General features: G+C 67.8%; 51 protein-coding genes (1 of these 51 running past the window's edge). 13 read left to right on the top strand and 38 right to left on the bottom strand.

The window, feature by feature from the left end; genetic code table 11:
* The 3 genes in view from ACYVDK_RS11775 to ACYVDK_RS11765 are tightly spaced (at most 45 nt apart) and all read right to left on the bottom strand, a layout consistent with a single transcriptional unit that may run on beyond the window.
* Positions 1-630, bottom strand: the start of a protein-coding gene (locus tag ACYVDK_RS11775; protein WP_460521906.1) for an ABC transporter substrate-binding protein. Its footprint begins 663 nt before the window's first position; the window shows 630 of its 1,293 coding nt (coding positions 1-630); the start codon lies at positions 628-630; the stop codon falls past the left edge of the window.
* A gap of 45 nt (positions 631-675) precedes the next feature.
* The gene (locus tag ACYVDK_RS11770; protein ID WP_460521904.1) at positions 676-1,596 is read right to left on the bottom strand and encodes a carbohydrate ABC transporter permease; all 921 of its coding nucleotides are present in this window, start codon (positions 1,594-1,596) and stop codon (positions 676-678) included.
* Positions 1,580-2,566 (bottom strand): carbohydrate ABC transporter permease, encoded by a 987-nt coding sequence (locus ACYVDK_RS11765; protein WP_460521902.1) that lies wholly within the window; start codon positions 2,564-2,566, stop codon positions 1,580-1,582. The genes ACYVDK_RS11770 and ACYVDK_RS11765 overlap by 17 nt, the downstream gene beginning before the upstream one ends.
* Before the next feature lie 123 nt (positions 2,567-2,689).
* Here ACYVDK_RS11765 and ACYVDK_RS11760 point away from each other — a divergent pair, with 123 nt between their 5' ends.
* A complete protein-coding gene (locus ACYVDK_RS11760) occupies positions 2,690-4,051 on the top strand; it encodes a glycoside hydrolase family 125 protein (protein ID WP_460521900.1) in 1,362 nt (453 codons plus the stop codon).
* 3 nt (positions 4,052-4,054) lie between these two features.
* Here ACYVDK_RS11760 and ACYVDK_RS11755 read toward each other — a convergent pair whose 3' ends face one another.
* A complete protein-coding gene (locus ACYVDK_RS11755; protein ID WP_460521898.1) occupies positions 4,055-5,095 on the bottom strand; it encodes a LacI family DNA-binding transcriptional regulator in 1,041 nt (346 codons plus the stop codon).
* A 171-nt stretch (positions 5,096-5,266) separates the two neighbouring features.
* On the opposite strand from ACYVDK_RS11755, the gene ACYVDK_RS11750 reads away from it, so the two are divergent.
* Positions 5,267-6,466, top strand: coding sequence for a glycoside hydrolase family 76 protein (locus ACYVDK_RS11750; protein ID WP_460521896.1), 1,200 nt, complete (start codon positions 5,267-5,269; stop codon positions 6,464-6,466).
* A 96-nt stretch (positions 6,467-6,562) separates the two neighbouring features.
* On the opposite strand, the gene ACYVDK_RS11745 is transcribed toward ACYVDK_RS11750, so the two are convergent.
* The 5 genes from ACYVDK_RS11745 to galU form a co-directional block, all read right to left on the bottom strand.
* Positions 6,563-8,761 (bottom strand): hypothetical protein, encoded by a 2,199-nt coding sequence (locus tag ACYVDK_RS11745; RefSeq protein WP_460521894.1) that lies wholly within the window; start codon positions 8,759-8,761, stop codon positions 6,563-6,565.
* Positions 8,762-8,820: 59 nt separating this feature from the next.
* Positions 8,821-8,991 carry a hypothetical protein gene (locus tag ACYVDK_RS11740; protein ID WP_460521892.1) on the bottom strand — a complete coding sequence of 57 codons (171 nt, stop codon included), beginning with the start codon at positions 8,989-8,991 and terminating at the stop codon, positions 8,821-8,823.
* A gap of 47 nt (positions 8,992-9,038) precedes the next feature.
* Complete coding sequence (locus ACYVDK_RS11735) at positions 9,039-10,166, bottom strand: hypothetical protein (protein WP_460521890.1); 1,128 nt, start codon at positions 10,164-10,166, stop codon at positions 9,039-9,041.
* Between the two features lie 235 nt (positions 10,167-10,401).
* The gene (locus tag ACYVDK_RS11730) at positions 10,402-11,055 is read right to left on the bottom strand and encodes a GNAT family N-acetyltransferase (RefSeq protein ID WP_460521888.1); all 654 of its coding nucleotides are present in this window, start codon (positions 11,053-11,055) and stop codon (positions 10,402-10,404) included.
* Between the two features lie 100 nt (positions 11,056-11,155).
* Positions 11,156-12,103, bottom strand: a complete 948-nt coding sequence (galU, locus tag ACYVDK_RS11725; RefSeq protein ID WP_460521886.1) for a UTP--glucose-1-phosphate uridylyltransferase — start codon at positions 12,101-12,103, stop codon at positions 11,156-11,158.
* 79 nt (positions 12,104-12,182) lie between these two features.
* Here galU and ACYVDK_RS11720 point away from each other — a divergent pair, with 79 nt between their 5' ends.
* From ACYVDK_RS11720 to mscL, 3 genes are all read left to right on the top strand, one after another.
* Positions 12,183-12,764, top strand: coding sequence for a 5-formyltetrahydrofolate cyclo-ligase (locus ACYVDK_RS11720; RefSeq protein WP_460521884.1), 582 nt, complete (start codon positions 12,183-12,185; stop codon positions 12,762-12,764).
* A 10-nt stretch (positions 12,765-12,774) separates the two neighbouring features.
* Positions 12,775-13,095: an FmdB family zinc ribbon protein gene (locus ACYVDK_RS11715; RefSeq protein ID WP_460521882.1), complete on the top strand. Its 321-nt coding sequence runs from the start codon at positions 12,775-12,777 to the stop codon at positions 13,093-13,095.
* A 91-nt stretch (positions 13,096-13,186) separates the two neighbouring features.
* Complete coding sequence (gene mscL / locus ACYVDK_RS11710; protein WP_460521915.1) at positions 13,187-13,666, top strand: large conductance mechanosensitive channel protein MscL; 480 nt, start codon at positions 13,187-13,189, stop codon at positions 13,664-13,666.
* Between the two features lie 514 nt (positions 13,667-14,180).
* Here the strand turns inward: mscL and ACYVDK_RS11705 are convergent.
* Positions 14,181-17,918: an AAA family ATPase gene (locus tag ACYVDK_RS11705; protein WP_460521880.1), complete on the bottom strand. Its 3,738-nt coding sequence runs from the start codon at positions 17,916-17,918 to the stop codon at positions 14,181-14,183.
* Positions 17,919-18,431: 513 nt separating this feature from the next.
* Here ACYVDK_RS11705 and ACYVDK_RS11700 point away from each other — a divergent pair.
* Both ACYVDK_RS11700 and ACYVDK_RS11695 read left to right on the top strand, forming a co-directional pair.
* On the top strand, positions 18,432-18,683 hold the full coding sequence (locus ACYVDK_RS11700) for a hypothetical protein (RefSeq protein WP_460521878.1): 252 nt from the start codon (positions 18,432-18,434) through the stop codon (positions 18,681-18,683).
* Between the two features lie 290 nt (positions 18,684-18,973).
* Positions 18,974-21,016 carry an InlB B-repeat-containing protein gene (locus ACYVDK_RS11695; protein WP_460521876.1) on the top strand — a complete coding sequence of 681 codons (2,043 nt, stop codon included), beginning with the start codon at positions 18,974-18,976 and terminating at the stop codon, positions 21,014-21,016.
* A gap of 28 nt (positions 21,017-21,044) precedes the next feature.
* Here the strand turns inward: ACYVDK_RS11695 and hutI are convergent, their stop codons facing one another.
* From hutI to hutH, 3 genes are all read right to left on the bottom strand, one after another.
* A complete protein-coding gene (gene hutI / locus ACYVDK_RS11690; RefSeq protein ID WP_460521874.1) occupies positions 21,045-22,256 on the bottom strand; it encodes an amidohydrolase family protein in 1,212 nt (403 codons plus the stop codon).
* 229 nt (positions 22,257-22,485) lie between these two features.
* A complete protein-coding gene (locus ACYVDK_RS11685) occupies positions 22,486-24,180 on the bottom strand; it encodes a urocanate hydratase (RefSeq protein ID WP_460521873.1) in 1,695 nt (564 codons plus the stop codon).
* Between the two features lie 198 nt (positions 24,181-24,378).
* Positions 24,379-25,941 (bottom strand): histidine ammonia-lyase, encoded by a 1,563-nt coding sequence (hutH, locus tag ACYVDK_RS11680; RefSeq protein ID WP_460521871.1) that lies wholly within the window; start codon positions 25,939-25,941, stop codon positions 24,379-24,381.
* Between the two features lie 101 nt (positions 25,942-26,042).
* Between hutH and ACYVDK_RS11675 the strand changes: the two genes are divergently transcribed.
* Positions 26,043-26,813 carry an IclR family transcriptional regulator gene (locus tag ACYVDK_RS11675; protein WP_460521869.1) on the top strand — a complete coding sequence of 257 codons (771 nt, stop codon included), beginning with the start codon at positions 26,043-26,045 and terminating at the stop codon, positions 26,811-26,813.
* A gap of 129 nt (positions 26,814-26,942) precedes the next feature.
* Here the strand turns inward: ACYVDK_RS11675 and ACYVDK_RS11670 are convergent, their stop codons facing one another.
* Entirely contained in the window at positions 26,943-27,929 is a 987-nt protein-coding gene (locus ACYVDK_RS11670) for an arginase family protein (RefSeq protein WP_460521867.1), read from the bottom strand.
* A gap of 472 nt (positions 27,930-28,401) precedes the next feature.
* Positions 28,402-29,523, bottom strand: coding sequence for a M24 family metallopeptidase (locus tag ACYVDK_RS11665; RefSeq protein WP_460521865.1), 1,122 nt, complete (start codon positions 29,521-29,523; stop codon positions 28,402-28,404).
* A 431-nt stretch (positions 29,524-29,954) separates the two neighbouring features.
* On the opposite strand from ACYVDK_RS11665, the gene ACYVDK_RS11660 reads away from it, so the two are divergent.
* A complete protein-coding gene (locus tag ACYVDK_RS11660) occupies positions 29,955-31,268 on the top strand; it encodes a glycosyltransferase 87 family protein (protein ID WP_460521863.1) in 1,314 nt (437 codons plus the stop codon).
* 94 nt (positions 31,269-31,362) lie between these two features.
* On the opposite strand, the gene ACYVDK_RS11655 is transcribed toward ACYVDK_RS11660, so the two are convergent.
* Positions 31,363-32,481, bottom strand: coding sequence for an NAD(P)H-dependent flavin oxidoreductase (locus tag ACYVDK_RS11655; RefSeq protein WP_460521861.1), 1,119 nt, complete (start codon positions 32,479-32,481; stop codon positions 31,363-31,365).
* A gap of 166 nt (positions 32,482-32,647) precedes the next feature.
* On the opposite strand from ACYVDK_RS11655, the gene ACYVDK_RS11650 reads away from it, so the two are divergent.
* Positions 32,648-33,163 (top strand): hypothetical protein, encoded by a 516-nt coding sequence (locus tag ACYVDK_RS11650; RefSeq protein WP_460521859.1) that lies wholly within the window; start codon positions 32,648-32,650, stop codon positions 33,161-33,163.
* Positions 33,164-33,239: 76 nt separating this feature from the next.
* Here ACYVDK_RS11650 and ACYVDK_RS11645 read toward each other — a convergent pair whose 3' ends face one another.
* The 6 genes from ACYVDK_RS11645 to ACYVDK_RS11620 form a co-directional block, all read right to left on the bottom strand.
* Complete coding sequence (locus ACYVDK_RS11645) at positions 33,240-34,034, bottom strand: helix-turn-helix transcriptional regulator (RefSeq protein WP_460521857.1); 795 nt, start codon at positions 34,032-34,034, stop codon at positions 33,240-33,242.
* A complete protein-coding gene (locus ACYVDK_RS11640; RefSeq protein ID WP_460521855.1) occupies positions 34,031-34,621 on the bottom strand; it encodes a group III truncated hemoglobin in 591 nt (196 codons plus the stop codon). Before ACYVDK_RS11640 ends, ACYVDK_RS11645 begins: the two co-directional genes overlap by 4 nt.
* Before the next feature lie 39 nt (positions 34,622-34,660).
* A complete protein-coding gene (locus tag ACYVDK_RS11635) occupies positions 34,661-35,422 on the bottom strand; it encodes an RraA family protein (RefSeq protein WP_460521853.1) in 762 nt (253 codons plus the stop codon).
* 108 nt (positions 35,423-35,530) lie between these two features.
* Positions 35,531-36,355, bottom strand: coding sequence for an HpcH/HpaI aldolase family protein (locus ACYVDK_RS11630; RefSeq protein ID WP_460521852.1), 825 nt, complete (start codon positions 36,353-36,355; stop codon positions 35,531-35,533).
* Positions 36,340-37,134 (bottom strand): 2-keto-4-pentenoate hydratase, encoded by a 795-nt coding sequence (locus ACYVDK_RS11625; protein ID WP_460521850.1) that lies wholly within the window; start codon positions 37,132-37,134, stop codon positions 36,340-36,342. The genes ACYVDK_RS11630 and ACYVDK_RS11625 overlap by 16 nt, the downstream gene beginning before the upstream one ends.
* A 209-nt stretch (positions 37,135-37,343) precedes the next feature.
* The gene (locus tag ACYVDK_RS11620; protein WP_460521848.1) at positions 37,344-37,859 is read right to left on the bottom strand and encodes a VOC family protein; all 516 of its coding nucleotides are present in this window, start codon (positions 37,857-37,859) and stop codon (positions 37,344-37,346) included.
* A gap of 85 nt (positions 37,860-37,944) precedes the next feature.
* Here ACYVDK_RS11620 and ACYVDK_RS11615 point away from each other — a divergent pair, with 85 nt between their 5' ends.
* On the top strand, positions 37,945-39,156 hold the full coding sequence (locus tag ACYVDK_RS11615; protein WP_460521846.1) for an MFS transporter: 1,212 nt from the start codon (positions 37,945-37,947) through the stop codon (positions 39,154-39,156).
* A 181-nt stretch (positions 39,157-39,337) separates the two neighbouring features.
* Complete coding sequence (locus ACYVDK_RS11610) at positions 39,338-40,108, top strand: GntR family transcriptional regulator (RefSeq protein ID WP_460521844.1); 771 nt, start codon at positions 39,338-39,340, stop codon at positions 40,106-40,108.
* A 114-nt stretch (positions 40,109-40,222) separates the two neighbouring features.
* Here ACYVDK_RS11610 and ACYVDK_RS11605 read toward each other — a convergent pair whose 3' ends face one another.
* The 14 genes from ACYVDK_RS11605 to ACYVDK_RS11540 all read right to left on the bottom strand — a co-directional run bounded on the left by ACYVDK_RS11605 (position 40,223) and on the right by ACYVDK_RS11540 (position 54,313).
* Complete coding sequence (locus ACYVDK_RS11605; RefSeq protein WP_460521842.1) at positions 40,223-40,723, bottom strand: zeta toxin family protein; 501 nt, start codon at positions 40,721-40,723, stop codon at positions 40,223-40,225.
* A 3-nt stretch (positions 40,724-40,726) separates the two neighbouring features.
* Positions 40,727-40,987, bottom strand: coding sequence for a hypothetical protein (locus ACYVDK_RS11600; RefSeq protein WP_460521917.1), 261 nt, complete (start codon positions 40,985-40,987; stop codon positions 40,727-40,729).
* The gene (locus ACYVDK_RS11595; RefSeq protein ID WP_460521840.1) at positions 40,887-41,153 is read right to left on the bottom strand and encodes a TA system antitoxin ParD family protein; all 267 of its coding nucleotides are present in this window, start codon (positions 41,151-41,153) and stop codon (positions 40,887-40,889) included. Before ACYVDK_RS11595 ends, ACYVDK_RS11600 begins: the two co-directional genes overlap by 101 nt.
* Positions 41,128-42,018, bottom strand: coding sequence for a sugar phosphate isomerase/epimerase family protein (locus ACYVDK_RS11590; protein WP_460521838.1), 891 nt, complete (start codon positions 42,016-42,018; stop codon positions 41,128-41,130). The genes ACYVDK_RS11595 and ACYVDK_RS11590 overlap by 26 nt, the downstream gene beginning before the upstream one ends.
* A 2-nt stretch (positions 42,019-42,020) precedes the next feature.
* Entirely contained in the window at positions 42,021-43,157 is a 1,137-nt protein-coding gene (locus ACYVDK_RS11585) for a Gfo/Idh/MocA family protein (protein ID WP_460521836.1), read from the bottom strand.
* Complete coding sequence (gene iolD, locus ACYVDK_RS11580) at positions 43,154-45,118, bottom strand: 3D-(3,5/4)-trihydroxycyclohexane-1,2-dione acylhydrolase (decyclizing) (protein ID WP_460521834.1); 1,965 nt, start codon at positions 45,116-45,118, stop codon at positions 43,154-43,156. The genes ACYVDK_RS11585 and iolD overlap by 4 nt, the downstream gene beginning before the upstream one ends.
* Positions 45,115-46,026, bottom strand: coding sequence for a 5-deoxy-glucuronate isomerase (iolB, locus tag ACYVDK_RS11575; RefSeq protein ID WP_460521832.1), 912 nt, complete (start codon positions 46,024-46,026; stop codon positions 45,115-45,117). Before iolB ends, iolD begins: the two co-directional genes overlap by 4 nt.
* Before the next feature lie 57 nt (positions 46,027-46,083).
* Complete coding sequence (locus ACYVDK_RS11570; RefSeq protein ID WP_460521830.1) at positions 46,084-47,760, bottom strand: CoA-acylating methylmalonate-semialdehyde dehydrogenase; 1,677 nt, start codon at positions 47,758-47,760, stop codon at positions 46,084-46,086.
* 49 nt (positions 47,761-47,809) lie between these two features.
* The gene (locus ACYVDK_RS11565; protein ID WP_460521913.1) at positions 47,810-48,697 is read right to left on the bottom strand and encodes a class I fructose-bisphosphate aldolase; all 888 of its coding nucleotides are present in this window, start codon (positions 48,695-48,697) and stop codon (positions 47,810-47,812) included.
* A 133-nt stretch (positions 48,698-48,830) separates the two neighbouring features.
* Complete coding sequence (iolC, locus tag ACYVDK_RS11560) at positions 48,831-49,820, bottom strand: 5-dehydro-2-deoxygluconokinase (protein WP_460521828.1); 990 nt, start codon at positions 49,818-49,820, stop codon at positions 48,831-48,833.
* Positions 49,821-49,927: 107 nt separating this feature from the next.
* Positions 49,928-50,866 (bottom strand): sugar ABC transporter ATP-binding protein, encoded by a 939-nt coding sequence (locus ACYVDK_RS11555; RefSeq protein WP_460521826.1) that lies wholly within the window; start codon positions 50,864-50,866, stop codon positions 49,928-49,930.
* Positions 50,863-51,924 carry an ABC transporter permease gene (locus ACYVDK_RS11550; protein ID WP_460521824.1) on the bottom strand — a complete coding sequence of 354 codons (1,062 nt, stop codon included), beginning with the start codon at positions 51,922-51,924 and terminating at the stop codon, positions 50,863-50,865. Before ACYVDK_RS11550 ends, ACYVDK_RS11555 begins: the two co-directional genes overlap by 4 nt.
* A gap of 79 nt (positions 51,925-52,003) precedes the next feature.
* Positions 52,004-53,005, bottom strand: a complete 1,002-nt coding sequence (locus ACYVDK_RS11545) for a sugar ABC transporter substrate-binding protein (protein ID WP_460521822.1) — start codon at positions 53,003-53,005, stop codon at positions 52,004-52,006.
* Positions 53,006-53,095: 90 nt separating this feature from the next.
* The gene (locus ACYVDK_RS11540) at positions 53,096-54,313 is read right to left on the bottom strand and encodes a Gfo/Idh/MocA family protein (RefSeq protein ID WP_460521820.1); all 1,218 of its coding nucleotides are present in this window, start codon (positions 54,311-54,313) and stop codon (positions 53,096-53,098) included.
* Between the two features lie 297 nt (positions 54,314-54,610).
* On the opposite strand from ACYVDK_RS11540, the gene ACYVDK_RS11535 reads away from it, so the two are divergent.
* Positions 54,611-54,973 carry an META domain-containing protein gene (locus tag ACYVDK_RS11535; RefSeq protein ID WP_460521818.1) on the top strand — a complete coding sequence of 121 codons (363 nt, stop codon included), beginning with the start codon at positions 54,611-54,613 and terminating at the stop codon, positions 54,971-54,973.
* 7 nt (positions 54,974-54,980) lie between these two features.
* On the opposite strand, the gene ACYVDK_RS11530 is transcribed toward ACYVDK_RS11535, so the two are convergent.
* Both ACYVDK_RS11530 and ACYVDK_RS11525 read right to left on the bottom strand, forming a co-directional pair.
* Positions 54,981-55,814 (bottom strand): hypothetical protein, encoded by an 834-nt coding sequence (locus tag ACYVDK_RS11530; protein ID WP_460521816.1) that lies wholly within the window; start codon positions 55,812-55,814, stop codon positions 54,981-54,983.
* Positions 55,815-55,900: 86 nt separating this feature from the next.
* Positions 55,901-57,363, bottom strand: a protein-coding gene (locus ACYVDK_RS11525) for an IS3 family transposase (RefSeq protein WP_460521814.1) whose coding sequence is annotated in 2 segments (ribosomal slippage) — positions 55,901-56,985 and positions 56,985-57,363 — 1,464 coding nt in all. Because the reading frame shifts where the segments join, the coding sequence is not laid out codon by codon here.
* Between the last annotated feature and the right edge of the window lie 308 nt (positions 57,364-57,671).

Here is a 57,671-nt window from a genome sequence, read left to right as displayed (position 1 = left end):
CGACACCGAGTAGTTGCCCAGCGCGAAGGGAGTGTCCGTCCCCGGAGCCCAGTGAAGTCCGAACGTCGCACCGTTCTTGTTCGACAGCGCCGCCGCATCCGCGTACATCTCGTCCCACGTCCAGCCTGCAGCCGGAATCGCGAGCCCCGCAGCCTTGAACGCGTCGGCGTTGTACCAGATGCCGTACGTGTTCAGAAGGGACGGCAGGCCGCCGATCTGACCCGATTTGGTCTTCCAGTTCGCCAGGGACGTACCGAAACTCTTGTCGTCAAGACTCGAGCCGCTCTTCAGCTTGCCGCTCCAGTCGGTCAGCAGCCCGATCGCCGAGTACTGCTGCTCGGTGTCGTTGCCGCACCAGAAGAGGTCGGGAAGCTTCTGCGCCTGAGTCAGCGAGGAGAGCTTGGCGGAGTAGTCGCCGCTTGGCGTATCCAGGCGCTTCACCGTGATGCCGGGGTCGTGGAAGTCCGCCAGCGCCTTGTCGATGAGTGCGTTCGTCTGCGCCGTCTCCCACGTCATGATCGTGACCGTGGTGTGCTTGGCGCCGGAGCTGCCACCCGACGAGCATCCGGTGATCATCAGGGCGGATGCCGCGAGCACTGCGAGTGCGCCCGCGATACTGCTTCTCTTCATTTCACTCCTTGATGTAGGTGCCGTGCTGGATATCCCGGAACGGGGTCATTTCTGGGTCGTGGTGCCGAGGGCGCTGAGCCCCCGTACGAAGTAGCGCTGCGCGACGAAGAACACGAGCAAAGGCGGCAGCATGTAGAGGATGTTCGTGGCCATGTAGGCGGACCAGTTGGGCGTCTGTCCGGCGAAAGCGGAGACGAATGAGGCCATGCCGACACTCAGCGGCCACTTGCCCGAGGTGTAGAGATAGATCAGCGGATTCAAGTAGTCGTTCCACGAGTACTGGAAGGCGAGGATGGCCATCGTGATCCAGACCGGCTTCGTCATCGGGAGCATGATTCGGACGAAGATCGTGAAGTAGCCCGCGCCGTCCACCTTCGCCGCCTCGTCGATCGAGTACGGGATGGCAAGGAAGTACTGCCTGGCGAGGAAGATGAACAAGGCGTTGCCGCCGAGGAACGAAGGCACGATGAGCGGCAGCCAGGTGTCGTACCAGCCGATCGCGCGGAACATCGTGAACAGCGGGATGATCCCGATCACCGGCGGCAGCAGCATGCTGCCGACGAATAGGTAGAACCAGGTCTTGCGACCGGGGAACCGCAACCTCGCCAGGGCGTATCCGGCCATCATCGACGTGGCGACACTGCCGATAACGGACAGTGCCGTGATGATCACCGAGTTGAGCAGCAGCGTCGGAAAGTTGATCTCCGCCGGGCCATTGATGAAGTTCTCCCAATGGAACTGGGTCGGGACGAGCGTCGGGGGGACGTCGAAGACCGCCGACTTCCCCTTGAGCGCGATGCTGAGCATCCAGAGCAGCGGAAGAATCATCACGACGCAGATCAGGAGTGCGAAGAAGTACCACGTCGCCTTTCGGGTGACGAGCCGCTGTGCTTTGCGCCTGGGCGATCCTTCGGCTGCAGCGGGCACCCCGCTGCCGGAGGCGGCGATCTCAGTCGTTGTCGTCACTGCTGTAGCTCCAGATGCTTGAGAATCGAGCGGTCAAGGCGACGACCACGACGATGATGATGAAGAGAACCCAGACCTGTGCCGACGCATAGCCCAACTGGGGAACGTTGCCGAGCTTCGGGAAGGCGTTGTTGTAGAGCGACAGCATGAGGGTGTCCGAGCTGAACCCGGGTCCGCCCTGCCCGTCGGGAGACAGGATCTGCGGCTGGGCGAACGCCTGCAGCGCCGTCGTCAGTTGCAGCACGATCTGCAGAAGCAGGATCGGGCTGATCAGAGGAAGGGTCACCCGGAAGAAGATGCGCCAAGGCCCCGCCCCGTCGAGGCGGGCGGCCTCGTAGAGTTCCTCCGGCACGGCCTGCAGCGCCGCGATGAAGATGATCATCGTCGAGCCGACTCCCCAGAGCATCACCAGCACGATCGAGGGCATGATCGTGGTCGGTGAAGAGAGCCAGAGCAAGGGTTTGATGCCGAACAGGCCGAGCACCTGGTTGGCCAGACCCACCTGCGGGTCGAAGACGAACTTCCACAACGTCACCGTCGCCACCACGGGCAGCACGACGGGCAGGTACAGCAAGGTCCGTACCAGCCCGACGCCCTTCAGTCGCGCGTTGGCGAAGACTGCGAGCGCCAGGCCGATCAGCAGTGAGAGCGGTACGTAGAGGATCACCATGTATGCCGTCGCCTGCAGCGACGGCCAGAACGACGGATCCCTGGTGAACATGTCGACGAAGTTCTTCAGGCCGACGAACTCGGGTTGGGACAATCCGTTGTACGACGTCAAAGCGAAGTACGCGGATGCGCAGAGCGGGAACACGACGAACGTGGTGAACCCTATGATCGCGGGCGCCAGGAAGATGTACGCCGGTCGTGTTTCGGAGGAGAACCGACGTTTGGAGCGCGGCACCGGCCTGGGCGGCCGCGGTTTCCCGGGCGCGGGCGAGGCTGCAGATCGCTGCACTGCTTGGGACACTCGCATCTCCTCCATTGGAGTGGTCTTGCCGTCAAGATGAGCGTGGAAACGTTTCTACGGTAACGTTTCCATTCGCCGACCGAAGTCATGGTCGCGCAATTCCCAAGAGGAGTCAAGGGATTTATGGAAACGTTTCCGCGATCGGGATGGAAAGTCCCCGACGCTATGGCGGCGCTCGCAGAGGATCTTTCCCGTGCATTGGCGGGAACGGCGGCGGCTGCGATCGTGCGCGCGTGTTTCACCAACACCTGGACTTCTGCGATGCGATGGTCGACGGCATTCGGCCAGGAGGAGGTCTTCGTCGCTACGGGCGACATTCCCGCGATGTGGCTGCGGGACAGCGCCGCGCAGGTGCGACCGTACCTCGCGCTTGCGCACGACGACACAGTCGGTCGCATGCTTGTCGGAGTGCTCCGCCGCCAACTCAGTTCGGTCGAGATCGACCCGTACGCGAACGCGTTCAACGACGGGCCGACGGATGCACATCCGGAGCAGAGCGACGTTCCGCGTCCCGCTCCCGCCGTTTGGGAACGCAAGTACGAAGTCGATTCTCTGTGCGCACCGTTGCAACTGGGCTATGCCATCTGGCGGGCGACCGGCCGAGTCCACCACCTCGACGAGCAATTCGTCCGCGTCTCCAAGGCGGTCATCGCGCTCTGGCGCACCGAGCAGGATCACGCGGGCTCTGGTTACCGATTCAGGAGAACGGAGGGTGAATTCGCCACCGATTCGCTCCCCCGCCACGGCAGGGGCGCACCGGTCGGGCCGACCGGGATGACCTGGTCAGGTTTTCGGCCGAGCGACGACCGGTGCACTCACAGATACCTCGTGCCGGCCAACGCGTTGGCATCGTCGAGCCTGCATGGACTCGCGGAGTTGGCACACGATGTGCTACTGGACGACGAGCTCGAACGCGACAGTGTCGCGCTCGCGACGGAGATCGATGCAGGAATCGAGCGCTTCGGAGTGCACGAGCGCGATGGCGAACGCATCTTCGCGTACGAGCTCGACGGCCTCGGCTCCGTGCTACTCGGGGATGACGCCAACCTGCCGAATCTGCTGGGTCTTCCACTGAGCGGTTGGCTGAATGCGGATGACCCGGTCTATCAGGCCACCCGACGCTTCGTGCTCTCGCAGGACAATCCGCACCACTACGCGGGCGAGTTCGCCTCGGGTCTCGGCAGTTCTCACACGCCGCGCGATCACGTCTGGCCTCTCGCGATCGCGACCGTCGGGTTGACCGGCGATGAGAACGATGCGACTCGTGCACTGCACCTGCTCGGCTCCACGACGGGAGGCACCGGCCTGATGCACGAGAGCTTCCACGTGGACGATCCGACCCGGTTCACTCGATCCTGGTTCGGCTGGGCGAACGCGATGTTCTCCGAGCTCGCCCTCGATCTGGCGGGGAGGAGTGTGAAGGACTATTTCCCGCGCCGGAGCGCCGCCGTCACGACTGCAAGCCCTGCCTCGACGCGCCCGTAGCCATCAGCCCACGACGCCCGCGGGGGAGGCCTCCCCGCTTCCCCTCTCGCACAGGCTGACTCCGAGGACGATCCGTTCCGGTGGGAGGTCGTCGCCGCTCATCCTCGCGAAGAGACGGTCGGTCGCCACCCGCCCCAGTGCTTCGGCATCTGCGGCCACGACCGTGATCGGGGTGGGCAGCAGGTCGGCGTACGGAAAGTCGTCGAAGCCGACGATCGCGGGTCGCTGGGGAACGGTTCGCATGGCTCTCAGCGCACCAAGGGTGGCGAAGCTCGTGGTGGAGAAGATGGCGGTGGGGGCGTCCGCGAGAGCCAGTAGGCGCCTGCACCCTTCTTCGGCCATTCCCGGAGAGCCTTGGCGAAGGCGGACCACGAGTGATTCGTCGACGACGACTCCCGCGTCGCGCATGGCGTTGCGGAAGCCACGAAGCCGCCGCCCCGTCGTGTAATGCGATGGCGCGACGAGAACCCCTATCCGGGTATGGCCGTGGCCGAGCAGATGCTCGGTCACCATTCTTCCTGCCGCCTCGTTGTCGAAGAGCACGGCGTCGCGCTGCACCCCCGATGCCGGCCGGTCCAGCATGACCGTCGGCACTCCCAAGCCCTCGCCGCGCTCATCCAGATATCCGTGGTCGCCCCGGTCGGGAACCAGAAGCAAGCCCGCGACCCCGCGAGCGAGCAATCCACGAACGGCCATGCGCTCGGCATCGGGATCCTCATCGACCATCGCGATCAGCACTGCGTAGCCGCGGCCGGCCGCCACCGCCATGGCACCCTTGGCGAGGGTCGCATAGAACGGGTTCGTGAGGTCGCCGGCGACGAGCCCGATCGTTTTCGGGCCCTGTCCTGGGCGCAGTGAACGGGCGATCTCGTTCGGCCGGAAACCGAGTTCGCGGATGGCCAGCTCCACGCGCTCCTTCGTCGCCAGGCTGACGGGCGCCGATCCGTTCACGACTCTCGACACGGTTCCGACGCCGACCCGGGCGCGCGAGGCCACGTCCTTCATGGTCGGCGGCCTCACAAGCGCACCCTGCAGTTCCGACACGAACCCTCCAACGGGCCATTGTCTCAGCTAGGGACGAATGGGCCTTGACCCCTCACCGGGTGACGGCGCTACTATCGTCGCTGGAAACGTTTCCGAGTGTGCCGGCGAAACGCCAGGCTCGCTCCATCACGATGCATGTTCGCTCCATCACGATTCAAAGGAGAAGTATCGATGTTGAGTAGAAGGATCCTGTTGAAGGCAGGGCTCGGCGCTGTCGGCGGTGCAGCGCTGTGGGCTGCCGGCACGACCTCGGCGACGGCGGCGCCTTCCGAGCCGGCCTGGCCATCCGTGCCCAGCGGGTCTCGTTCAGCCGCACGTGCTCTGCAGTCGTGGTCCGCTCTCCAGCAGTATCTGCTGGCGAACGACGGGTCGAACCTCGTTCATGAGACGTACCCTGCGCAGCAGGGCGACCCCAGGTACGGCTATGAGTGGTCCCACTCCCAAGTTCATGTCGCCGCGCTCGACCTCGTCGCGATGCGGCCCGACCACATGGCCCGTGCGGCACTCGATTCGCTGGCGCAAGGTCAGGAGCACTACTGGGAGCCCACGAGCACCACGGGAATGCCGGGTTACGCCTCCGGCGCGCAGGCGCCGTACGGCAACAGCGGCGATCTCTTCTACGACGACAACGCCTGGGTCGGCCTGGAGAAGGTGCAGCTGTTCCTCATGAACGGCGATCAGGATGCGCTGCAGCGCGCCGAACAGATATACGCCCTGCTGCAGTCCGGCTGGGACGACGACCCTGCCCATGCGGATCCCGGAGGAGTGTTCTGGACGCAGGCGTCATGGAGCCACGACCGCAACACCGTCTCCAACATGCCGACGGCGCTTCTCGGCGCCCGGCTGTACTCGATCACGGGGAACCGGGACTACCTGTCGTCGGCTCTGCGCTCATACGACTGGACCAACCGGTACCTTCTCGATACCGACGGGCTGTACTTCGACCATGTGAGCCTCGACGGAACCGTCGAAAAGACGAAATGGTCGTACAACCAGGGGATTCCCCTCGCTGCGGCGTACGCACTGTTCCTTGCCACGCACGATCGCTCGTACCTGAATCACGCAGTAGAGGTCGCAGAGGCGAGCTACGGGCACTACATCGAGACCGGCACCATCGGCGGGCAGCCGATCTACTTCAACTCGATCTACTTCAAGTCGCTGCTGCTCCTCGCCTCATCCACTCACACGCGCAAGTACTACGACGCGATGAGTGACTACGGCGACCTTCTGTGGACCGACCGCAGGGACGCGGCCACCGGCCTGTTCTCGCAAGACATCAGCGGCGCGACGAAGGCGCTGGAGCAAGGTGCAGCGGTGCAGGTGTATGCGACGCTGGCGTCCCATCCGTCGAAATGGGCTTTGCTCTACTGACCGGCCCCGCCCTCGCGGGCCCAGGGGCCTGTCGGCCGCCTTCGTCACGCGTCAACCTCGGCGTCGCGCGTGACGAGGCGGCACGCATCCGCCGCCTCAAGCCAGCAACTGCCAGGCCGCCAGGTGCACCGCTTGCGGGTCGTTCTCCTTGCTCTCACTCCCCGGCGCGGTCGAACCGAGTTCGTCGGGCTGACCACCGTAGCTCGCCTTGGTGACCGTCAACTCGACCGTGCCGGCCGGGATGTCGACCTGCTCCAGCCAGGCGAAGGGCCCGGTCCAGTACGTCGTGTAGAGACAGGCATCCGAACTGTTCCCGGACGACGGCGATGGTATGGGCAGCGTGACCGCCGAGGCGCACTCATAGGAGTAGACCTTTCTGCCATCGACGGAGATGGTGAACGCGACGAGCGAGCCGCCCGCGGTCTGCCAGGCAGGGCCACCGGTGAACAGCGCGAACCCCTTGGCCGGCTTGCTCGTCTTCACACTGAACCTCGCGGGCAGGGTGGTGGTGACGTACGGCCGGGCGGGAACCGGCACCGAGCCGTCCTGCAAGTTGGCGCCGAACGTTCCGCGAGTCAGGACCGATGCGTCACCGGAGGGCGCGCGCACCTTCTTGCCACGCGCGATGTCGGTGAGCTGGGCCCACCATCCGGGCGCGACCTCGACGGTGCTGCCGGACGGCAGGAAGACGTAGGTGAGCAGGTCGTCCAGCTGCACCCGTGCGATGCCGCCGTTCACCTGCACGCTCGAGGGAACGCCCATGCCGTCCCAGACCTGAAGACTTCCGGATGCCGACACCCGCAGGTCCACTGCCGCCTTCTCCATGCCGTTGGCAGCCAGCACCACGACGTCGTGATCGCGCCCGCGGTAGTGCAGTCCCGCGAAGAGACTGTCGCCCACTCCCCCCGTCGGCCCGAACCCGAGCTTGGCGGGCGGATGCTCACGTGTGCAGGTCGTTCCGTGCAGCGCCTCCGACATGACGTGGAGCGCGTACGCTCCGGCGCGCATGTTCCCCGTCGAATCGCCGTTCTGCCCGTCCACCATGAAGGTCGTCAGGCCGGAGCCGTGCACATCGAAGACCCGGAAGTCGTAGCTGTGCTCTTTCGGCCAGCCGAACGACTCGAACACCAACCGGAGCACCGTGCGCTGGCGGGCATCCCGCCGCGGCTGGAGCACGCCGTACCCACCGCCGTTGATGCCGGTCTCGGTGAGCCACAGGTCGAGCTTCGGACTGCCCGAGGCCGCGAACCTTCGGTTCAACGCCCCGAAGAGCTGACGCAGCGCCACGATGTTCGAAAGGTTCTGATGCGAGTCCTCCATGTGGTCGGTCACCGCATCGACCGGGCAGGCCGCGAGGAACACGCCGAGGTCGTCGAGCGAGCTCGCCGCCATGATTCCCGCGGAGTCGAAGCCCATGACGTGGGCGGACGGGTCGACGGCCAGGATGGCCTTGCGGCACTGAGTCCAGTACGAGATCACGTCGGGCATCTTCCAGCCGCCGTTCTCCGGCTCGTTCGTCGGGCACTCGTAGTAGGCCCCGACGTGCCCGGCCCCCTTCAAAGCCGCTGCGAGTTCCGCCCATTCGTGCGCCGTCGGGCTAGCGGTCGGAGCCTGCGCCTGAGGAGCGGGTGCCACCCACACCGAGCGAGGGCGCGCCGGATCCTGCGGCGCCGCAAAGTACGGATCTCCAGCGAGCGCGGCGACGGTGTCTGCTGCCTTGCCCGGTTGATAGGAGTAGAGGTCGCGGTCGGGCGCCACGGCCAGCCAGGCGCCGATGCCCGGCTGTTCGGTCGGCGCGTACAGCTTCGTGGGCGGGCAGAGCACGACGTTGCCGGTGGCGACCCCGTGCCGGCCGTCTCCCGTGAGGACGGTGTAATGGCCTGGCCGCGCTGCCGAGCCCCCCTCCCATACGCCGTCGCGGCAGACCGTGATCGACTTGTCGGTGGCCGACATCGATCCGCGACCGACGCGCGTGCCCCGGGCATCCAGCACCTGCCAGCTCGTCGCCCCGATCGGCAGGCCGAGCTGAAATCGGTTGGACTCAGTGGTCGATCCTGACAGCTTGATCGTTGGCTTTTCGTAGTAGATGCCGCAGAAGGCGGTCGCCTGAAGCATCACGCCCGGATGCGACGACTCGCCCTGCCGCACCGGTTGCTGGTCTGCAGCGGGCGCGGCTCCGTCGCCACGCGTCAGTTGCGTCACCGTGAACGCGGCCGCACCGACGACGATCACTCCGCCCGCACCGATGAGTGCCTGCCTGCGTGTGATCCGTCCGCGATCGCCGTCGCCCGCCACGGTGGCATCCTCCCCTCAGAAGCTCCGCACGACCCGAACGCACGCCTCGAACATGAGAATCATTCGAGCATACGCTGCACCAGCAGGTGCTTCTGAGGCTTTCCCGTGGTGGTCATCGGCAGGTCCGCAGCGGCCAGCATGGTGAATCCACGCGGCACCTTGAACGGTGCAAGGGGCTCCCGGCAAAAGCGAACCAGATCCTCGCCCACGTTGAACAGCTCATTGCTCAAGCCGCTCCCGTCAATGCTCGCGGCGCGATGACGGGCAGCGTGGCGGCTCAGCCGGCCGCGCGACGGCGCCGTAGCGCCTCGTCCAGGTCGATGTGCTCGCTCTGCACATCGTCGAGAACTCCCATGCGTGCGTACCTGCTCGACACCACCGGTGCCAGGGATGCCTGTGCCTGATCGGCTCGCTCCCCCGCGGATGCCGGCAGCCCGCCGGTCCGAGGGTCCCGCACCGGTTCGACGGCGGGAAGCGTCGGAACGCTCGCCGCAGCGATTCGCGCCGCGCGCTTCTCGAGCTCGGCGCAGGCCGCGGCCCTGCGAAGTGCGACGGCAGCATCCAGCGACGCCATCGCGGTCGCCGCACGCGATCCGGGCGACTGGTACATCGGCTTGGGCAGCGGCTGCGGCGCCCAGCTCCCATCGCGCTCCTCGACCTGCTCGGGCGCGGCAGCGGCTCGCGCGAAAAGCGCGTGGTCGTACAGCTCGGGATTCCGCCGCACGACGGGCAGGTGCGAGCGTCGGGCGGCCTGGTGGGCGGCGACCTGCTGAGCAAGCCGTCGCAGTACGGCGATGGCGCAGACCAACAGCGCGGCGGACGCCGCCAGGAGCCCCCACGACTGCGCCACCACCATCGAGTACGCGCCGAATCCGATGCCGACCAGCGAGGCGATCACCACGCCGGTGGTGGCCAGCCGGGTGCGGCGAACGGCATGTGCGAACGCCCTTTCGCGTTCGTCGCGCGTCTGCGGCGCGGTGCGAGTCCGCGCTGCGGTGTGCGCCGTCCCTTTTCCTCGCGATCCGGCCGCATCGACATGCGAATCTGCCGAGTCGTTCACAGCGGAGGCAGCACGCGACGGGTTCTCAGGAGCGATCGCGGCGGCCGACGCGGCCGCACGCGCCTCGGATGTCGCGTGGGCGCGGGCCGCGGCATCCGCCTTTGCGCGCACCTTCTTCAAAAGCCTCTGCTGGCGGGCTACGTCACGGGCCGTGGCCTCGACCCGCACCTCCTCCGGCGCCTCGGCCGTCTCGGCGAGGATGCGCAGGGTCTGCTGCAGGCGCACGGCGTTGCGTTCGGCGTTGAGGTAGTCACGCCGGCGCAACCAGGTCGGCAGAAGATAGGCGAGCCAGAGCGTTGCTGCAAGAGCGATCACCACGCCGCCGCTGAGCGTTCCGCCGTTCACGAGCTCGCTCCGCATGCCAGTGCCGGCCCGCGCATAGGGCGGCACTGTCCACGTTCCCCCGGGTGCATGTGACTACGGTAGGCGGGTCGGAGTCCCGCGGCCCGCCGCGGCCGCCGTGTGTCTGCGAACTTGCTCGCTGCCGGTTGTCGATTCCGTCGAGATCCGGGCCGGCAGATACGGCCGGACGCCGGCTTCGACAGGCTCGGCCGGTGCACTCCGACGAACCGCACTGCTATCAGCCGCCCCGGCCGACGAGCGGATGCGCCGCCGCCTCGAGATCTGCCTGCGGGATCGTGGCGGCATCCTGTGGCGCCTCCCCCGACTTCCAGCGCCGCAGCACGCCCTGCGGGATCTCCTCGACGACCAGCGCGAAGCAGAAGTGGTCACGCCAGTCGCCGTTGATGTGGATGTACCTGCGGCGCAGCCCCTCGTACCTGAAGCCGAGCTTCTGCACGACGCGCATCGACGGCACGTTCTCCGGTCTGATGCAGATCTCCATGCGGTGCAGCCCGAGCTGGAAGAAGCAGTAGTCGGTCGCAAGCGCCACGCTCGTGGGCGTCACGCTCTTGCCTGCGAACCGTTGCGCCACCCAGTAGCCGATCGTGGCAGAGGCCAGCGACCCATACGTGATCGACGACACGTTCAGCTGACCAGCCAGTTCACCGTCGTGCTCCATGACGAACGGCAGCCCATGACCGGCACGTGACGACGCCTGCAAGGATCGGATGCTCGCCCGCGTGTCGAACACCGCAGGGCCGTGCGGGCTGGTCGCCTCCCACTGCCGCAACCAGCCGCGGTTCTCGAGCAGTTCTTTCTCCAGCACGCGCGAATCGCGCAGGCGGATCGGGCGGATGCCCACAGCACCGTCGCTGAGGCTGGGCACGTACACGGTTGGTCGCCTTCGGTTCTCTCGCAGCAGAGTTCCTCCTACGGCAGAGGCTCTCGGCGGCTGGGCTTCGTCAGCTGAGCTTATTCGCTTGCCAGGCTGATCAGACGCCGGCGGCGCCGTTGCCCACGCCGGGCTCCTCGAGCGTCTCGCCGTCCGCCGGCTCGTCGGCGAGTCCGGAGGCGAACTCGCGCAGCCACGGGCGCAGCTGAGGCCCGAGGTCTTCCCGGTCCACGGCGAGCTGCACGATGGACTTCAAATAGTCGAGGCGGTCACCCGTGTCATAGCGGCGGCCACGGAAGACGACGCCGAACACTCCGGGACCTTCGGGATCCGCGGCCAGCTCCTGCAAGGCATCCGTCAGCTGGATCTCGCCGCCCTTGCCTGGCGCGGTGTGCTCCAGCACGTCGAACACCTCGGGCTGCAGCACATATCGGCCGATGATGGCGAGGTTCGACGGGGCATCCTCCGCCGAGGGCTTCTCCACCAGACCACGCACACGCACGACGTCGCCTTCGTCGGTGGCATCGACGGCTGCCGCACCGTAGAGGTGAATCTGCGACGGCTCGACTTCGAGAAGCGCGACCACGGTCGCTCCGCGCTGCTCGGCCACCTCGATCATTCGAGTGAGCAGTACATCGCGGCTGTCGATGATGTCATCGCCCAGCAGCACGGCGAACGCCTGGCGACCGACGTGCTTCTGCGCACGCAGCACCGCGTGTCCCAGGCCTTTAGGGTCACCCTGCCGCACGTAGTGCATGTCGGCGAGGTCAGTGGAGTACATCACCCGGCGCAGCTTCTCCATGTCGCCCTTGGCCTGGAGCGTCGACTCGATCTCGGTCGCACGGTCGAAATGGTTCTCCAGCGGCGACTTGTTGCGACCGGTGATGAGGAGAACGTCGTTCAGCCCGGCCTCGACGGCCTCTTCCACCACGTACTGGATGGCGGGTTTGTCGACGACCGGCAGCATCTCCTTCGGCATCGCCTTGGTGGCCGGCAGGAACCGGGTGCCGAGACCGGCAGCAGGGATGACAGCTTTGGTGATCGCCATCTGCTCAGGCTATCTGCTGACTTCTGAGGGGAAAGAATCGCGGCCGGTGCTCAACGGCGCGCCCATTAGGATGCCCGGTATGGCCTCCGACCCGAGCAGCGCCAAGCGCGCGCTCCGCGCCGATCTCCGCGAACGCCGGCAGAACCTCACCGCCACCGAGCGCGAGAAGGCGGATGCCGGCATCACGGCGAATCTCCAGCAGCTCGTCACGGAGTACGACGCCGGCTCGCTCTCCTGCTATCTGTCGGGACCGAACGAGCCGAACACGCGGCCGTTCCTGAACTGGGCGTTCGCGGAGCACCTGCGTGTGCTGCTCCCGATCAGCCGCGAAGACGGCCTGCTGGACTGGACCGTCGACGACGGTGAATCGGAGACGCTCGGCATCCACGGCTGGCCCGAGGCCGTCGGCGAATTGCTCGGGCCGATCGCGATCAACGACGTCGACCTCATCATCGTGCCCGCCGCCGCCGTGGATCCCAGCGGCATGCGCATGGGCTGGGGCAAGGGCTACTTCGACAAAACCCTGGGCAGCATGGAAAAATGTCCTCCGGTGTATGCCGTCGTATTCGACGGCGAGGTGCTCGACGAGGTGCCTCGGGAACGGCACGATGAACCGGTGACGGGCGCAGTGACCCCCTCCCGCATCATCCGTTTTCGCTGAAAAGAGATCCATGCCCACCTATTCGTACAAGTGCTCCGAATGCGGACACGCCTTCGACATCCACCAGTCCTTCAGCGACTCGGCGCTGAAGACCTGCCCGGAGTGCGGCGGCGAGTTGCGCAAGGTCTTCGGATCTGTCGGCGTCACCTTCAAGGGCTCGGGCTTCTACCGCACCGATTCGCGATCCGGCGCATCCCAGTCCTCGCCTGCGAAGAAGGATGCCTCGGGCTCGGAGTCGAAGCCGGCGTCGTCGGACAAGAAGAGCGAGACCAAGAGCTCCGAGAAGAAGGTCACGACGAGTCCGGCCGGCGCCGCCGGGTCTGCGGCCTGATCGGCCTGTTCTCTCTTACCATGTAACGTCGGTACACCGCGGCCGCCCCAGGTGGCGGGCCGCAAGCCACTACACATGCAGGGGGATGCGCGTGCTCAAGGGCTTCAGAGAGTTCATCATGCGCGGCAACGTGATCGATCTCGCCGTCGCTGTCGTGATCGGCGCGGCATTCACCGCGGTCGTGAACTCGATCGTCGCGGGGCTGATCAACCCGCTGATCAGTGCCGTCTTCAACTCCAAGTCGCTCGACACAGCACTCAAGGTCGGCATTCCGACGATGTCGGGCGGCACGTCGTATCTGACCTTCGGCGCGATCATCGGTGCGCTCATCCAATTCCTCGCCGTCGCCGTGGTCGTCTACTTCGCGTTCGTCATGCCGATGAACCACTTCCGCAAACTCGCTGAGGCCCGCCGCGCGGTGAGCCCCGACGCCGAGGCGGAGCAGCTTCCCGCCGACGTCGAGCTGCTCACGCAGATCCGCGACCTGCTCGCGGCACAGGCGGATGCCGGCCTCACCACCCCGAAGACCGACGGCACAGGCGGTCGGCACGCCGACGGCGCCACCGAGTAGCTTCCCGCCCGCCAGACCCGCCGCGACTTGATGGTCTCATCCCTCGTTTGCATCGAGCGGAGATGATGGGACGGGACGGCCCTTCTGTGTGATCGCAAGCACTGCGGTGACGGCGCCTAGCCTCTGGACCCTCCTGCGCCCCAATGGGGCGGCAGGTCGCGCTTCAGCCGGTCGTCGTTGGAGTCCGATCGATCGCCCCAGGCACGGTCTGTGTCTTCGGCCGCCCGCACCGGCACATCGGTTGCCCCGCCGGAACGCTCCCCGGATTGCGGCGCCGGATCGGCCCCGGGCGCGCCGGGACGCTGCACCCGTCTTCCCGTCCTTCGCCCAGCCACCCCTCAAGAGTACGGGCGCGGTCCGGCCGGCCCCGGCACCCGTTCATTTCTCAGGAGCACAGCCTCCGGCAGAGCGGAGGCCTCCGCGAAGGTGCCGGCATTCGTCGCGCGCCGGGCGCAACCCTCCTGAGAAGCGAACGGGGTCGTGCTGCCTTTCGCGACGGCCCGTTGGACGCGGTTCAGGCCTTCTCGTCGGACTCGATCGTGCCCAGCAGGCGACCGATGCGCTCCGCAACGGCTTCCGGGTCGGCGAAGAGCTCGAAGCTGTGGACGCGCACGTAGTGCCAGCCGAGCCGCCGCAACACCTCGGGACGAAGTCGAAGCGATTCGCGCAGGCTGGCGGTGCCGAGCCCGCGGTCCGTCTCCACCACCACGGCCTTGCCGGCGTACGACGCGGCAAGCGGCAGCGCGCCACGGTGGCCGAGCTGCACGTTCATGCCGAGCTTCTCGAGCCGGTACGCGAGATCGATCAGCAGCGGCTCCGAGTCATCCGGAACGTCGTCGGCCGACGCCTCGATCTCCGCCGCCTCCTCCAGCACCTGCGCGAGCGCCACGATGCCGTGGCGCATGCGCGACGGGTCGATGTCTTCGGGGCGGAAGCACGACACGATGTCCATCGCGCGCCGTGCACGGGTCAGGCCGACGGCGAGCATCCGTTCGCCCCCCGGCTCGCCGAGCGCGCCGAACGACGACAGCAGCCGGCCGTGCGGTGTGCGGCCGTAGCCGATCGAGAAGATCACGCGGTCGCGACTCTGCGCCACCGCCTCCTCCAGTGTGACGACGGTGAACGGCTCCGGGCGGTCGCCGAGCACGAAGTCGGCCAGTTCCTGGCGCTTGGCGGATGCCGCCAGCACAGCATGCTGCACCCGCACCGCATGCTTCGGGCTGGCCGTGACGACCATGAGCGACTCGCGCGATCGGTTCAGCGCGTGGTCGAGCACGAGTTCGGCCACGCGGGCCACTTCGGCGTCGACGCTCTCCACGGTTCCGGTGTCGCCGTCCGGCATGCCGTGGCCGCCGCGCACGTAGCTGAGGGTGAGGCTGGCGTGTCCTAGATAACTGCCCGCCCACGGCAACGACTCGATCTGCCCGCCGTAGAAGCGCCGGTTCACGAGCTCGGCCAGGTCATCGCCCACGGACCGGTAGCTGCGCGTCAGCGTGTACACGGGCAGCAGGTCGGCGAGCCGGGCGAGCGCTGAGTTCTCGTGCCAGACATCCACATCGCGGTGTTCGGGTTCGACGACGGGTTGACCGGCATCCGTCACCGCGATGCGGAACGGTGACGGCGTCTGCGTCACGGGGTCGCCGAACGCCACGACCTGACGAGCTCGGCGCAGAGCGCCGATGGTCTCGGCGAGCGTGCAGGCGCCGGCATCGACCAGCACGACGGTGTCGAACGCCATCGACGGGGACAGAGACGCCACATCGTACGGCGAGGCGAGCCACACCGGTGCCAGCACGCGGCCGAGCTGCGGCGCACGCTCGGCCAGCACGGCGGGGCTGACTGATCCGTTCTTCAGCATGCGGCGCAAGGCATCCGCCTGCTCCACGTTGTCGGCCAGCGCGATCTTCCACTGCACGGCCAACTGTGCGGCCAGCAACTGGCCGGTTGCAGATGCGTGCGCCTGGTCGACCAGACGGAAGTCCGCCTCGAGGCGGTCCAGCACGCGCGTGTTCGCGCCCAGCAGGGCGCGGTCGTCGACGAGGAGGGTCTCGAGCACCGACTGCCACCACGCCAGCTCGAGCTCCGCCGCCACGTTCTCGCTCGTGACGTGCCGGGCTGACAGGTCCGAAAGCAGCGGGTCGAGGCGCAACTCGCGCAGCCGAGTCAGCAGCGCCGTACGCTCCTGCAGATTGACGAGCACCTCGGACTCGACCGCGAGCCCGCCGAGCATCTGCGTGAGCTCGCCGAGCGGCGTCGCGGTGAGCGATTCCTTGGTGCGCGAACGGCCCAGCGGCACGTCCAGGCTCATCAGGTCTTCCGAGACCTTCTGGTACGCGACCTGCACGTCGGCGACGCCGACCGGCACGCGCGGGGGGGCGCCGGCATCCGCGAACCGGTTCCACAGCTTGCGCTGCTGCTGGATGCGCCGCAGCGACTCGTTCAGGTCGGCGACGTGGCCGCCTGGACGCACGTACTCCAGGGCGAGCTTGCGCAGGCGCCGCCTCGTGGCTCCCGACATCGACGTGGCATCGCGGCGGTTGGACGTGGCGGTGATCAACTCGTCGAGCGGACGGTCGAAGACGGAAGGCAGGAACCGGTCAAGGGTCTCACGCAGGTCGGCAAGCAGTCGCAGGTAGATGCCGAGTTCGGCGATGTTCTCGAACGGACGCAGCCTGGTGCCCTCGATGAGCACGGTCGAGCGGTCGATGAGCCTCGGAACCTCGATGCTGCTCAGCCGTTTCGCGAGGGTGTGCGCTGCCGTCGCCTCGGCCGTCGAGTGGAAGTCCGCGCCGTACCACGGCGAGTCGTTCGGTCCGTAGCGGAACTCGCCCAGCGCTGCCGCCTTGCGCAGGATCGAGGCCGCCTCGGTGCGGTCGTGCGCTAGCGCCTCGATGGATGCCCGGTCGAGCCGTGCCTTCGTGCGCGGCGGCGAGGGCAGCAGGGCGAGCCGTGCGAGTTCTCCCAGAGCGTCGAGCACGCTCACGCCGAACGCCGGATCTGGCGCGGTCAGAGCACCTCGGTAGTCCAGAAGCACCCGTCGCAGGCGCACGAGCGCATCATCCACTTCTGCCACGTTCGGCTTCGTGGTCTTCTCGTTGCGGGTGATCGAGCGGATCAGGTCTCGGCGAACGGAACGGGTCGCCACTGCGGCCCCGCCCAGCCCGACCTGCTCGAGGCGGTGCGCGATGGCATCCAGACTGGAGCGACGCGGGCCGACCACGAGCACGCGGCGGTTTCGGGAGACGAGCGCGCCGATGGCATCCACGATCGTCTGCGTCGCGCCGGTGCCTGGCAGCGTCTTCACGACGATGGAGTTGCCGCTGGCCACCTGGGCGACGACACCCTCCTGCTCGGGGTCGGCATCCAGCAGCAGTGTGTCGATCGACGGCGGACGGTTGTCTTGCGGAACACCTTCGGCAGGCGAGAACGCGGTCTCCACGCGGTCCTTCGCCGCCGGGTTCCCGGCGAGCGCGAGCAGCACGTCGTGCTCGAAGTCGCCGAGGTCTTCGGTCATGCTGTGCGCGACGTCGGCGAACGACGACACGACCAAGCGGGGCTGCACCGTGAACGACGCGACGTGACTGGTCAGCGAGCGCAGCCGATCGATCACCGGCTGCGGCTTGAACACACCGTTCGTCTCTGCGAGCGCGACGAACGCCTCGGCGTCGAGCACGATGCGGAACTGGTCGTGCAGCGCGCGTTTCAACTCGGGGTTGAGCACCGTCTTGCCGCGCAGCTTGAGCTCGAAGTCGCGGCCATAACGACGGATCGCGACCGGCCGCAGCAGCACCGGCGCGGTGTACTCGTCTGCTCCGTTGCGCCAGCGGGCCAGGCCGATGCCGAGGTGAACGGCGTCGATGCCGCGCACGGCCCGCAACTCGATGCCCTTGGCAGTGATGGCGCCTGCGGCGGCTTTCGCGGTGCGCAGGGCGATGTCGTCGCGGATGAGGCTGGAGAGCAGGGTGCGATCACCCGTGATGAACTGGGGGAGTCCACCCGGATGCGTGGCGCTCAGCTCGATGCGCGTGCGGGGCGTGTCCACGAAGTGCAGCAGCGGCGACGGACCGCCGATCTCCGCGACCTCGTCACGCCACTGGGCCCACACCGGCTCCGCGATGTTGCCGGGAACCACGTTCGGATCACCGAGCGTCACCGTGTACGGACCCGTCGCGGAACGCGGGTCGAGAGCATCCTCTTCCAACGCCTCCAGCGACGTGTAGTCCACGTCGCGTCGTTTCTCGGGTCTCCGCACACCCGAAACCCTATGCGGCGCATGGTCGGATGCCGGTGAGGCAAGGCCGTTTCTGCGGCATCCGGCGGCCCGCACTGCCATTGGCGATCGATCGCACGCTGCGCCTGCTGCCACTGCCGGTGTTCCATCGGAGGTTGCGCCGGAAATCGCACCCTGCGCCGGAAATCGCACCCTGCGCCGGATGACACTGAGGGTCTTCCATCGGAGGCTGCGCCGGAGATCGCACGATGCGCCGGAGGAAACGCCTGCCTCCTTCCGGCGCAGCGCGCGAATTCCGGCCGACGGTGTGTCGGGAGGCACCGGGCGGGGAGGAGGGAGAGAGCGGGAGGAGGGAGGGAGAGAGCGCGGGAGGGAGACGCCGGGGCGAGCACGGCACGACCCTCGTCAAGGTCCTGTACTGACCGATTCCGCCGACGTAGGCTCCAGTCATTCGGTGCGCGCCGTTCAGCATGCAGATGCGCCTGCGACGGGCAGCGTGCCGGACATCCTTCGACCGTGCGATGAGGAGCAGTCATGAGCAAGCGCAACGAGATCGAACTCGCCGGCAACAACCCGATCAAGATGCTGAACGGCTGGGGCATCAGAAGCGAGCACGCCTACATCGCGGCGTTCGTGTCGCTGGGCCTCGTGTTCCTCAGCTGGATCGTGTCGCGCGTCAAGAAGGACGAACGCTCGCAGTCCGATCGATGGGGGCTCTTCATCGGCGAGTGGGTCGCCACGCTGTTGGCACTGGGAGTCGCACTGCGGCACGAAGAAAACGACTGACGGGTGCGTCGGTCGCGTGGCCGCCGAATGCCGCCACGCAGCCGCTGGACGCCGTCAATAGCCGCCGCGAGGCTTGAGTACACGATTCACGCTCACCCGCCATGGTGGGGCGTCGCCATGCCGCCGCCGGTGGCGCCGGGCCTCTCGTTCGGCACGTTCGGCTTCTTCGATCGGCGCCCGCCGCCGTTCCACAAGACCGCACGACGGGCCCGAAATGGGGGGCCTCATCCATTCCCCCTGCGATTCTCCCGCGCTAGGCTTGCCGCGATCTCATCGACCCGAACGATCTCGTGCAGAGCATCCCGGCGATCCTGCTCTTCACCGCCTACGCGTACTTCTCGCGCCCTCCGCACCGCGGGGGCGGAAGCGGCATCCCGATCGGGGAGAGAGAAGAAGGTGGGCGGATCGTGAAGCGATCGATCGTCGGGATGGTTCTGGCAATGGGAGCCGCGGGCTTGTTCTTCCCCGCCCTTGTGCCCGGTGTCGCCTACGCGGCTCCTGGAGTGGCGGCCAGCTACACGACGGTCGCGGAGCTCGCCGCAGCGTTCGCGAGCGCCGGCTCCGGGCCCGTGATCACGCTTTCGCAAGACCTCGACGGCACACCGGCCGATCCTGCGGTCGCCGTGCGAGCGGGCGGCTCGATCACCCTCGACCTGCACGGGCACACTCTGCGCCTGGATACGACGGACCCGAGCAACCCAGCGCTCGGCGTCCCGGCCGGCACGGCACTGACGATCGAAGACACCGTGGGCGGCGGGAAGCTGATCGTGCAGTCCAGCGGCAGCGGTGCGGGCATCGGCAGCGCTGCCGGACCCTACGGAAACCGGAACGTCGGGTACGGCAAGATCGTGATCAGCGGCGCCGTGGTCTCGGCGACGTCGGCCGAGGGTGCCGGCATCGGGATCGGCTACCAGGGCGGCATCAGCGGCGGGCCCGTCATCATCGGCAACGGCAGCAACGTCACCGCGACCTCCGGCCTGGGCGCGGGCATCGGCGGGTCCTACTACACCGGCGGCAGCGGGGCCATCACCATCACCGGTGGCAGCACCGTCGTGGCGACCGGAGGCGGAATAGGCGGCGCCGCCGATACCGGCGGTGCCGGGATAGGCGGCGGCCCGAACGGGTTCTCCGAGCCGATCTCGATCGAGGACGGCAGCTTCGTGACCGCGACGGCGCAACACGGAGGTGCCGGCATCGGCGGTGGTTCGAGCGGCTTCGCCCAGGCGATCACGATCAGCGGCAGCACCGTGAACGCCACCAGTGCCGGCGGTGCCGGGATCGGTGGGGGTATAAGCGGACCGATGACGACGGTCACGATCGACGGCGGCGTCGTGAGCGCTGTCGGCGGCCAGGGCGCCGGTATCGGTGGCGGAGGCGGCGCAGGAAGCAATTGGAACGGGGTCACCATCCAGCCCGGTTCCGACGTCACCGCCTCCTCCGCGAGAGGCATCGCGATCGGATCGGGCACGGGAGGCTCCTCAGCGTTCGGGTCGCTCACCAACGGCGGAACCCTGCGGATCCCGGCCGGCAACTCGATCGCCATTCCCGCCGGCGCGAGCATGACCAACAGCGGCGCACTGGTGGTGAACGGGTCGGTCGTCAACAACGGCACCATCCTGAACAGCGGCACGGTCGAGCACGCGGAGAACGTCAGTGTGCACAACACCACGGTGAGCCTCGACGCCGCCGGCGGCACCGCGCCGGCTGCGCCACCCGACGTTTTCGCGGAATCGTTCCACGACGGCCAGATACCTTTCCCCACGGCCGCGACCCGCACCGGGTACACCTTCGCCGGATGGTTCACATCCGCTCTCGGCGGCACACAGGTCACTGATACCACCGGTCTCGGCAACGGCGGTCCGGCGACGATGACGCTGTTCGCACAGTGGAGCGCGAACGAATACACCGTGTCCTTCGATTCGCAAGGCGGCAGCAACGTCGCGGCACAGAACGTCGCATACGGCGCAGACGCGGCGCTCCCCACACCACCAGTGCTCGGCGGTCACACGTTCCTCGGCTGGTTCACCGAGCCGAGCGGTGGTTCTCGGTGGGCCTTCACCACACCGATCACCGGCGACCTCACGCTGTACGCGCAATGGGGCGTGGGCGGCGCCGAGAATTCCGGCGGAGAAGGCGGCGGGCAGGCATCCGGGGCAAGCCCGTCGAGCGGCCAGGGCACCACGGGCACGCCTTCTGGCGGCATGCTCGCTGCGACAGGCTCGGATGTCGCCGCCTGGCCGCCCATCGCGGTCGCCGCGCTCTCGCTCCTCATGGGCGTAGCGCTGATCGCCGGACGGCGCCTGCGGAAGATTGCCGCACGCAGGACGCGGTGATCGCCCCACCTAGGGCCGCAGCGAGAAATCAGTACACCCGCAACTCCACACCGTGCTTCCACACACGGTGCACGAGCGGCACACCCGGCCGGTACGCGAAGTAGACGTGGCTCGGGGCGTCGAGCAGCACGAGGTCTGCGCTCGCGCCGGGCGAGAGCCGGCCGACATCGTCGCGACGTAGCGCCAGCGCACCGCCGGCCGTCGCAGCCCAAAGAGCCTGGTCGGGTGTCATGCCCAGCTCCCGAACGGCGAGAGCGATCACGAATGGCATCGACGATGTGAAACACGAGCCCGGGTTGCAGTCGCTGGCGAGCGCGAGCGTGACGCCGGCGGCGATCAGCGCACGAGCATCCGGGTAGGGGTGCCTTGTGCTGAACTCCACGCCGGGCAGCAGCGTGCACACCGTGTTCGAATCGGCGAGCGCGGCCACGTCATCGGCCGACAGGTACGTGGCGTGATCGACGCTCGCGGCATCCGCTTCCACCGCAACCCGGACTCCGTCGCCGACACCGAGCTGGCCGGCGTGGATGCGTGCGCCGAGACCACGAGCGCGGCCGGCGGCCAGGATGCGCGCAGCTTCGTCTGCCGTGAACGCGCCCTCTTCGCAGAAGACGTCGATCCAGCGAGAGTGCGGAGCGCAGGCTTGCAGCATCTCGCCGACGACCAGGTCGACGTACGCGTGGCGGTCGTGCGCGAACTCCGGCGGCACGACATGCGCTCCGAGGAATGTCACCTCCTCGGTCACCTCGGCCGCCAAGCGAGCCAGCCGCTCCTCGTTCTCGACGTCGAGACCGTAGCCGGTCTTCACCTCGAAGGTCGTGGTGCCCTGCGACGCCAATTCGCGCTCGAAGCGCAGCAGTGTTGCCCGCAACTGCTCGTCGGAGGCAGCGCGCGTCGCCGCCATCGTGCTGCGGATGCCGCCTGCCGCATACCGCTCCCCCGCCATGCGGGCCACGAACTCGGCGGACCGGTCGCCGGCGAACGCGAGGTGGGTGTGGCTGTCGACGAAGCCGGGGATGACGGCGCGACCGCCGGCATCCACTCGCTCCACGTCGCCCTGCAAGAGACGCGCGACCTGCGGTGCGGCGTCGGCCTGTGGCCCCGCCCATACGACGTCGCCGTCCCGTGCTATCAACGCGGCATCCGGCACCGCACCGAGTGGATCGCCCTCGCGCGCACCGCGGGCGTGCGGGTCGTTCGTCACCAGCAGGCCGATGCCGTGCAGGAACAGGGTGCTCATGGCCGGGCGCACCTTTGCCTGACGTGTCCCAGACCGCTGGTTGCGCTGGTCGGAACCAGGACATGTTCGGTTTCGACAAGCTCAACCGGCGGTGAGACAAGACCAACCTGCGGTGATACAAGACCAACCTGCGGTGATACGAGATCAAGCGGCGGTGATACGAGACCAACCGGCTGTGATTCAAGATCAACCTGCGGTGACTCAACCGGCGATGATGCTGCGCGAGTGCTCACCCCTCAAGCATGGGGATGCGCAACCCGCGTTCGCGTGCAACCTCGGCGGCGCGTTCGTAACCCGCGTCGACGTGGCGCATCACGCCCGTTCCCGGGTCGTTCGTGAGCACCCGCTCGATCTTCTGCGCGGCGAGGTCGGTGCCGTCGGCGACGACCACCTGGCCGGCGTGGATCGAACGTCCGATGCCGACGCCGCCACCGTGGTGGATCGACACCCAGGTGGCGCCCGACGCGGTATTCAGCAGCGCGTTCAGCAGCGGCCAGTCGGCGATGGCATCCGAGCCGTCCTTCATGCCCTCGGTCTCCCGATACGGGGAGGCGACCGAGCCGGAGTCGAGGTGGTCGCGGCCGATCACGATCGGCGCGGAGATCTCACCGGATGCCACGAGCTCGTTGAACTTCAGGCCCGCCAGGTGCCGCTCCTTGTAACCGAGCCAGCAGATGCGTGCAGGCAGGCCCTCGAAATGCACCTTCTCGGATGCCTGGGTGATCCACCTGCGCAGCTTGTCGTCGTTCGGGAACAGCTCGAGAATCGCACGGTCCGTGACGGCGATGTCGGCCGGGTCACCGGAGAGTGCGGCCCACCGGAACGGGCCCTTGCCCTCCTCGAACAGCGGACGGATGTATGCAGGCACGAACCCGGGAAAGGCGAACGCCCGGTCGTAGCCGCCCAGTTGAGCCTCTGCACGGATCGAGTTGCCGTAGTCGAAGACCTCGGCACCGGCATCCAGGAATCCGACCATCGCCGTCACCTGCTTCGCCATGGATGCCCGCGCCTTCGCCGTGAACCCCTCGGGGTCTGCCTCGGCTGCGGCGTGCCAGTCCTCGACGGAGATACCCTCTGGCAGGTAGTTGAGCGGGTCGTGCGCGCTGGTCTGGTCGGTGACGATGTCGATCGGCACACCGCGACGCAGCAACTCGGCGAACACGGTCGCGGCGTTGCCGACGAGTCCGACCGAGAGCGGGCGGCGCTCGTTCTTCGCGGCGATGACTCGGGAGACCGCGTCATCGAGGTCGTCGGTCAGCTCGTCGAGGTAGCCGTGGTCGACGCGGCGCTGCAGCCGCGCGCGGTCCACGTCGACGATGAGCACGACGCCCTCGTTCATGGTGACGGCCAGCGGCTGGGCGCCGCCCATTCCGCCGCATCCGCCGGTCAGGGTGAGGGTGCCTGCGAGGGATCCTCCGCTGTGCTCCTCTCCCCCGCCCTTTGCGGCGAACTTGGCGGCGAACTTGGCGGCGACCGCCGCGAACGTCTCGTACGTGCCCTGCAGGATGCCCTGGCTGCCGATGTAGATCCAGCTTCCGGCGGTCATCTGGCCGTACATGGTCAGCCCGGCGGACTCCAGTTTGCGGAACTCGGGCCACGTCGCCCAGTCCGGAACCAGGTTGGAGTTGGCGATGAGCACCCTGGGTGCCCACTCGTGCGTGCGGAACACGCCGACCGGCTTGCCGGACTGCACGAGGAGCGTCTCGTCGGCATCCAGCGTCTCCAGCGTGCGCACGATGGCGTCGAACGCCTCCCAGCTCCGGGCTGCGCGCCCGGTGCCGCCGTAGACGACGAGGTCGGCCGGGCGCTCGGCGACCTCGGGATCCAGGTTGTTCATGATCATGCGCAGCGGCGCCTCGGTCTGCCACGACTTGGCGCGCAGCGTGGTGCCGCGCGGGGCGTGGATCGGAAGGCGGTCGTTCATCAGAAGCTCCTTCATTACGAGGTGAAAACAGGACATCCGCCCGAGAACAGGCCAAATCGTCCTGTTCTCAGCGGGTAATCGCTATCCGTCCTGTTCTGGGCAAGGTGCGGGCGGCGAGGTGTGGGGATGGATGGGCGGCGAGGTGCGGGCCGCCAGGCACGGGCATGGGTGGGCGGCGAGGTGTGGGCATGGGTGGGGTCATCGGAGGGGGCCGGTCACGCGCTCGACTTCGGCGACGATGCTGCCGCGGGCCACGAGTTCGACGGCCTCCTCGATCTCGGCGGAGAGCCACCGGTCGGGCCCCGGGCCTGCGACGCGGGTGCGCAGCAGGGCGCGTGCGGCCGCGGTAGCGGGGCCCGGCTGCAACGGTGCTCGCAGGTCGAGCGAGCGGGCGGCCGTGAGCAGCTCGATGGCGAGCACTCTGGAGAAGCCGTCGACGGCGCGGCGAAGCTTGCGGGCCGCCGCCCATCCCATCGACACGTGGTCCTCCTGCATCGCGCTGGAGGGGATCGAGTCGACGGATGCCGGTGCCGCGAGCCGCTTCAGCTCGCTGACGATCCCCGCGGCCGTGTACTGAGCGATCATGAGTCCGGAGTCGACACCGGCACGATCGGCGAGGAACGCCGGCAGGCCCTTGTTGCGCGAGACGTCCAGATGCCGATCGATGCGGCGCTCGGCGATGCTCGCGGCATCCGCGACGGCGATGGCCAAGAAGTCGAGCACGTACGCGACCGGCGCACCGTGGAAGTTGCCGTTCGACACCACGCGGCCGTCGAGCGTGACGACCGGGTTGTCGACGGCCGACGCGAGCTCGCGGTCGGCGACCGAGCGGGCGTGGGCGATCGTGTCGCGCCCGGCACCGGCGACCTGGGGGCTGCAGCGCAGCGAGTAGGCGTCTTGCACGGTCGGGTCTTCGGGCCCGGCGTGACTGGCCACGATCGGCGATCCGGCGAGGACGGCTCGAAGGTTCGCGGCGGAATCCGCCTGGCCGACCTGCGGGCGCAGGGCCTGCAGATCGGCGGCGAACACGGCATCGGTGCCGAGCAGCGCCTCCACGCTCATCGCGGCAGTGACGTCGGCGACCTTGTACAGCGCGTCGAGATCGGTGATCGCGAGCGCGAGCATGCCGAGCATGCCGTCGGTGCCGTTGATGAGCGCGAGGCCCTCCTTCTCGGCCAGCACGATCGCTCGGATGCCGGCCTCGGCCAGCGCCACGGCCGCCGGCACCACCGCGCCGACCGCGTTTCGCACCTCGCCCTCCCCGATCAGCGCGAGCGCGCAGTGCGCCAGCGGGGCCAGGTCTCCGGAGCAGCCGAGCGAGCCGTACTCGCGCACGATCGGCGTGATGCCCGCGTTGAGCACGTCGGCGTACGCCCGCACCGTGGACTCGCGAACACCGGTGCGCCCGGTCATCAGTGTGGAAAGTCGCAGCAGCATGAGGGCGCGAACGACCTCGCGCTCCACCTCGGGACCGGACCCCGCTGCGTGCGAGCGGATCAGGCTGAGCTGCAACTGTTCGCGGTCGGCGCGCTGGATGTACGTGGTGGCGAGCGCGCCGAATCCTGTCGAGATGCCGTAGTGCGGCTCGGGATCATCGGCGAGCGCCTCGATCACACGACGGGTGTCGGTCACGGCGGTGACGGCATCCGCATCGAGCACGACCTTGGCGTCGTGGCGCGCCACAGCGACGACGTCGGCGATGGAGAGGGGGCCGACCCCGACGGTGACCTCGCGGATGAGGGCAGGTGCTTCGGTGCTCATGAATCCATTGCACGGCACGAGCGCTCTTCGGGGAGTGTTCGAAGGGTGATCCACGTCCGGTATACCGGACATGGTGGGCTACTTCGGCGTATTATGGCGGAATGCCGGGCAAAGCTCCCGCCGCCGATGCCACGTTGCGCATACTGCGGCTGATGAGTGAACAACGCGGTCCCGTGGCCGCTGCGACGGTGGCGCGCACACTCGCGCTGCCCCGCTCGACCGTCTATCAGCTTCTCGCGACCTTGACCGAGCATGGATTCGTCATCCCGATCCCCGAGCTGAAGAAGTACGGTCTCGGCGTGGCCGCGTTCGAGCTCTCCAGCGGGTTCAACCGGCAGCAGCCGCTCACCCGCGTCGGTGCTCCCGTGCTCGCCCGGCTGGTCGACGATCTCGGGCTGAGCGGGCATCTCACCGTGCTGCTCGGCCGCGACGTGGTCTACCTCGTGGAGGAACGGGCACCTCACGGTCCGTATCTCGTCACGGATGTCGGTGTGCGGCTTCCCGCACACCTCACCGCATCGGGCCTCGCCATGCTCGCCGGCCTGCCCGCGGCGCAGGTGCGTGCTCTCTACCCCGATCGCGGGGCGTTCACAACGCGCACCGGCGTCGGCGTGGCCGCCTACCGGGAGCTCAGCGCGGAGCTGCGCGCGATCCGGGAGCGCGGCTATGCGCTGGAGGACTCTTCGGTGACCGAGGGCCTGCGCTCGATGGCGGTCGCCGTGCCCGACCACGTTGGATGGCCTGCGGCCTCGGTGGCCGTCACGTTCTCCGCCGAGCGCGACATCGACATCGATGCGACTGCCGCACGGATCGGCCGCGCCGCCGCCGAGCTCGGTCGCCGCATCGGCGGTGGCGCGGCGCGCGTTCCCTGAGCGGGACCCAGAAGCGGCTGGCACAACCGACCGCCGCGACGGCGGTCGGCGCTGGGCCCCCATCGCCGGTTCCGGACGAGCCGCGAAGCGGATCGGACGGCCGAGCGATAGGGGGCGTCGCGGCGGAGGTCAGAAATGACGTCCGCTTTCAGCTCCAGCGCGCTGTGCGAAGCCGGCGATCGCCTCGAGCACGACCAGCGCGGCCAGACGCACAGTGCGGCCGTCCACCGCGTCTCTCGTGGCATCCACCTCGGCGATGTCGAGGGAGGTCACGCGCGGGTCGCGGGCGAGCAGGCGCACCGTGCGGCGCAACTGGTACGCGGAGAGACCACCGGGAATGGATGCGGGGCAAGCGGGCGCGACGGCTCGGTCGCAGGCATCCACGTCGACGTCCACATGGATGGGACCGCCTGCCGCTCCTGCGGTCTCGAGCGCATCGGCGACGATCGCCTCCAGCGGCCGCTCCTCGAACTCGTCGCGCCGCACGATGCGGATGCCCGCCTCACGCGCCCTCGTATCGTAGAACTGCGAGTTCGCGAAGTCCGCGATGCCCAGTTGCACCGCATGGTCGCCGTCGAGACCCGCCTCGAGCAGTCGCCGCACGGGTGAGCCGTTGGAGATGCCGTCGCGCAGGTCGTGATGCGCGTCGATGGTGATGAGTCCGGCATTCCGGATGCGACTCTCGGCGTCGAAGCTGTCGGGCCCGCCGTCATCTGCGCGGACGCGTTCCCGGTCTGGTGCGGTCCACGACCCGAGGGCGACGCTGTAGGTGAGCGCATTGTCGCCGCCGAGCGCGATGACGAGCGAACTGCGAGCGGATGCCCGCCGCACCGCATCGATCGCCTCAGCTTCTCCGTCGCCGTCCGGCTCGGTCACATCGCCGAAGTCGGCCACCGCAGGCCAGCCGGGCTCGCCCGCGAACGTGCCGTAGCGCTGGATCGCATCCCGGATCGCCGCCGGGGTGGCGTGCGCACCGGTCGCCGAGAGAGACGTGCGCCAGGTGGGCACGCCGATGATCCCCACGTCGACGCGCGTGGATGCCCCCAGCGCGTCGGCGGCCGGCCAGCGCCCTGCTCGCGGCCAATGGGGATCCTCGAAAAGCGTCGTCGCGGTCATGGGCGCCAGGATACCGATGACTGAGGTGAGCGCCGCGCGAGCCTGCCCGCAGAGAGCGTCGACCGGGCGTTGCACGGGCTCGGCGGCCCGGTGCGACGCGTGATCATCGCTCGGTGCAGCACGGTCAGGCGGTGGTGAGGCTGATCACAGTGGACCGCACCCGCCGCTCACCCCTCAGGGCGGATCACAAGACAACAGCGCCCAGGGCACGGCGCCAGCTCCGCACGCCCTGGGTCGTCGCCCGTCCCGCTCAGGATGCCGCGGATCAGCGCGTGGTTCATGCCGCACACGAATTCGGTCTGGTGCTGAGCCACCTCGTGGAGTGGGCAGTTGCGCAGCACGATGTCCCCCATCGTCGTCGACGGCGGGGAAACCGCCGCGCTCGCGCAGGGATCCGATCAGCTCTCCCCCCACCGGCGGGAACACCGGTGTCGCGAGAGCGGGCCGAACCCCGACAGAGGCGCTCGCCGGCTCACAGCTCAGCGAGCGCGTGCGGCCGACCGTTCAGCGGCTCGACTCCGTCAGCTGTGACGACCACGATGTCCTCGATGCGCGCACCCCATTCGCCTGCGAAGTACACCCCCGGCTCGATGCTGAACGCCATACCGGGTTGGAGAACCGTGCGGTTGCCCGCCACGATGTAGGGCTCCTCGTGCACCGAAAGGCCGATGCCGTGCCCGGTGCGGTGGATGAAGCGGTCGGCGAGACCGGCATCCTGCAGCACACGGCGTGCCGCGGTGTCCACGCTCTCGGCCGTGACACCGGGCCGGACCACGTCGACGGCCGCTTGCTGTGCACTCTGTAGCGCGGCATAGGCATCCCGGATGCCCGCGCCAACCCTTCCCATCGCGTACGTTCGCGTGCTGTCGGAGTTGTAGCCGAGCGCCGTGGGGCCGCCGATGTCGACGACGACGATCTCGCCGTCACCGATCAGGCGGTCGGACACCTCGTGATGCGGATCCGCTCCGTTCGGACCGGATCCCACGATCACGAAATCCGCCTCGGCGTGCCCCTCCTCCACTATCGCCGCGGCGATGTCGGCCGCGACCTCGCGCTCGGTGCGCCCCGCCCGCAGCCATTCGCCCATACGGGCGTGCACCCGGTCGATGGCCGCACCGGCCTCGCGCAGGGCGTCGATCTCCGCGGCATCCTTGACCATGCGCAGCCGGCGCAGAACCGGCGTCGCGAGCTCGGGCGCGGCATCCGCCGTCGAAGCGAGCGGAACCGCGTGCAGTGCAGGCGTCGCCTCGGAGAGGCCGAACCGGCGCACGACGCCGAGGCCCTTCAGCGCCAGCGCGTACGGGTCATCGCCGTCGACCCAGTCCCGAACTTCGACATCGAGTTCGCCGAGCGCCGACGACCGCAACGCGGCCAGCTCCATGCGAGGAGCGACGATGAACGGAGCACCGAACGCCGGTATCACGAGCGCCGTGAGTCGCTCGAACGTGCTGGCGCGTGAGCCGATCAGGTACTGCAGATCCGGTCCGGGTGTCACGATGACGGCGTCGATCGCGGCCTCGGCGGCGAGCGCCGCCGCGCGCTCGAGCCTGGCGGCGTAGACGGAAGCGGCGAATCGATCTCCGGCCTGTGTCATGTGGTCGAGACTACGAGGTCACCCCGCACCCCTGTTCGTTTCTCAGGACCGGCGGCGACCGGAACGCGAGCAGGCCCAGTACAGCGCCCATGGCATCCAAGGGTCGCACAGGGGCGGCGCCAGGCGCAGTCGCTCACAACAGCCGGCCCGTCGCGCTACACGAATCGGCATCCGCCACAGGAGTATTCGGTAGCGAATGCCGATCTGCGTAGCGGTTCGGCAGACGCGTTCCGGCTACCGCGCGCCTCAGCGGTACGCCGCGGCTGCAACTCGCGTGAAGACCCTCACAGAACCTCGAGGCGGCGACTCTCCAGTGATCGCGCGGGAAACCCGGCCGTCGACAGGCTCCCGAGTCCCGAGCCGGCACGATCCGGCCGTGCCCGAACGCGCGATGGGAGGCTGCTGAGAACGCGGATGCGTAGCATCCGAATGTGCTGCTCCCCAGCGACATCGCCTCGGCCGACGCCGCGCCGGCGCGCACCCGCGCCCGCGAATGGCTGAGCCGGGCTCGAACATCCCACCTCTGGCTCTGGCTGGCGTTCGCGTTCGTGCATGTCGGGCTCGGCGCACTCGTGCTGTCACTCGATCAACAGAAGTATCTCGGCGACGTGCACACCATCTACCTTCCCTGGGCGCACCATGTGCTCGCAGGCCATGGCATCGTGGGCATCGACTCGCGCTGGGTGTATCCGATCGCGGCCCTCGTACCGGTGCTGGCGCCCATGCTGTTCGGCGCGGCCGCGTACGGCTTCGCCTGGATCGTGATGGTGACCGGCCTGAACGCCGCAGCCATCGCCATGCTGACCCACCGCCCGAGCCGCCGCCGATGGAGCGCCGCTTGGTGGTGGCTGGCCTTCCTGCTGCTGCTCGGCCCCATCGCCCTGACCCGCATCGACACCGTCTCGGTGCCGATCGCGATCGCCGGTCTGCTCTGGCTGAGCACGAGACCGCGCGTGGCCATCGTGCTGCTGACGATCGCGACCTGGATCAAGGTCTGGCCGGTCGCCCTGCTGGCGTCTCTGCTTCTGGATGCCCGACACCGCCTCCGCACCATCGTGATCGCCGTGGTCACGAGCGCGGCGATCGTCGCGATCCCGTTGGCGCTGGGCGCGGGAACACGGCTCTTCAGCTTCATCGGAACCCAGGATGCCCGTGGCCTGCAGATCGAATCCCCCGTCGCGACCGGATGGCTGTGGGCGGCAGCGCTGCACGTGCATCCGTCGCACGTGTTCTACAGTCGGGCGCTCAACACGTTCGAGGTGTCAGGACCGGGCACCCAGATGGCTGCGCACCTCATGACGCCGCTGCTGTTCCTCGCGCTGGTGACCGTGATGGCTCTAGGGCTCTTCGCGGCGATGCGGCACGACGCGAAGGCGCTTCCGGCGCTCATGCTCGCGATGGTGCTCGCGCTCATGCTTTTCGACAAGGTGCTGTCGCCGCAGTACATCACCTGGCTGGCTGCGCCCATCGTCTACGGGCTGGTTCGGCAGCCGCGCCGGTTCCGGTTCCCGGCATTCGTCGGCCTCGCCGTCGCCGCGCTCACGCAGGCGTTCTACCCGTGGATCTACAACCTCGTCATCGACGCGAACCCGGCCGCGATCGCTTTGCTGGCCTCCCGCAACCTGGCCCTCTGCGTGCTGTTCGCGTGGGCGATCGTGCGGCTCTGCCGAGCGCGTTCACGGGCGACGGATGCCGCGTCGCGTGCGACCGGCGGTGTCGCGGTCGAAACGGCGATCGCCGGCTGAACGGCGCCATCGCCGCCGGTTCAGTGGCGACGCCGAAATCGACGCGTATCGAAACCCGGTGTTCGCACGAGGTTCGGTTCGCAGCGTGCGGCAGCTACTCGCCCGACGGTAGGGCAGTAGTAGCGGTATCCGGCAACCCGGAAGCGAGTTCGGCGAAGACGGCGTCTGCCGTGTCGAGTGTCGCGAGACGGCCGGCCTGACCGAGCCACAGCGACTGAAGCTCACCGTTGCCCTGCACGCCGGCTGCCGCACGGAACCGGCCGGTGAGCCAGTTCTGCGCAGGGAACGGCGCGATCGCGTCCGCCCGCTCGATGGTGCGCACGGCGAGGTTCGAGGCCCCCCGGGAGAGACGGCCGCTCATCGCCCTGGTCAGCACGCTGGCATGTGCGGCGGTCGACTCGATCGCCGCCCGGTGCGCGTCGTTCGCGGCGGACTCCTTCGTGTGCAGGAAGGCCGTGCCGACGTGTACGCCGTCGGCACCGAGTGCGAATGCGGCCCGTACGCCGCGCCGGTCGGCGATGCCGCCGGCCGCGATCACCGGAACGGCCACCGCGTCCCTCACCTGCGGCACGAGCGCGAAGAGTCCCACCAGCGACCTCTCGGCCGGCTCGAGGAACGCGACCTTGTGGCCCGCCGCTTCGGCACCGGTGGCGACGATCGCGTCGACGCCGCCCTGCTCAAGAGCCACCGCCTCGTCCACGGTCGTTGCGGAGCCGATGACCTTGATCCCTCGCGCGTGCGCCGCCTCCAGGATGTCTCGCCCTGGCACACCGAACACGAAGCTGAGGGCGGCCGGCCGGGCATCCAGTGCCGCCTGCAGCTGATCCTCGAACGGAGGCAGATAACGAGCCGGGGCATCCGGCACCTCCAGACCCACCTCGGCGAACAGCGGGCGCACGGCCTCGACGGCGCGGGCGTATTCGTCCGGATCCGGGTCGCGTTCGGTGCCCGTCGGCAACCACAGGTTGAACGAGTAGGGGCGCGAGGTCGCCGCACGCAGATCGTCGGCGGTTCGCCGGATGCGATCGGCGTCGTATCCATAGAGCCCGTACGATCCGAGGCCGCCCAGCTCGCTGACCCGAACGGTCAGCTCCACGGACGAGAGGCCGCCGAAGGGCGCCAGCACGATGGGCACCTCGATGCCGAGCATGCGCGTCAATGCGCTCGGCCACGATGCATCCGAGGACAGGGAATCGGCGGTCTGCGAGTTCATGAATCGGCTCCTCGGTCTGTTGCGGCGGTGCCGCCCAGTGGCTCGATCGGGATGCCCGTGCGAGCAAGCTCGCCCGTTCGGCCCCCAACAGCCTCCGGCGCATCGCATGGACGTTCCGCAGCGATCGTACGACCGGAACCCACCGGCTCTTCTGGTAAAAAGGATATTGTTCCGCTTTATCCCGAACGCGCACCGCGACGACACCGCTGCACCGACGCGTCTCGACCCGATCGATGGGCAGACATCCGTGAATCCCGCACTCGCCACGCAGGTCGCCGTGACTTTCACCTGGCTGGGCCTCGTGCTCGGCATCTCGTTCCTCGAGGCTCCGCTCAAGTTCCGGGCACCGGGCCTGTCGGTCGAGGTGGGCGTCGGCATCGGACGCCTCGTGTTCCGGGCACTGAACATCGTCGAGGGCATTGCCGCGGTGGTGCTATTGGTCGCGGTGCTGCTGCAGGGTGCGGGCGACGTTCCAGTCTCGCTGATACTCGTGATCGCCGCGATCGTGGTGTTGGGTCTCGGCGCACTCGTGGTGCGACCGCTCATGGATCGGCGCGTGACCGACGGGCGCACGGCTGAGCGGATGCCACGCCACACCCTGCACTTCGCGTACATCGCGCTCGAGGTGCTGAAGGTCGCACTGCTCGTGAGCATCGGAGTGACCGGCCTCGCCGCGGCCTAGCGACCTCGCCCGCCGATGACCCGCAAAGCGCGGGACACGACGTGGTTCGGGATCGAACCGGCGAGCGAATCGGAGGTCAGGCAGAGCGGCCGAGCTGCACCACGCAGAGGTCCGGTTGCACGAACGGCAGCAGCGTGGCCGTTCGCGGCACGGCGACCGGCCCCGACCCGACCGTGCGCCTCGACTTGAGCCGACCGTCTGCAGGAACGGATGCGAGCATCCGTTCCACGAGTCCCTGGTGCACGGCGCACACCACATCGGGGCGTTCACGCGCGGCGGCACGGAACGGGCATTCGTGCATGAGGATCTCGTCGCCGACGGCCTCGGGCGCGAACCCGAGGGAGTCGAGCACGTCGACCAGGTCTTCGACCGGGTCGTGCACCTCGGCGGTGTGCGCAGTGCTGCTGTTCGCCGCCGCACGGGCCCTCGTCTCCGCTTCGGGTGCGCTCGCTCGACGTTCCACCGCGTCGGCCCAGCGTTCGCCCGCAGCCACTGCGGCCGCACGACCGCGCCGCCGCGGTTGCGTGTCGGCCGCCAGCGGACCGCCGAGCGCGTTCGCCAGCACCTCGATGAGCTGCTCACGGGCATCCGCAGCGCGAAGCGTCGCACTCAGCACGTAGACCAGCCGCGGCCTGCCCGGCCTGTTCTCCCTGGCCGTGCGGCGCTGCACGAGCCCTGCCGCCTCTAGCTGATCGAGATGGAACCGCGCGGTCGTCACATGCACGCCGAGCTTGTCGGCGACCGCCTTCGCGTCCAGCGGATGCCTCGACCCGGCCAGCACGTCCAGCACGCGCCGCCGCGCCGCCGGCTCGGTCGAACCCGCGACGTGCTCCGCTGCCCCGTCACCGTTCACCGCTGCGCCACCGTTCACCGCTCCGCCACCGCCTCACCCGGATGCACATGACGACCGTACTCGACGCCCGCTGTCGCGTTCCGCTGACCGATGCTCTCGAACTGGCTTCCCGAGCGCCCGTCGAGCCGGCGGTGGATCGACCCGGCGATCCGGTCGGCCTGCAGTTTCGCCCGCTCGGCGACCGGACCCTCGAAGAGGTCGTCCACGGTCGACGTCCACACCGCGATCCAGCGCCTGAAGTGCTCCTCGTGCAGCGGATGCTTCGCGTGCAGCAGGTAGTGCAGCTGCAGGGCGTTGCGCCGGTAGAGGCCCGCGTTGAAGAGAACGGTCTGCCAGAAGTCGCACATGATCGGCAGGTGGTGGTCGAGATCCATGTGCGCCACATCGGTGAAGATGTGACCGATGAGGTCGTCGGCGAATGCCCTCGTGTAGAACGTGCTGACGAGCTCGGCGATGTCCTCCCGATCCGCGAGGTCGCGGCGCTGGCCGCCCTCGGGGTCGAGGGAGTAGCGCTCGTCGCCTACAGGAGCAGCGCCCACGGGAGCAGCGCCCACGTGCTCGGCACCGCCTGGCTCGGTGTCACGCATCGCAGGTGTCGTCGTCATGCCTCTCAGGCTACGCCATTGAACGGACGCTCGTGCTTTTTATTCGCTTGCGTCCCGCTCGCTCTCGTACCGCTGCCGCCACTGGGCGTTCATCGGGAACAGCCCGTCCAGACTCTCCCCCTCGGCGACGCGGTCGGCGATCCAGGCATCCCGACGCTCCTGCTCGGCAGCCTGCGCCACCACCTCCGCGGCCAGTTGCCGCGGAATCACGATGACGCCGTCCCCGTCGCCGACGATCACATCGCCAGGACACACCGCGGCCCCGCCGCACGTGACGACGACGTCGGACTCCCACGGCACGTGCCGCCGCCCCAGCACGGAGGGGTGAGCACCCTGCGCGAAGGTGGGGATGTCGAAGGATGCCACCTGTTCGGCGTCTCGCACGCCTCCATCGGTGACGATGCCTGCCGCGCCGCGCGACTGTGCCCGAAGCGCCAGGACATCGCCGACCGTGCCGGTTCCGCGTTCGCCGCGCGCCTCGATCACGATGACCTCGCCGGGGTTCACCGAGTCGAAAACGCGCTTCTGCGCGTTGAACCCGCCACCGTGGTCGGCGAACAGGTCGGGGCGGAACGCCACGAACCGCAGCGTGCGCGCGACCCCGACCATGCGCGCCCCCGGGCGCAGCGGGAGCGCACCCTCGACGAAGATGTCCGTATACCCGCGGCTACGGAGTGCAGCGCTCAACGTCGCCGTCGCGACGCCGTCCAGAACGGCGAGCATTTCGGCGGAAAGCGGTTCGACGGACGTCGTCTCAGTCTTCTGCGCGGTAGTGGCGGACGCAGTGTTCTCGGTGCTCATGGCATCCCTTCGTGGAGAGTCGGATTCCGGCCGCTGTCGCCGCCGATGATTCTCGGCGCCGGCGCCGGGTCAACAACAGAGGTCGACAGCAGAGGTCGACAGCAGAGGTCAGTAACTTGCTCGCGGCGTCGCATCACCGGCATCCGGTTCGCTCGATCCGCAGAACCGGTCGGCCAGCGCCTCGGATGCCCGAGCCAGCAACGCGACGTCGGCAGCGACGAAGACGAAGCGCGCGCCGGCATCCAGGTAGTGCTGCGCCACGTCGAGGTCGAAAGCGTTCACCCCGACGGGACGCCCCGCCTCCGAGCCAACGCCGATGACGTGCTCGACCGCCGCTACGACGTCGGCGTGGGTCTGCTGCCCGAGCAGGCCCATGGATGCCGAGAGATCGCTCGGTCCGACGAACAGCGCGTCCACCCCGTCGACGCCGACGATGCCATCGACGTTCTCGACCGCGGCGCTCGACTCGATCTGCACGGTCAGCGAGACGTGATCTGCCGCGCGCCCGAGGTATCCGTCGACGCGGTTCCACCGTGCGCTGCGGGCGAGCGCGCTGCCAACGCCGCGCACGCCGCGCGGCGGGTAGCGCACAGCGCGCACGACCTCGGCGGCCTGCTCGGGACTATCGACCATGGGCACGATGAGGTTCTGCGCGCCGAGATCGAGGTACTGCTTGATGAGCACCGCGTCTCCGAACGGCACGCGAACCATCGGCGTCACGGGGTAGGCGGCCGTCGCCTGGAGTTGCAGCTGGATGCTCTGCAGCGAGTTGGCGGAGTGCTCGCCGTCGATCAGCAGCAGGTCGAGGCCGCTGCCGGCCGCGATCTCGGCGATCAGCGGGCTGGCCGACACGACCCACATGCCCGCCAGCGGACGCTGGGTGCGCTCCAGTACCTGCGGCAGCGTGGGCGGAAGCATCATTCGAACCGGCATGTCACCTCTCCCATCGATCGATCGGCGGCGCGGTACTCGGCGCGAACGAGGTCGCCGCGCTTCACCCACATCGGCCTCGTGAACGACCCCGCGAGTACGAGCTCACCGGCGGCGAGGCCGGCACCGTGTTGCGCGAGTTTTCCGGCGAGCCAGGCGACCCCGAGAGCCGGATGCCCGAGCACGCCGGCGGCGACGCCCGTCTCCTCGATCTCGCCGCCGCGGTCGAGCACCGCGGCGACCCAGGGCAAGTCGATGGCGTCGGGCGCGACGCGCTCGTCTCCGATCACCATGGCGCCGAGCGCCGCGTTGTCCGCGATGGTGTCGACGATGGTGCGCCCCTCCAGTTCGAGATGCGAGTTGAGGATCTCCAGAGCCGGCACGACGTATTCGGTGGCGTCGAGAACGTCGTCGATGGTGCATCCGTCACCGGAGAGAGGCTTCTTCAGCGCGAATGCGAGTTCCACCTCGATGCGCACATTGGAGAAGGCGTCGAACTCGACCCGCGATCCGGATGCGAACACCTGATCGTCGAAGATGACGCCGTAGTCGGGCTCGGTGATGCCGGTCGCAGCCTGCATGGCCTTGGACGTGAGGCCGATCTTGTGCCCGGCGACGGCGCGGCCCGCATCGATGCGGCGCTGCGCCCACAGGCTCTGGATGGCGTACGAGTCCTCCACCGTCATGTCGGGGTTGCGCGCCGTGAGTCGCGGCAGAACGCTCCTGGTCTGGTGCGCCGCGAAAAGCTCGTCGGCGATCGCCTCGCGTCGGTCGGTATCCATCCCAGCTCCACATCCTCGTCTGCCGTGTGTTCCACATCGTATACGATCCGGCGAACTCCTCGCGGGTCGAGCTTCCTCGCGGGTTGAGGCCCCTCGCGGGTTGAGCTTGTCGAAACCCGCACTCGTTGCGGCGGTTTCGACAGGCTCAACCGGCGATACATCGGCCCAACCGGCGGGGCACAGGCTCAACCGGCGGTGCGAGAGTCCGCTCAATGGATGCCGAGATAGTCCTCGAGGGTGTCCGGCGAGGCGGTGAGCAGCGGCTCGCGCACCTCTTCGCCCGGAAAATCGCTGGCCTCGAAGAACCAGCGACGCGATGCAGGCATCCCCCAGAGCTGTGCACGGCGGGGGTTCGTCACATCCCACCGGATCGGCGGCGTCTCCAGGTCGATGAACTGGTAATGCGTGTTGAAGAGCTCGACACGATGCTGGTCGGGATCGCGCAGGTAGAGGGACAGCGCGTTGCTGATGCCGTGCCTGCCGGGCCCGCGGTCGATCTCGTTGCCGGCGCCGAGCGCTCCCGCGACATCTGCCGCGTGGATCAGCGACGTGGCATCCGGAACCGCGAACGCGAAGTGGTGCAGCCGCGGTCCGCGGCCGTTGGTGAAGACGAGGTCGTGCGTGTTGCCCTTGACCTCCATCCAGGTGCCCCACAGCTCGTCGGTGCCGCCGACGCAGACGCCTGGTTCGCCCGGCTGGCACCGGATCGTCGACGCAGAGCACATGTTCCCACAGGGGTACCAGCACGACCTGGTTGCCGTCACACGCTTCCGCGAACATGGAACAGGCACCGGATCTGAGGGGAGAAGCATGCGCCATCTCCTCGCCTCATCGTCCGCCCTCTTCTGGGGACTGCAGTTCGCGTTCCTGAACCCGGTGCTGGCGCTCCTGCTGGTCTCGCTCTATGACGCCACGGCCGTGCAGGTGGGCTGGGTGCTCGCCGTCTACAACGCAAGTGGATTCGTCGCATCCCTCCTGCTCCCGGCGTACGCCGATCGCCGCCGCGACTACCTGCGCCCGATGCTGCTGTGCGGCGTGCTCACGCTGGCGCTCGCCGTCGCACTCGCGTTCACCGCATCGTTGCCGATCGCGGTCGTCGCGCTCGTCGTGCTCGGTGGACCTGCCGGAGTCGGTTCGTCACTGCTGTTCGCCCATCTGAAGGCGTCCGGAGCACGACCCTCCGACATCGTGAGCACGAGGGCGATCGTGTCCTTCGCCTGGGTCGCGGGTCCACCGCTGGCCACCATCGTCATGGGTGGATTCGGCGATCGGTCCATCCTGCTCATTCTTATGGCCGTGGCCACGCTCAACGTGGCGATCGCGCTCGTCACGACTGCGGTCGAGCGCAAGGATGCCGTGAGCGGCGTATCGAAACCGTCTGCGGAGGGCGCTGCGACGCCGGTCCCCAAATCGGCGGTCATCGTCATCGTGGTGGCGTTCGTCGCACTCCAGGCCACGAACAGCGCCGCTGTCTCGGTGATGAGCCTGTTCGTGACGCAACGCCTCGGACTGCCCCTGATCTGGTCCGGGATCGCGCTCGGCCTGTCGGCCTTGCTGGAGATCCCGGCGCTGCTGATCCTGGGGCGGCTCGGCCGACGATTCTCCGACAACGCCCTCGTCGTCGCCGGGTGCGTGGCGGGCATCGGGTATTACACCGGGATGACGTTCGCAGCCGATCCCGTCACGGTGATCGCGCTACAGGCGCTGAACGCATGGTTCTTCGCGGTCGTCGCGGGGGTCGGCCTGACGATGTTCCTGCAGATCATCCCCCGGCCGGGGCTGGCATCCGGCCTGTTCACGAACACGCGGCGCATCGGTGCGATCGTGTCGGGGCCGATCATCGCCCTCGGCTCCGCCACCGTGCTCGGATACCAGGTCGTCTTCGCCGTCTGCGCCGTGCTCACCGTAGCGGCCCTGGGCCTCACCGGTGTGGCCGAGCGTCTCTCCCGGCGGGAGCGCGTCCGATCCAGTCACGCGTCGCAGGCGGATGCCGAGCGATCGTCCGGAACACAGTCATCCTGATCGAGCACCAGTGCACTCAGCATGGGTTCATCGAACGAGGGCCATACGCGCCCTCGCGCCGTGTCGGGATCGCGGCCGTGGGCGATGGTCGGCAGCTGTTCCGGCATCCATGACGTAAACTCCTGACAAATGGACGCCTTTGTCACCTCGGTGGAGGGCGTCCTCATCAGAGGGAGCGCAGATGCCGGACACGATCGCCGAGCAGACCACCCTGCCGTCCGAGTTGTTCATGGACATCGACCGGTCGGGCCCGATCCCGATGTACTTCCAGGTCGCCACGAAGATCGAGCAGGCCATCGCCGATGGCACGCTCGCGCCCGGTGCCCGGCTGGAGAACGAGATCGCGCTCGGCGAGCGACTCGGCTTGTCGCGACCCACCGTGCGGCGTGCCATCCAGGAACTCGTCGGAAAGGGCCTGCTGGTACGCAGGCGCGGCATCGGCACCCAGGTGGTGCAGCGCCCACTGACCCGCAAGGTGGAATTGACCAGCCTGTACGACGACCTGGAACGCGGGAGCAAGCATCCGGCAACCACATTGCTCACGCGCGAGGTGATCGAGGCCGACGAGACGATCGCCGAGATGCTGTCGCTGCCGAAGGGGTCGCCGGTGCTGCACGTGCGACGAGTGCGGTCATCCGATGGGGTTGCGCTGGCGGTGCTGGAGAACTTTCTCCCGCAGGAGTTCGCCGACATCTCCGAGGACGACCTCACCGCACGCGGCCTCTACCAGCTGATGCGCGGGCGCGGAACCCTGATCAGCGTGGCGCACCAGCGCATCGGCGCGCGCGCAGCCACCCACGAGGAGAGCGAGCTGCTCGACCTGAAGGCGCACGGCCCGGTGCTCACCATGGAGCGCACGGCGTACAACAACAACGGCAAGGCCGTCGAGTTCGGCCGGCACTGCTACCGGCCCGACCTCTACGCGTTCGAGATCACGCTCGTCAACAACTGAGGTCTGGAGGGTTCGACCACGTCGCATCGGGATGCTGCGGCCGACAGATTCTCATGCGGTGAGCGCCGCCGGCACCCACGTCGGCCAATCGGCCGCGCCGATCAGCAGTCCGTGCTAGTACGTTGCGAGGCGACGAAAGGGCTTCTGCGCGGTGCTGTTGTCGAAGAAGTCCATGCGGTCCGCTGTGGAACGCGCCCGAACGATGAGGTCCCACCGCCGGGCGTATCGCTCACGGATCTTCTGCTCAGGAACCTCATGTCCGCCGTCGCGCACCCGTTCGACCACTCGACTCACCGCCACATCGATCGGAACCAGAACCACGTGCAGATGCACGAGATATCCGCGGGCGATCGCCTCGTCGACGAGGTCGGGCTTGCTGGGGTGGCTGAACACGGTCTCCGTGATGAAGGACGCCCCTGCCGTCAGCAGCTGCGCGCGCTCAACGGCCGCCGCACGGGATGCCTCGTACGCTTGCTCGCCCGGAGCCTGCGACCACCGCTCGGCCGCAATGATGTCCGCGTTGACGAACGGCAGTCGTGTCACTGGTCTGAGGCGGCGGGCGACGTACGTGGACTTGCCGGCGCCGGGACCGGCGACGAGATGAAGTATCGGCACGCGTCAGGCGCCTGCATCAACGCCGCGCACCACTGCCCGGCCGTTCTCGTCTCCCTCGGTCCATGGCCTTCCGGTCCGGGTGAACTCGGCTGCCAGATCGAGCCGAGCCCGACGCTCATCCAGCTGCTCGTCCCAGATCGCCCGCACGATGGCCTGACTGCGTTCACCGAGATCGTCGTAACGGCCTTCCGGCGAGTACGCGCTGTATGTCGCGCTGGCTCGTTCCCGGCGAAGCCTCGAGTTCACGCCCGATTCGTACCCCATGCGAGATCTGCTGTGCGGCGCCTCTGCTCGCGAGCGCACCAACGGACTTGGCGGCTTCGAAAAGCTCGCCATCGATTCGCATCGGCATCGTACCGGCCATGAGCCCCTCAGCGTAGCCGATTGCTACAGTGCTGACTCGATCAGGCAAGCTCTGCGAGCGTTGCACGCAGATAGTCCGCCGAGGTGCGCGCGTCGTCGATCGGTCCGGCGCCCGGTTCCGGCTCTCCCCCCAGAACGTTGTCCTGTTCCAGTACGAACCAGCCGTCGTATCCTGCACTTCGGAGACTGGCGAGGATGCTGCGCACATCGATGTCTCCCTGCCCGAGCGGTCGGTACAGCCCGGCGATGACCGCGTCGTAGTAGCTCCGCTCGCCCGATTGCACGGTACGGGCGAGGATCACGTCGACGTCCTTGAGGTGGGCGTGAGCGATCCGGTCTGCGTGCTCAGCGGTGAACGTGACCGGGTCGGTGCCTCCGATCAGCAGATGGCCGGTGTCGAGGCACAGCGGAATGCCCGAACCGGCGAGCACGCGGCCCAGATCGGCGGAGGTCTCGACCATCGTGCCGACGTGAGGGTGCAGCACTGCCGTGACACCAGCATCCTGAGCCGCCCCCTGCAGTCGGTCGAGGTTGGTCAGCAGCGTGGCCCAACCGACCGCGTCGAGCTCCGGCCGCGAGTCGTAGCCTTCGACACCGGTCGCGGCGGCGAGCACGAGCACGGATGCACCCGACGGCCCGTACGCGGCGAGCTCGGCCTGCACCTCGGGAACGGGGTCGTGACGCGGGTCGTGCAGCACGACGGGGACGAAGCCTCCCGTCGCTGTGAGGCCGAAGCCGCCGAGGAGTTCGGCCTTGCGAGCAGGCTCGTCGGGCAGAAACCCGACCGGGCCGAACTCGGTGGCCGAGAAGCCCAGCTCGGCCATCTCGGTGAGAACACGCTGCGGCGTGAGCTGGAACCCCCATCCGGGCACCTCGCAGACGCCCCACGAGATCGGGGCGGCGGCGATCTTGGCCTGACCTGCACCAGTCATGATCATGCTCCTTCGCTGAAAGGCTCGGCCGCTCGCGCGAGCTCGGTGTTGTCGACCCGCTCGGTGTTCTCGAGCCGCGCAGTGCCCTCGACCCGCGTGGTGCTCTCGACCGGCGCGGTGCTCTCGACCCGCTCGGTGTGCGGGTGGTCGACGAGGACCGTTCGGCCGCTCGACTGCATCGATGCGATGACCGCGCGCGCGACCACCGTCGCCCGATAGCCGTCGACCGCGTCTGCGAGAGCCGACCCCGCGTAGGTGCCTGCATGGATCGCATCGACCCACGCCTGCACCTCTGCCCGGTACGCCGTCGCGTACCGCGGTCGCCAATCCGCCGGATACGTGCTCTGGCGCGTCAGTGCCGTGTCGCGCACGACGGCGGCAGGATGCCCGAGCGCCAGTGTGCCGGTCTCCCCCACGACCTCGAGGCGCACGTCGTAGCCGTACACGGCGTTCACGAACACTTCGACCGTGGTCAGCGCGCCGTCCGCGGTGCGGAGCAGCAGCAGCTGCGGATCCTGGCGCCCGGGAAGCAGGCTGGTGCTGGCCGGCGCATGCCAGCTCACCTCCGTGATCGGAGAAGAGAACAGCCACGGCGTCTGATCCAGCTCGTGGATCGCCGAGCCCAGCACCGTCGACGCCGAGTCGCCCGCCGGATCGCTCGACACGTTGCGGTGCACCGCGTGCGCGAGCAGAGTGCGGCCGATCTCGCCGGCATCCAGTGCCGCCTTGAGCTCGGCGAGTGCAGGGTCGAAGCGACGGGAGAACCCGACCGAGACCAGTCTCCGACCGTGGTTGCGCTCGGCTGTGATGATGCGGGCGCAGTCCTCGAGGTCGAGCGCCAGCGGCTTCTCGCACAGCACGGGCTTGCCTGCAGCGATGCACGCCAGCACGAGCTCGGTGTGGGTCGAGTCGTGCGACGCCACCAGCACGGCGTCCACGTCGTCGCCGCCGATCGCATCCATCGGTTGTGCGGTGGCGAAGCCCGCACCGAGTTCCGCGGCGAGCGCCTGGGCACGCGCCAGGTCGATGTCGACGACGGCCGCGAGCGCGGCACCGTGGATCTTCGCAGCTATCGTGCGCGCGTGATCGCTCCCCATCACGCCCGCGCCGATGACCGCGATCCGCAGCGTCTCGCTCATGCGCCCGCCTCCTCATGGCCCAGCAGGGGCCTCTGCTTCGTGCGTTGTTCGACGTACTCGTCGTATGCCTGCCTCGTGCTCTCCAGCTCGGAGACCTGCGCGACCGGCACATCCCACCATCCACCGCCGTCCGGCGCGTACGCGAACGGGTCGGAGTGAATGTGGATGAGCGTGGCCGTCCGACCGGTCTTCGCCGCCGCGACCGCGTCGTGCAGCCGGGCGATGGCGTCCGCTGAAGGCTCGATCTCGATCACGTCGATGCCGTAGCTGCGCGCGTTGGCGGCCAGGTCGACCTCCGACAGCAGATCCCCCGACTCGAAGTTGAGCGCGTCGTGGTCGAAGTGCCGGTAGCGGGTGCCGAACCGCTGCGATCCGACGGTCTCGGAGAGGTGCCCGATCGATGCGAACCCCTCGTTCTGGATGAGCACCACGATGATCTTGATGCCCTCGGCCACCGCAGTGGCGAGTTCGCTGTGCAGCATGAGGTAGGAGCCGTCGCCGACCATGACGATCACGTCGCGGTCGTCGCCCTGTTCCGAATACCCGAGCGCCTCCAGCCCGCGCTTGACGCCGAGGCCGCCCGCGATCTCGTAGCCCATGGTCGAGAAGGCGTATTCCACGTGATAGCCGAGCGGGTCGCGTACCCGCCACAGCTTGTGCAGGTCGCCGGGCAGCGATCCTGCCGCCTGCACCACGATGTCCTGCGGCGACGTGGCCGACTGCACCGCCCCGATGATCTGCGCCTGGCTCGGCAGCCTTTGGTCGGGGCCGTCGGAGGAGGCGGATGCCTGCAACGCCGCATCGACGACGGCATCCCACCGACGCTTCTCGCGTTCGATGCGCTCGGCGTACGCGGGCTCGACCCGATGTCCCTCGAGTGCCGGAAGCAGCGCGGCCAGCGTTTCGCGGGCATCCGCGATCACGGCCAGCTGCGTGCCGTGTTTGTACGCGTCGAACGGCGCGACGTTCACGTTCACGAACGTGACCTGCGGGTTCTGGAACGCCGTGCGACTCGCGGTCGTGAAGTCGCTGTACCGGGTTCCGATGCCGATCACGACGTCGGCTTCTTCGGCCAGCCGGTTGGCGGCGGCCGTGCCGGTGGCGCCCACACCCCCCAGGTACTGCGGGTGAGCCCAGTTCAGCGCGCCGCCGCCGGCCTGGCTCGTTCCGACGGGAACGCCCGTGGCCTCCACAAGCGCCCGCAGCGCGTCTTCCGCACCGGAGTAGATGACCCCGCCGCCGGCCACGATGAACGGATGCCTCGCCGCACGAATCGCCGACACCGCGGCATCCAGGGCCCACTGCTCCGGCAGCGGACGACGGATGTGCCACTCCCTGTCTTGCAAGAACTCCACCGGCACGTCGATCGCCTCGGCCTGCACGTCCTCCGGCAGCGCGATCGTCACCGCACCCGTCTCGGCCGGATCGGTCAGCACGCGCAACGCGTTCAGCGCGATCGAGAACAGCTGCTCCGGCCTCTGAACCCGGTCGAAGAACCGCGACAGCGGGCGGAACGCGTCCGTCACCTGCACTCCTAGGTCGTGCGGATGCTCCAGCTGCTGCAGAACGGGATCGGCCACCCGGGTGGCGAACGTGTCGCTCGGCAGCAGCAGCGCGGGCATCCGGTTCGCCGTGGCCAGCGCGGCACCGGTGAGCATGTTCGCCGCGCCAGGGCCGACGGATGCCGTTGCCGCCAGGGTCGCCCGCCGCCGGTGAACGCGCGCGAACCCTACGGCCTGATGCACCATCGCCTGCTCGTTGCGGGCCTGATGGTAGGGCAGCAGCGTCGGCTGCAGCACGTTGTACTGCTTCAGCGCCTGCCCGATCCCGGCCACGTTGCCGTGCCCGAAGATGCCGAGGATTCCCGGCACCGTTCGCTCGCGCACGTCACCGTCGACCGTCCACTGGTGGCCGAGGAACTCGACGAGTGCCTGGCCGACCGTCATCCGCCTGGTCGTCATCGGTGTGCTCCGTTCTGACCTCCGGCGAGCCGAGCATCCGGGAGCCGGCTCTCCCAAGCCTTGCGGATCCAGCTCTGCCGTGGGTCGTCGCTGATCAGCCATTCTCGTTTCTCGCCCGGGCCGGCCATCACATTGAGGTAATACAAGTCGTACTCCGGCGCCGCGGCAGCCGGGCCGTGGTAGCCGAACGGCACCAACGCGATGTCGCCGGTTCGCACCATCGCACCGGTGTCGATGTCTCCAGCGGGTGAGGAGTACGCGGCGAACGTGCCGAAGGCATCCGTGTTCTCCGGAGCGTTCAGCCCCGAGTGCGGGGCCGCCTCGAAGTAGTAGATCTCCTCGAGCCTCGACTCGTGCTCCGGTACCTCTTCGTCGTGCTTGTGCGCGGGATGCGAGGACCAGTTGCCGGCGGGCGTCACGACCTCGCACGCGATGATCGCAGCGGCATCCAGCACGCCCGGGGTGCCGAAATTGTGCACCTGCCGGGTGTCGCGTCCTGCCCCCCTGATCTCCACGGGCACGTCGGCCTTCGGCAGGTAGGCGCTCGGCCGGCGCACGGCGGTGACCGCTTCGGCGACGGCGACGCGGCCGTTGCCGCCTGCATCCCGAGCACTGATGCGCAGCGCCTCACCGCACCCGACGTAGAGAACATCGGTCGGGCCGTCGAACACGTTCGCGCGTCCCTCCAGCTCGATCGTCGTGCCTTCGTACTCGACGCGGAACGCGCCGGAAAGCGGCACCACGATGCGTTCGACCTCGCCGGCAGGCAGCTCGACGCCGGCGCCGTCGACTTCGGCGACACGGATGCCCGTGTGCCGCCATCCGTCGATGCTCGCGTCGACCACCGCCTCCCACGGGCCAGAGCTCAGCGCTCCACGGGGAAAGAACCACTCATTGCGCACAGCCATCGTGACGTGATGCCTTTCGTTCGTCAGTCGTCCTCGTTCATCGGTCGCCTTCGTCGTTCAGTCGTTCTGCGGGAACCCGAGGTCGATGCCACGATGCGAGGAGCTCTGTGTCGCCGGGTCGAGCCAGCGGCTGGTGACCGCCTTCTCCTTCGTGAAGAAGTCGAACCCGTGCACGCCATAGGCCTTCGCGTCGCCGAACAACGAGTTCTTCCAGCCGCCGAACGAGTGGTACGCCACCGGAACCGGTATCGGAACGTTGATGCCGATCATTCCGACCTGCACCTCGTTCTGAAAACGCCGCGCCGCGCCGCCGTCGTTCGTGAAGATGGCGGTGCCGTTGCCGAACCGGCCGGAGTTGATGAGGTCGATGCCCTCCTGGAACGTCTTCACCCGCACCACCTGGAGCACCGCTCCGAAGATCTCCTCCTGGTACGCGCGCGAGGTGGTCGGCAGGTCGTCGATCAGGGTCGGGCCGAAGAAGAAGCCGTCCTCGCCGCCCTCGACGGAGCAGTCGCGGCCGTCCACGACGATCTTCGCGCCGTCCGCCTCGGCGATGTCCACGTAGCCCGACACCTTCTTCTTGTGCTCGGGCGAGATGAGGGGTCCGAGATCGGGCTCGCCATCCGGTCCGCCGATTCCGTTGCCCACCTTCAGCCGGCCGATGCGATCGGAGATCTTGGCGATCAGTTCGTCCGCGACGGTCCCTACGGGCTCGGCCGTCCCGTCGCTTCGCCACGCACCGGAACCGGCCCGTGGCGGCCCATCGACCGCGAGCACGACCGAGACCGCCATGCACCGCTCGCCGGCGGCGCCATACCCGGCGTTCACCGCCTGATCGGCGACCAGGTCGAGATCGGCGTCCGGCAACACCAGCATGTGGTTCTTCGCGCCGCCGAGCGCCTGCACCCGCTTGCCGTTCTTCGCCGCGGTCTCGTAGATGTACTGGGCGATCGGAGTCGAGCCGACGAACGAGATCGACTGCACGACCGGGCTGTTCAGCAGGCCGTCGACAGCGAGCTTGTCACCCTGAAGCACGGTGAACGCGCCATCCGGAAGCCCGGCTTCCTTCCACAGCTTCGCTATCCACAGCGATGCTGACGGGTCCTTCTCACTCGGCTTGAGCACGACGGCGTTGCCCGCCGCGATCGCCACCGGGAAGAACCACATCGGCACCATCGCCGGAAAGTTGAACGGGCTGATCAGACCGACCACACCGAGCGGCTGCTTGATGGAGTAGACGTCGATGCCAGTCGATACGCCCTCGCTGAACTCGCCCTTCGTCAGGTGAGGGAACCCCGTGGCGAGTTCCACGACCTCCTGGCCGCGATTGATCTCGCCGAGCGCGTCGGAGAGCACCTTGCCGTGCTCCGACGTGATGATCTCGGCCAGTTCGCCCTTGCGCTCGTTCAGCAGTTCGCGAAACCTGAATAGCACGGTCAGGCGCTTGGCGATCGAGTACGCACTCCACACCTCGAACCCGACCTGCGCCGACGCGATCGCCGCGTCGATCTCCGCCTGGTCCGCCAGGGCGACGCGCTTCGTCTCCACCCCGAGCGCCGGGTTGTAGACGGGCGCGGTGCGTCCGCTCGCCGAGGGGTACTCGGCGCCGTCGATCCAGTGCGAGACGATCGTGTGCTGGGTGCCGGTTGCCGGCGCTTTGCCCCCACCCGCCGGTTCCGGCGCGTCGCGAGGCGGGATGGCGGCCGAGCCGGTGGGGACCGTGATGTTCGTCATGGTGCTTCCTTCTGTTCTCGTGAATTCGTGAGCGCGACGGATGCCGTCATCACCCGTGCACGAGCGCGGCGGCGATGTCCACGGCCTGCGCGACATCGTCGTCGTGGGGGTACAGCAGGGTGCGGCCGACGACCAGGCCGTGCACGCCGGGCAGTGCCAGAGCGGATGCCCACGACGCGTACGTCTCGTCAGGATCGGCATCCGAGTCCCCGCCGAGCAGCAGCGTGGGCAGCGTCGTCGCCGCCATCACCCGCTCCATCTCCGCCACAACCGGGAGCTTCAGCCAGGTGTACGCCGACGAGGCGCCCAGCCCAGACGCGATCGCGACCGAGGTGATGACCGCATCCGTCGACAGGTCGTTGACGATGCGTCCGTCGACCCATTCGCTCATGAATGGCTCGAGCATGATCGGCAGACTGGCCTGCGCCGCCTTCGTGACGGCATGGGCGGTGTCTTCGAGGACGCCCGCCGTCGCGTGATCCTGCAGGTTCACGCGCACGAGCAGCTTGGCGGCATCCAGTCCGGAACCCGTGATCGAGTCGACGTCGTACCCGGTGAACCGGTCGTCCATCTCGAAGGCCGCGCCGCGCAGGCCGCCGCGGTTCATGGAGCCGACGGCGATCTTGCCTTCGAGCGCGCCGAGCATGCCGAGGTCTTCGATGACGTCGGGCGTGCCGAGCACGCCATCCACCCCCGGACGCGACAGCGCGAGCGCAATGCGCTGCAGCAGGTCGTACCGGTCGGCCATGGCGAGCGGGTCGGTGCGCACGCCGAGCGCCCCGCGCGCCGGATGGTCGGCGGCCACGATGAACAACCGCCCGTCGTCGCGCACGAGGGGGCGACGCCTGCGGGCTTGAAGCGTCGAGGCGACGGATGCCGGGTCGCGCTGCCGCGCCGCCCTGAGGCGGGCGAACGCATCGTCCTCGATCGGTCTCACGCGCTCGCGGGACGCCGCGGGTGAAGAACCGCCGGTTGAGCCCTGGCCCCCGGCGTCGGTTTCCGCGCTTCGCCCGAGCGACGTGTCGGCGGTGCCACTGGGGCGCGAGACGGCAGAGGTCGACGTGTTCCCCTCAGGCACGGACACCGTCTGCCTCCTCGATGAGCTCGTCCACCTCTGCGGTCGTCGGCATGGCGGTGGAGCACTCGCGCCTGCTGGCGACGATCGCACCCGCGACGTTGGCGAAGCGGATGACCCGCCGCAGGTCCCAGCCCTGCAGCAGCCCGTGGCAGAGCGCGCCGCCGAACCCGTCACCGGCACCCAGGCCGTTCACGACCTGCACCGCGAACGGCGGCACCTCGACGGTCTCCTGGTGCGTCTTGGCCAGCACACCGCGCGGCCCCTGCTTCACGACGGCGAGCTCCACGCCTCGCTCCAGCAGGGCATCCGCCGCCCGATGCGGATCCGTCTCGCCGACGGCGATCGCGCACTCCTCCCGGTTGCCTACCGCGACGGTGACCTGTTCGAGCGCCCGACCGACCTCGGCCGTCGCGGCCTCGGGCGACGCCCAGAACATCGGCCGGTAGTCCAAGTCGAGAACGGTGAGCGGCTGCCGGCGACGGGCATCCCACGCCGCATGGTGCGCGGCTCGGCTCGGCTCGCGAGAGAGCCCGGTCACCGTCGCCCAGAAGATGCGGGCCCTGCTGATCTGGTCGGTGTCCAGGTCGTCCGCCGCGATCGTCAGGTCTGGTGCGATCGGTTCCCGGTAGAAGTAGAGAGGAAAGTCGTCGGGCGGGAAGATCTCGCAGAACGTGACCGGCGTGTTCAGCTCGGGAACCGTCTTCACGAAGCGGTCGTCCACGCCCAATCGCGTCAACTCGAGATGTGCGTAGCGCCCGAACGGGTCGTTGCCGGTGCCCGTGATCACGGCGCTGCGGAGCCCGTGACGTGCGGCCGCGATCGCGACGTTGGTGGCGCTGCCACCAAGGTACTTGCCGAACGTCTGCACCTCTTCGAGTCCGACGCCGTCTTGCAGCGGGTAGATGTCGACGCCGATGCGGCCGAACGTGATCAGGTCGAAGGCCGCGTCCGCGGGCGACGGCGTCCCGTCCGTCTCAGTCATGTGTGCGCCACTCCCTCATCGGGTAATCGCAGGGTCATTTTTGATCTATTGTCCTGTCAAACTATCACATCGATTGACGTCTGTACGAAATCGGGCGGAGCACACCTTCACGCCCGAGCCAACTCGTGCGCAAGGGCTTCAAGCTCCGCACCACCCGCCATGAGCGCGGTGAGCTCGTCGATCGCAATCTCACTCTTGTCGTAGAGCCCGAGACTGGCACCACGCTTGAGCAGCAAGAAGCGATCACCGACCGGGTAGGCGTGGTGCGGATTGTGAGTGATGAACACGACGCCGAGTCCGTTGTCGCGCGCCCGTGCGATGTACTTCAGCACGACGCCCGCCTGTTTCACGCCCAACGCCGATGTCGGCTCGTCGAGGATGACGACCCGGGCGCCGAAATAGACGGCGCGCGCGATCGCGACCGACTGCCGTTCGCCGCCGGAGAGAGTGCCGATGGGCTGATCGACGTCACGCAGATCGATGCCCATCTTGCCGAGTTCTTCTTTCGTGATCGCCTTCATCTGGCGAACCTTGAGCATGCCGGCAGCGCTCAATTCGGATCCCAGGAAGAAGTTGCGCCACACGGGCATCAGCGGAACAACCGCCAGGTCCTGGTACACCGTCGCAATTCCTGCGTCCAACGCAGCCCGCGGGCTCGCGAAGTGTCGCTTCACCCCATCCACTAGCAGGGCGCCGGAGCTGTAGTCGTGTGCGCCGGCGAGGATCTTGATGAACGTCGACTTGCCCGCGCCGTTGTCTCCGAGCACACAGAGCACCTCGCCCGCGGAGACCGACGCCGAAACGTCCTTGAGGGCGATGATCGACCCGTAGGTCTTGCCGATGCTCCGCACCTCGAGGATGGATGGCGTTCCGACGATCGAGAGATCGGCTGCACCTGTCAGTAGTTCCGACCCGGCACGATTGCCGCCGGCGCTCCTCGCGGGTTCGGGGCGCGATAGAGCACGTTCTAGAACATGCTCGTCCGCTACCTGCTCGTCCCTCGTCGGTTCGATGCCGGCATCGCTATCGGTGGCATCCTCAGTCATTCTCGGCCTCCCGCCTGTCGTCGCACGTACAGGTTGATCAGGACCGCCAGCAGAAGCATCGCCCCGAGGAATGCCTTCAGCCAGTTGTTGTCCCACTGCGCGAACACGATGCCCTGAAGCGTCATCCCGTAGATGAGTGCACCGATCGCTGCTCCCGCAGCGGATCCGAACCCACCGGTCAACAGACACCCGCCTACGACCGCGCAGATGATGTAGATGAACTCATCCCCGATTCCCGTCGTCGCCTGTACGGTGCCCACGTCGAAGAGCGAGAGCATGCCGACGAGCCACCCGCAGCCTGCTGTCGTCATGAAGAGCCCGATCTTCGTGCGATTGACCGGCACACCCGTCTGTCGGGCTGATTGCAATTGCCCGCCCACAGCGAATATCCAGTTGCCCGCACGAGTTCGCATCAAGACCACGGTGGCGACGATCGTGATCACCACCCACCAGATGACCGCGGTCTCCAGGTGGAATCCGCTCGAGCCGAAGCCGATGCTCTCGCCGAAGATCGCTTTGACCGAGGAGAATCCCGGCACGCTCGTCATGCCCTGAATCGCAACCTGGCCGGTGATCAGTTTGGTCACTGCAAGGTTGATGCCCTGGAGGATGAAGAAGGTTCCCAGTGTGACGATGAAGCTCGGGAGACCCGTCCGCATCACGACGATCCCGTTGAACAAGCCGATCGCGAGCGCGAACGCCAGGGTGACGATGAGCGCCACCCAGATGTTCAGGCCGTACCACGTGGTCAGAACGCCGACCGTCAGGCCTGTAGTGCCGGTCATCGCCCCGGCGGAGAGATCGAACTCACCGCCGATCATCAGGAGGGCGACGGCAACGGCCATGATGCCGTAGAGCGATGCGGAGTAGAGCCATGTCGAGACACCCGCCGGTGTCAGGAATGAGGTTGTCACCACCGAGAAGAAGATGAAGATCAGGATGGCGGCCACTCCGGCGCCGACCTCCGGTCGCCGGAGTGCCTTCACGATGGGATTCGCCCTGCTGAGTCGCTCGTCGAGTGGTGGCGTCGCACGACCCGAGAGAGTCGAGGTGGTCATTCAATCTGCTCCGTCCTGTGATCGATCCAGGCGGCGGGGCTCCCGATCATTCAGAACCCCCGCCGCGAAGACCACCGTGTTATCGAGTTCCGTTCTTCGCAAACTTTGCGACCTGAGCGGCGTTGTCCTTGGTGATGTACCCAGGGCCGGAGTAGACCGGCATCCCGCCGCCGACGGTGTTCCCGTTGGTCTTGTAAAGGTGCAGGAAGACGATCGGCAGGTACCCCTGGAGGTACTGCTGCTGGTCGACGGCAAACAGGATCTTGCCTTGTTCGATGAGCTTCAATACGTCGCTTGACACGTCGAAGGTGGCGATCTGCGCCTTGCTCCCCGCGCTGTCGCGTGCTTGCTCCGCGGCGACCGCGATCTCCGGATTCAATGCCAGAACTCCGTCGACCGACGAGTCGGACAGGAGCGCGCTCTTGATCGTGTTGCCTGCATCGGCCACGTTGTTGATGTCGACCTGAATGTTCTTGACGGTGCCGCCGAACGTCTTGGCGACGCCTGCGCAACGCTGCTCGAGCCCCTGATTTCCAGCTTCGTGTATGACGCAGAGCACGTTCTTCAGTCCGTCGGCATTGAGCTTCTTACCGACAGACTCGCCTGCAAGCTCCTCATCCTGACCGACGTGAGTGATCGCACCGTAAGCCTGCGACTGGGCGAGGCCGGAGTTGATGGTGATGAACGGGATGCCTGCCTTCTTCGCGTCAGCGAGTGCACCCTTCAACCCCTCCGGGTTCGCCATCGAGACGACGAGTCCATCCACTTTCTGCGCGATGGCCGATTCGATCAGCTGGCTCTGCTTCTGAACATCCGGATCGCCCTGATAGGTGACCTTGTCGCCCATCGCCTTGCCGCCCGCCATCGCGCCGGACTTGACGACATCCCAGAATGTGTCGCCGGGAGCAGCGTGAGTGATCACGGCGAATGTGTACTTGCCACTGGTAGCTGCCGCGGCCGCCGTATTCGAGCCTGCGTGCTTGTCTACCGCACCGGTACCCGTGCATGCAGATAGTGCGAGCATCGCACCGGCTGCCACGGCCGTTGCGGCAAGCCAGGTGCGCTTGTTGTTGCGGAACATGTGCGTAACCTCCTTTGGATACGTCTCTTGTGGAAACCTGCGCATGAACCTGCGTCAGGGGTGGAACAGGTGGGACGGTCTAGTCGTCGGTCAAGTCGTGGCCGGCTGAGTCGGTGCGTCTACCGCCCCGTTCGTTCCCTCAGTCGATGGGACATCGCACCAACGGCGGCACTCGGCGCTGGTCTCGGCCGCCTCGGCGACCCGGGCGGCAGCGAGCGCATCGTGAACATCCGCGTTGCGCCGACGACGACCACTCAGAGCTTCGAGAAACTTCGCAGCCTCGATCACCTTGAGGTCGTCGTAGCCCATGCCCGTTCCGGCCCCGGGCTGGAACCGCTCGAAATCGCCGAATCCAGGGCCGGCAAAGATGGTCGTGAACCCCGAGTGAGCCCCGCGGCCGACCGCGAGCCGTAACTCGTTCATCCGTTCGAAGTCCCAGCTGAGCGCGCCCTCGGTGCCGTAGATCTCGAGCTCGTAGTGTGCTCGCCGCCCGGTCGCAACACGGCTCGCCTCGAGCGCTCCGACAGCGCCCCCGGCCAGACGGACCAGCAGTCCTGCATAATCCTCGTTCTCCACCGTGCCGCGCTCGCCGCTCAGGCCCCGGGCGAAGTGCGTCGCCTGCCCCATGGCGAGCTTGGGGCGTTCCGGATGCACTGTGCTCGTGAGTGCCGCCACCTCGCTGATGGGTCCCACCAGGTAATGCACGAGGTCGACGAGATGCCCCATCAGATCGCCCAAGACCCCGGATCCCGCGAGCGATCGGATGAATCGCCACGAAAGCCCGCCGCTCGGATCTGCCGAATAGTCGGCGAACATCGTGCCGCGCACATTCGTGACGGTCCCGATGGTGCCGTCTTCGATCAGCTTTCTGGCATGTTCGACCGCCGGTGCATTTCTGTAGTTGAAGCCGACGGAAGTCGGAACGCCCGCGAGGTCGGCCTCACGCACGATCGCCTCGGTGTCGGCTACTCCGCGACCGGCGGGCTTCTCGATCCAGAACGCCTTTCCTGCTCGCGCTGCTGCGATGCCTATCTCGGCGTGCAGAAAGTTCGGCGCACAGATCGAGACCACGTCGACTTCGGGATCCTCGATCACGGCGTGATAGTCGACGGAGGCACGGCTGAAGCCGAGCTGGTTCTGCGCGTAGTCGCGACGGTCCGATGCCGTGTCAGCGACATGCACGAGTTCCGGCTGCAAACGCAACTCCGGATACCGGGCAGGAACGGCCTGATACGCGCGAGTGTGGACGTTGCCCATCCACCCCACACTGATCAGTCCCACTCCCAGCCTGCCGCCGTACCGACTCATTCAGACCCCTCGTCGTTGAGATGACCATCACCATACACGCTCACGTCAGTATGTCAGGACATACTGCCATCAGTGCTATTGACGATCTCCCGGTCGGCCGTTGCTGGATTCGAAAGGCTTCGTCGCCGGCGTCGACGCGGCCGATCGTCGCCTTCGGGTCATGCTGTTGCTGCATCCCGCGAGGCCTCCACCGATACGGGTGAGAACAGCACACCCGAATTCCGAGCGCATCGGCTGTCCGTTACGGTCAGCCCGTACGGCTGGTTCGTACCGAGGATCGATGACGAGGAGACCGACATGAATGCGACGCGATGGGCCTCCGCCTTCCTACTGGCGGGCATCCTGACCGTGTCGCTGACGGCATGCAGCGGCGGTTCCTCCGACTTCACCGGGTCATGGGGTTCCACGAGTTCGGGTCAGGCGAATCTGACGATCGAACACGACGGCACCTTTCACGGCACGGATGGATGCAATCGCTTGACCGGCAAAGGCACCATCTCGGGTGGAACGTTCTCGTTCGGCCATTTCGCGTCGACGTTGATGGCGTGCCCCGGAGTCACCACCTGGTTGAACAAAGCGTCGTCCGCGAAACGCTCGGGCGACCAGCTCGTCGTCTACGACGACGGCGGTTCGAAGATCGGAACGCTCGCGAAGCAATGACCGTACGTCATCCAGCTGATGCACCTGTTGTCCAGCTGATGGTGCCGTCGGTTGCCCAGGTCACCGTCACGGCCACTGCGCCCGGGCCTGCTGTGGAGGTCGTATCAGCTGTCAGGCTGAGCCCGCGCCGCGCGATGTCGTCCAAGGTGCCGCAGGTCTCTGCCGTACGACCGGCGTCGGCCACCACGACCAAGCAGTACTCACCGTCGAGTCGGCGCGCGGCGTAGACCGCAGTGCCGTCCTTCGCGTTCGCCCGCCCGGTGACAAGGTGGAACGACGCCGTGTCGAATCCGCGAGCGACGTCCGCGGAGAGATCGTCACCTTTGGGGGCGCTTGCAAAGTATCGGGAGACGGCGACCAGGGTCGCCCCCTCGTCACCTTGTCCGGGCTGAGAAGCAGACACTCCTCCCGCGCTGGTCGGAACACCGACGCTCGTGCTGCTGCGCGGCGACCGGGGACCGACAGCGGCTTCCACACCGCCCGTGACGGCGACTCCGAGTACGAATGCACCGACGGCGGCCGCGTACGGCAGCCACTTCCGCGCGCGCGACGCCGGTTTGACTCCTGAGTTCCGTGCCTCCGCGAGGCTCTGGTCATCGGGCAGCCGGATGTCGGCACTTCCGTCGCGCGCACTCGGATCGACATGGTCCATGCTCGCCGGGTGCCCGTCGGCGGCGCCATCGATCTGCGAAGCGTGCAACCGGTCGTACTCGGCTAACGCCCACTGGCTCGGTGTCATGCGAACCGTCTCGCCGGTGACGGGATCGGGATGCTCTTCCGCCGGTTCGGCGGCACCATCACGAGAGAACAGGCGCTCGAGCAGGCGCCGCCGCTCATCCATGTGCGCACCCCCGCTCTCGGAGCCGACGCGAACAAGGCTACTGTCGCGACCGCGGAATTTGTCAAGGCGGGTGAGGCCGGTGGGTGTTAGGCAGCGAGTTGGAGCTCGTCGGTTGGTGGCGGGTTGATCCAGGTGGCTGGTTCTCGGTCGAGGATCTTCGGGCGTTGCTGTGCGCGGGTGCCGAATCGTTCGGGGTGCGCGCGGCGGGCGGTATCGAGCGCGGCGTCTCGGTCGCGGTCGATGTGGTCCGCGTGCCCGTAGTGGACGTCGGCGGGGGTGTGCATCCCGATCCCGGTATGCCGGTGGTGGTGGTTGTACGCGTTCACGAACTCGCCGAGGAATCGGCGGGCGTGGGCGAGGTCGTCGAACCGGTCGGGGAACAGAGGCAGGTACTTCATCGTCTTGAACACTGCTTCGGAGTACGGGTTGTCGTTCGAGACGTGGGGGCGGGAGCGGGAGGCGGTCACTCCGAGATCGGCGAGCAGGGTCCGCACGGTCTTCGAGGTCATCGACGGTCCGCCGTCGGAGTGCACCACCTGCCGGGTGCCGTGGATTCCGAACGCGTCCAGCATCATCTCTTTCGCGAGGATCCCGTCTTCGGTGGCGTGCACGACCGCGCCGACGATGTATCGGGAGAAGATGTCGATCATCACGTACGCGTCGAAGTACGTGCCCTTCACCGGACCGGCGAGCTTCGTGATGTCCCAGGAGAGCACCTGCCCGGGCGCAGTCGCGATCAGCTCCGGCACCTTCCTCGGCGGATGGGTCGCGAGGCGCCGTCGCTCGCGGATCTGCCGGTTCTCGGCCAGCACCCGGTACATCGTGGAGACCGAGGCGACGTACCGGCCTTGTTCGAGGAGGATCGCGTAGACCTGCAACGGCGGCTTGTCGACGAACTCGTCGCTGTTGAGCACGGCAAGCACGGTGGCACGTTCGGCGCAAGACAGCTTGTTCACCGGCACCGGCACCGGCCGCGGGCCGGCCGGTTCCGGGTCCGGCCGGTGAGCACGCGCGGTCGCCCGGGCGGCGGTGGCCCGCGGCACCCCGGTCAGCACGGCGCTTTGCCGGGTCGGCACGCCCACGCCGGTCAGCTCCGCGTACGCGGTCATCAGCGTGTCCCGCGACGCTTGTCGGTGTCCGCGCTCTCGGAGATCTGCTCCAAGAGCGCGTGCGCTTTTCCCATGATCTCCAACGCCATCTCTGTCGTCGCGAGCTTCTGCTCAGCCTTACGCAGCTGGCCTTTCAGCCGGGCGATCTCGGCCTGCTCTCGCGTGAGCCGCCCGACCGCGTCTGCAGGATTCTTGCCCTCCAGCACGCCCGCGTCGCGCTGCTTGCGCCACTCCGAGATCAGCGACGAGTACAGGCCCTCGCCCCGCAGATACGCGTTACCCAAGCCGGTCTCGCATGCGGTCTCGTACTCAGACAGGTACTTCAGCTTCTGGGCCGGCGTGAACGTGCGTCGCCGTGCCGGCCGGTCAGGATTCGACGGAGCAGACACCACTCCATCATCGGCGACCGCGGCGACCGCGGCCAGGGAACTCGAACTCATCAGACTGGGTGATCCTTCAACGCCCCGCAGGCGGACTTGCTATGAACCGGTGGACTCACCCAACCCTGACACGCAGGGCCGCACGCGAGCGCCTGATCAAGCAGCAGAAGTGGTGCCCCTGGAGGGACTCGAATTCTCGAACGGCGACCAGAGCGCTCGTCTGCCCGAAAGAATCCGCAGATCAAAGGCATTTTCTGAGTCACGCTGGTTTGCTTGAGTCTCATTTGACTACGAAGAATTGTGTGTCCTTATGTCGTTGTCAAGCGGCGAGGGCGTGGCCAGGGTCATAGAGGGTGCCGTCGCGGAGC

It is taken from the genome of Humibacter antri (assembly GCF_054777235.1).
This window is presented reverse-complemented; position numbering and strand designations above follow the sequence as displayed.

Coding starts and splice junctions, on each gene's coding strand:
- ACYVDK_RS11760 (WP_460521900.1), top strand. CDS start 2,690: ATGGAAACGTTTCCGCGATCGGGATGGAAAGTCCCCGACGCTATGGCG.
- ACYVDK_RS11750 (WP_460521896.1), top strand. CDS start 5,267: ATGTTGAGTAGAAGGATCCTGTTGAAGGCAGGGCTCGGCGCTGTCGGC.
- galU (WP_460521886.1), bottom strand. CDS start 12,103: ATGGCGATCACCAAAGCTGTCATCCCTGCTGCCGGTCTCGGCACCCGG.
- ACYVDK_RS11720 (WP_460521884.1), top strand. CDS start 12,183: ATGGCCTCCGACCCGAGCAGCGCCAAGCGCGCGCTCCGCGCCGATCTC.
- ACYVDK_RS11715 (WP_460521882.1), top strand. CDS start 12,775: ATGCCCACCTATTCGTACAAGTGCTCCGAATGCGGACACGCCTTCGAC.
- ACYVDK_RS11700 (WP_460521878.1), top strand. CDS start 18,432: ATGAGCAAGCGCAACGAGATCGAACTCGCCGGCAACAACCCGATCAAG.
- hutI (WP_460521874.1), bottom strand. CDS start 22,256: ATGAGCACCCTGTTCCTGCACGGCATCGGCCTGCTGGTGACGAACGAC.
- ACYVDK_RS11685 (WP_460521873.1), bottom strand. CDS start 24,180: ATGAACGACCGCCTTCCGATCCACGCCCCGCGCGGCACCACGCTGCGC.
- hutH (WP_460521871.1), bottom strand. CDS start 25,941: ATGAGCACCGAAGCACCTGCCCTCATCCGCGAGGTCACCGTCGGGGTC.
- ACYVDK_RS11675 (WP_460521869.1), top strand. CDS start 26,043: ATGCCGGGCAAAGCTCCCGCCGCCGATGCCACGTTGCGCATACTGCGG.
- ACYVDK_RS11670 (WP_460521867.1), bottom strand. CDS start 27,929: ATGACCGCGACGACGCTTTTCGAGGATCCCCATTGGCCGCGAGCAGGG.
- ACYVDK_RS11665 (WP_460521865.1), bottom strand. CDS start 29,523: ATGACACAGGCCGGAGATCGATTCGCCGCTTCCGTCTACGCCGCCAGG.
- ACYVDK_RS11655 (WP_460521861.1), bottom strand. CDS start 32,481: ATGAACTCGCAGACCGCCGATTCCCTGTCCTCGGATGCATCGTGGCCG.
- ACYVDK_RS11640 (WP_460521855.1), bottom strand. CDS start 34,621: ATGACGACGACACCTGCGATGCGTGACACCGAGCCAGGCGGTGCCGAG.
- ACYVDK_RS11635 (WP_460521853.1), bottom strand. CDS start 35,422: ATGAGCACCGAGAACACTGCGTCCGCCACTACCGCGCAGAAGACTGAG.
- ACYVDK_RS11630 (WP_460521852.1), bottom strand. CDS start 36,355: ATGCCGGTTCGAATGATGCTTCCGCCCACGCTGCCGCAGGTACTGGAG.
- ACYVDK_RS11625 (WP_460521850.1), bottom strand. CDS start 37,134: ATGGATACCGACCGACGCGAGGCGATCGCCGACGAGCTTTTCGCGGCG.
- ACYVDK_RS11620 (WP_460521848.1), bottom strand. CDS start 37,859: ATGTGCTCTGCGTCGACGATCCGGTGCCAGCCGGGCGAACCAGGCGTC.
- ACYVDK_RS11615 (WP_460521846.1), top strand. CDS start 37,945: ATGCGCCATCTCCTCGCCTCATCGTCCGCCCTCTTCTGGGGACTGCAG.
- ACYVDK_RS11610 (WP_460521844.1), top strand. CDS start 39,338: ATGCCGGACACGATCGCCGAGCAGACCACCCTGCCGTCCGAGTTGTTC.
- ACYVDK_RS11600 (WP_460521917.1), bottom strand. CDS start 40,987: ATGGGGTACGAATCGGGCGTGAACTCGAGGCTTCGCCGGGAACGAGCC.
- ACYVDK_RS11590 (WP_460521838.1), bottom strand. CDS start 42,018: ATGACTGGTGCAGGTCAGGCCAAGATCGCCGCCGCCCCGATCTCGTGG.
- ACYVDK_RS11585 (WP_460521836.1), bottom strand. CDS start 43,157: ATGAGCGAGACGCTGCGGATCGCGGTCATCGGCGCGGGCGTGATGGGG.
- iolD (WP_460521834.1), bottom strand. CDS start 45,118: ATGACGACCAGGCGGATGACGGTCGGCCAGGCACTCGTCGAGTTCCTC.
- iolB (WP_460521832.1), bottom strand. CDS start 46,026: ATGGCTGTGCGCAATGAGTGGTTCTTTCCCCGTGGAGCGCTGAGCTCT.
- ACYVDK_RS11570 (WP_460521830.1), bottom strand. CDS start 47,760: ATGACGAACATCACGGTCCCCACCGGCTCGGCCGCCATCCCGCCTCGC.
- iolC (WP_460521828.1), bottom strand. CDS start 49,820: ATGACTGAGACGGACGGGACGCCGTCGCCCGCGGACGCGGCCTTCGAC.
- ACYVDK_RS11555 (WP_460521826.1), bottom strand. CDS start 50,866: ATGACTGAGGATGCCACCGATAGCGATGCCGGCATCGAACCGACGAGG.
- ACYVDK_RS11550 (WP_460521824.1), bottom strand. CDS start 51,924: ATGACCACCTCGACTCTCTCGGGTCGTGCGACGCCACCACTCGACGAG.
- ACYVDK_RS11545 (WP_460521822.1), bottom strand. CDS start 53,005: ATGTTCCGCAACAACAAGCGCACCTGGCTTGCCGCAACGGCCGTGGCA.
- ACYVDK_RS11540 (WP_460521820.1), bottom strand. CDS start 54,313: ATGAGTCGGTACGGCGGCAGGCTGGGAGTGGGACTGATCAGTGTGGGG.
- ACYVDK_RS11535 (WP_460521818.1), top strand. CDS start 54,611: ATGAATGCGACGCGATGGGCCTCCGCCTTCCTACTGGCGGGCATCCTG.
- ACYVDK_RS11530 (WP_460521816.1), bottom strand. CDS start 55,814: ATGGATGAGCGGCGGCGCCTGCTCGAGCGCCTGTTCTCTCGTGATGGT.